Source organism: Exiguobacterium sp. BRG2 (assembly GCF_031844245.1).
Classification (GTDB): Bacteria; Bacillota; Bacilli; order Exiguobacteriales; family Exiguobacteriaceae; genus Exiguobacterium_A.
In genome coordinates, this window is the sequence record NZ_JAUZUW010000014.1 from 1 (window position 1) to 57,671 (window position 57,671).

Below are 57,671 nucleotides of genomic sequence, written 5' to 3' on the forward strand. Positions count from 1 at the left end.
TTCCCGCCTCGGCTCTATCTGTTTATTTAGAAATCAACCCTTCTTTAATCAAGAAATCGCGCGCGACTTTTTCAGGACGTTGTTTCTCAACATCTGCTTTGTAGTTCAGTTCTTGCATTTTTTCATCCGTGATTTTATCCTTCAATGTGTTGAGGACTTTTTTCAGCTCTGGATGTTCTTTAATGGTTTCTTGACGAACAAGTGGTACCGCATAGTATGGTGGGAAGAACTCTTTATCATCTTTGAGTACAGTCAAATCAAACTTCTTCAAAAGACCGTCTGTTGAAAAACTATCGATGACATTCGTTCGACCGTTCGTCAATGCTGTATAGCGAAGTCCTCCATCAACTGGTTGTACATCTTTGAACTTCATATCCGGATACTTCTTCTTTAGACCAAGATAACCATCTTCACGGTTCGCGAATTCAATCGTTGAACCGAGAATCAAGCGATCACTGACTTTTGACATGTCCGACACTGTCTTCAAGTCGTACTTCTTAATGTCTTCTTTTGTCATGGCAAGAGCATACGTATTGTTGAAGCCGATCGGATCTAGGACATCGACCTGACTTTTTTCGGGAATCATCTTCCCGACTTTTGCATAGACCGTTTTCGGATCCGTCTCGACCTCTTGCTTGAGCACGTCGATCAACAATGTCCCTGTGTATTCGACATATGCGTCAATTTCCCCTTTTTCAAGCGCCCCGTAAGCGACCTTCGTCCCTCCGAGATTTAATTGACGTTCGACTTGTAGATCCGTTTTATCTTCGATTAAATCCGCTAACATATTTCCAAGAATCAACTGTTCCGTAAAGTTCTTCGATCCGATGACGATCTTATCTTCCTTGAGGAAAGAATAAGCGACTGTACCACCAACCAATAGGAAGACGATGCTTGCGATCGCGATCTTGCGTCCCGCTGACATCGCTTTACGGCGTTTCCGTGCCTTGTTTTTAATTCGACCATCCGCGAGCGGAATACCGTTCGGTGCCACCGAATATTCAATCCGGCTGACGACAAAGTCGATGACAAGGGCTAAAATACCAGCTGGAATCGCTCCGGCGAGAATCTGGTTATTATCAACCGTTTGAATACCTGAAAAGACGAGGTAACCAAGACCACCGGCACCGATGAATGCTGAAATCGTCATTAAACCGACCGCTGTGACGGCTGAAATCCGAATCCCTGCCATCATGATCGGTAAGGCAAGCGGAATCTGGACCTTACTGAGGATTTGACGATCCGTCAAACCAATTCCTTTTGCTGCTTCAAGCGTATCTCCCGGAATACTCGATAGACCTGTGTACGTATTTTTGACGATCGGCAAGAGTGAATAGAGCACGACCATGATGATCGCTGGTGTCGATCCGATACCGATGAACGGAATTAAGAAACCGAGTAAGGCAAGACTCGGGACGGCTTGCACGACGCTCGTCAGCGCGAGGACCGGTTTTGCGAACTTTTGATAGCGCGTGATTAAAATCCCGATCGGAATCCCAAGGACGACGGCGATGACGACGGCAAAGACCGTCAGCTGTAAGTGCTCCAGTAATAAGTCACCGATTTGATCGGTATTATTTTTTACATAATCAAAGAAACCGTTCATTGAACTTCCTCCTCATGAATGAATTGCTCACTCAAGACGGAAAGTAAGCTACTACGTGTGATTAATCCTCTTAGTTTTCCTGTTGCATCTGTTACCGGCAGATAACCTGTCTCTTCCTGATTCATGACTTCAAGGACATCAAGTAACGAATCGTGTTCATTGACGCCAACGATCTCGCCCTCCATTACTTCTTCAATCCGTTGGCTCTTATCCGGGATCGTCTGGATGTTCTTTAACTTAATCAGCCCTTGTAAAACGCGGTCACGATCAGTGATCAATAGACTGTCGACTTTTCGCCCACGCATGATTTCAATTCCCTGTAGCAATGTACGTTTGCCACTGATTGAAACTGGATCCTCAATCATGATATCTTCTGCCTTAATGAATTCTGGACTACTCCAAATTTTATTTTTTCCGATGAACGATTCGACATATTCATCTTTTGGATGACGCAGGATTTCTTCTGGAGTATCAAACTGAACGATCTCCCCATCACGCATGATACATATCCGATCCGCTAACTTGATCGCTTCATCCATATCATGAGTGACGAAAACAATCGTCTTTTTCACTTCCTCTTGTAAGTTGAAAAGCTCTTCCTGCAAATCATTACGAGTAACGGGATCGAGAGCACTGAACGGCTCATCCATCAGGATGACATCAGGATCATTCATCAGAGCACGCGCGAAACCTACACGTTGCTGCTGTCCGCCACTGAGTTCACTCGGATAACGATCAATAAATTGTCTCGGATCAAGCCCGACCATCGTTAATAGTTGTTCTGTCCGCTGATCCATCTCATCGTGATCTTTCCCCTCAAGTCCAGCAATCAATTGAATGTTTTCCCGGACCGTCATATGAGGGAACAGACCAGTTTGCTGAATAACATATCCCATATGGCGTCTTAATTCAATCGTATCCGTCTTCATGATATCCTTCCCATTGACCAAAATCGTACCTGAAGAAGGTTCGATCAATCGATTGATCATTTTAAGTGATGTCGTTTTCCCACAACCACTTGGTCCGATGAAAACAACGAGTTCACCCTTTTGAATCTCGAGCGATAAGCCTTTTAAGACGACATTTTCCTTAAACTGCTTGCCGACGTTTTTGAATTCGATCATTCCTTCTCACTCCTTTTTACTATTTCCATATATTATAGTTTCCCAAAAAGGTTACGGTTTAAACAAATTTCCATTAGATCAGTTTTATTTCTTTGAAAAAGGGGAAATTCTTAGTTCTTTTTTTAAAAATAAAGGGAATACCTAAATAAAGAGTACTGATAAAGCATGTTTTGATGAAGGAGGCCCTTAACGATGAACATCAAGAAACCCACCATCATGATGATCGGATTGCTTCTCCTAACCCCACTTTCAATTCCCTCACAGGTCGATGCAGCGAGTTCTACGTTTGTCACAAAAGGAACGACGACCAAAAAAGTCGTCGCATTGACATTTGATGACGGTTCAGATGGAACGAACATTGCCAAAATATTAAGTGTCTTAAAAAGTAATCAAGTGAAAGCTACTTTCTTTTTAACAGGCAGTGGTGCAAACAACCATCCTCAATCGATTAAAAACATCACAACCGCCTCTCCAACACATCAAATCGGCAATCACTCGTATTCACATCCGGATTTCACGACTTTATCAGCAAGCCAAATGACAAGTGAATTATCCCGGACGGAGTCGCTCATCCGATCCTTGACCGGAAAAACGACGAAACCGATTTTTCGGGCGCCGTTCGGTGCGAGTAACAGTAAGGTATTGAGTGTCGTCGGAGCGGCTGGTTATACGAAAACGATTCAATGGAATATCGATTCGACGGATTGGAAAGGAATCTCTTCAACAGCCATCTTGGATCGTGTGTTACCAAAAGTCGTTCCTGGATCAATCATCCTCATGCATACTGGGGCTGGTGCGAAAGGAACACCAACCGCCCTGCCGACGATGATTTCGAAATTAAAAGCAAAAGGCTATTCGTTCGTCACGATTTCAGAACTGTTGCGTTCTACGGTCCCAACCGGTACGACGTATACTGTCAAAGCGGGCGATACACTCTATTCGATTGCCCGTAAATACAATGTCTCGGTCTCTGCCCTCGCGAGTGCGAACAACATCACGAATTGGAGTCTACTCAATGTCGGTCAAGTCTTAAAAATCCCGACAACGACGTATACGGTTAAAGCGGGTGATACACTTTACTCGATTGCGACACGTTACGGCGTCACCGTCACAGCATTAATGCAGGCGAACGGCATCACAAATCCGAATCTCTTACTCGTTGGACAAGTCTTGAAAATCCCAAAATAAATAGACTGATCACAGCAAAAAAAACGATTCCTCTCTAGTCGCGAGAAGAATCGTCACATGTATGAAAAACCGGCGAAACGCCGGTTTTTTTGTCGTCAATCGCTTGACCCGTCACCTCTTATGACTCCGAACGGACCCCACTGATTCCAAGATCACACTGAACTAAGTCCGCATATGTTTGTCGACGGACGACTTCGCGGGATTCCCCGTCCTGAACGAAGACGAGTGCCGGACGTAAGAATTGATTGTAGTTGCTTGCCATCGAGAAGTTATACGCTCCCGTTCCAAATACAGCGAGGGTATCGCCACTCTTTGGCGTAACTAACTGCGCTTTTTCAGCGACGAGATCACCTGATTCACAAGCTGCTCCAACGACGGTCACTTCGGTCGTTTCGCCACTCATCCGGTTAGCGATGACGGTTTCATAAACCGCTCCGTAAAGTGCGGGACGAATGTTATCCGTCATTCCACCGTCCACCGAAAGATATGTCCGGACGCCTTCGATCTCTTTTATTGCTCCAACTGTATAAAGTGTCGTCCCTGCATTCGCAACGACCCAGCGTCCTGGTTCGATACCGATTCGCGGACGTTCGATGCCAAGTCGTGCCGTTTCCGTCTCAATGACATCCATGACGCGTGCGATCGTCGCTTCAAAATCAAGTGGCTGGTCGTCCTGCGTATAGGCAATTCCGAACCCACCTCCAACGTTGACTTCGCTGACTGTGAAATCATGTTGTACACGAATTGTTTCGACGAAGCCCATCATCGTCCGAGCCGTCTGTTCGAACAGCGACGGATCTTGGATTTGCGAACCGACATGACAATGGATGCCAAGTAACGATAGATGTTCTGATGCTAAAATTGCTTCGATTGCGTCCAAGTAATCTGACGCATGTGTCGAGAAACCGAATTTCGTATCGACACCACCTGTCTGAATTTTCGCATGCGCTCCACCGATGACTTGTGGCACGATCCGAATCAAGACATGAACCGTTCGACCAGCTTGTGCCGCAATCGCTTCCAGTTGTGCAATCTCTGCAAAGTGATCGATGACGATTCGTCCGACACCTTCTTCGACAGCATACTGAAGATCAGCCGTTGATTTATTCGAACCATGGAAATAAATTCGCTCTGCTGGAACGCCCGATTGACGGGCGATGAAGAGTTCCCCGCCCGTGACGACGTCAATTCCAAGACCATGACGCACGACTTGTTCATACACCGCACTGACAGTCAATGCTTTAGAAGCGAAGGAAGCATACGTATTCGGATACTTATCAAGGAAGTGTTCCCGGACGGTCGCCAGTCGATCCGTCAGCTCCCGTTCTGCCATCACGTACAACGGTGTTCCGTACTGTGCTGCAAGATCGGTCGCTGCGACACCATCGATGTGCAACGTGTTGTTTTCTTCTGTCAGGTATTGACTTCCATACATAATAAGTTCCTCCTTATAGATACTGATGCGTCAAACGCCAAGACCGGGCACACATCTGCTCTGAATTGTTCGCTGCTCCTGTCCGGGTGATATCGTCAATTTCAACGCCATCTCCATATAGCACAACTTCGTCTCCGGCTTCCACCGTTCCATCGACAGCGACGAACGTATGGCTCATGAATAGTTTATTGATAACTGGATAAGGCTTCCCTTTAATATGAACGGGTAGAACGGCCCGTCCACGGACAACACCGTCCCCATAGCCGACGGGCAAAATAGCGATCCGCATCGGTTCTGTACTCGTAAAATTCGTGCCATATCCCACGTGCTCACCTGGTCCGATTTCGCGAATTTCAACGACCTCCGTCGTCATCCGGAGCGATGGCACGAGCCAGTCCATCTTTTCGATCGGCGAATAGCCGAATAAGAAGATCCCGGGACGGACATAGTTACAAAACGCGAGACGCGGATCGTGTTTGACGATCGTTGCACTGTTTTCAGAGTGCATATACGTAAACGTATGGCGCTTTCGTAGTACATCGGCAATGGCGACGAAACGTTCGACTTGTCCATCGTGATCCGCATCCGGTTCATCGGCAAGTGGAAAGTGTGTATATAAACCCGTTAAAGCGAGCGAATCTGCTTGCGCAAGCGTAAGGACAGCTTCCGCTTCCTGAAGCGAACTGACACCAAAACGGTTCATCCCGACGTTGATCTTCAAATGTAACTCGACTCCCTGCAGCTGTTCATTGTGGAGAGCGAGCCATTCTAGCGATGAGACACCGAGTGCAATTCCGAAACGTCGTGCTGTTTCAAAATCCTCCGTCGGATTCATCACCAGTACATAACTGTCTGGAAAATTCGTTTTAATTTCAATGGCTTCATACAACTCTGCGACAGCAAAATGATGAACATCAGACGCCATCAGCGTCTCGACCATCTCGAGCATCCCTAAGTTGTATGCATTGTTCTTGACCACGGCAAAAATATGTTTACGTGACCGAGCGAAGACCGATGCGACGTTCTGTCGCACCGCCTTCCGATCGATCGTAACGAGTGTACGCGTCGTCATTCCGCAACAGCTGGAGTCACATACGTCAACCAATCCGCGTATTGCGGCAATTGACCTGTGACGGCTTGACGGTAAAGATCGAGCAATTCATCTGCGACGTTCCGTGTTCCGCCGTTGATGGAGATATGATCGATTTCGCCGACACTCGTGATTTCAGCAGCTGTTCCTGTTAAGAAGATCTCATCTGCGACATATAATTCATCGCGTCCGATGTGACGTTCGACGACAGGATAGCCTTGATCTTGTGCCAAACGGATAATGACTTGGCGTGTGATACCATCGAGTACTGAACAATCAAGTGATGGTGTATGAATCGTTCCGTTTTTAAGAAGGAAGAGGTTCGCGACACTCGCTTCACTGACATTTCCGTTCATGTCGAGTGCGATCGCTTCATCAAATCCATCACGGATCGCTTCACCTTTTAAGAGTTGTGAGTTCATATAGTTGGCAGCCGCTTTCGCTTGCATTGGCATCATCGTTGATGAGACGCGGCGATATGACGCGACTTTAGCACGGATGCCAGCGCCTTTATCGAAGTATTCCCCAAGCTCCCAGCAAGAGATGCCGACATGAACTGTCGTATCTTTCGCCATCAAGGCTTGCCATGGCGTACCGAGGAACACGAATGGACGGATATAACAAGATTCGAATCCGTTTTTCGCAACGAGATCAATCGTCGCCTGGACGAGTTCATCAACCGTATACGGAATCGTGACGTGGTAATAGGCGCAACTACGGAAAAGACGTTCGATATGTTCCTTCAATTGGAAAATCGCCGGTCCGTCCGGTGTCGCGTAGGCACGAATTCCTTCAAAGAATCCACTACCATAGTGAATCGCATGTGACATGACGCTCGTGTTCGCATCTTTCGGATCATGAAAGACTCCATCTAACCAAATTGCTTCTCCATACTGTGTATCCACTGCCATGTGTTTTCCTCCTCTTCGACGTCAATCAGAGTGAACGTAAATCATCCACCAATTGCGTCTTCTCTTCTGTTTTCGCATCTTTCTGTTTGATGACACGTGCAGGTGTTCCGGCAACGACGCTTCCAGCAGGTACGTCTTCTGTGACGACACTACCGGCAGCGACGACGGCATCTTTACCAACTTTGACGCCTTCAAGGATGACTGCATTCGCACCGATCAAGACACCGTCTTCAATGATGACAGGTGTTTTTGAAGGTGGTTCGAGGACACCCGCGACCACGGCACCTGCGCCGACATGAACGTTTTTCCCGATCGTCCCACGTGCACCGACGACAGCGTTCATATCAATCATTGTACCATCTCCGATCGATGCACCGATATTGATGATCGCACCCATCATGACGACCGCGTTATCACCGATGACGACATGATCACGAATCCATGAACCTGGTTCGATGCGCGCATTCAAGTGACGTGTATCAAGCATTGGTACCGCACTGTTGCGACGGTCATACTCCACGTGAACATCCGTGATGCGATCTGAATACTTTTCTAAGAAAGTAGCCGCAAGTCCTGCATCCGCGAAGAAAATCTTTGATTCATCTGATCCGAACGCTGTTGCACCTTCGATCGTCAAGCCCGCCAAATCGCCGTTGACGTAAAGTTTTACCGGTGTTTGTTTTTTAGCATCTTTAATGAATTTAGCAATTTCGTAAGCATCAGTGAGTAACATGTGAATCCTCCTGTGTGTAGAGCGTCTCTAATGTATAGAGTCCCGCTGTTTTTTGAATGAGTGCCTCAGCTGCTTTGATCGCACCAGAAGCAAATACTTTTTTCGATAATGCCGTATGTTTGATTTCAATCAATTCGTCGACACCTGCGAATAAGACTTCGTGTTCTCCGAAGATCGTACCGCCGCGCATCGCGTGCATCCCGATCTCGTTCGTCTCCCGCTTTTGCCGCGTTTGTGACCGGTCATATACCGGTGTGACGTCACGTGCCGTCTGAATCGTTTGCAATAACAACTCCGCCGTTCCGCTCGGGGCATCGACTTTTTGGTTGTGATGTTTCTCGAGCAATTCGATGTCATACGCTCCTGCTAGTGGCACAAGTGTCTTCAGCAGTTGCTGCACCATCGCAATACCATACGACATGTTATACGACTGGAAGATCGGAATTTCTTTTGCAGCGTCCTTGATCGATGCCAGTTCCGCCTCCGAAAAACCAGTCGTCGCGATGACGAGTGGTGTTTTTGTCGCCAACCCATATGCGAGCAGATCCGGTAGCAAACTCGGATGCGAGAAGTCGATGATCGCATCGACCGTTTCTGCCATCTCTGTTAGCTCGGCATATGAAGCGATCGTATCGGATGACTTCGTCCGGTCAACGATCGCTACGACACTTTGTGGTGCGAGTTCGACGACGTATTGTCCTGTCGCCCCATAACCGTGTAACGCGAATTTCATCGAACCACTCCTTTGTAAGCCCGCATCGTTTCGAGTAAGTGGACGTGTCCCGCTTCCGATTGACGCACGAGCGGCAAGCGCGGCGCACCGACAGCAAAACCGAGTTCTTCAAGCGATGCTTTGACTGGAATCGGATTGACATCACTGAACAAAGCACCGATGACCGGTAACAAGTCTGCCTGAATCCGGCGTGCCGTGACGAGATCTTGCGCGAGTAACGCCTCAGCAAGTGCTTGTGTCTCTGCTGGGTACGGGTTAGAGAGAACTGAAATAACACCCTGTGCCCCCCATGCCATATACGGCAGGATTTGATCATCATTTCCACAGAAGACCGCGAAGTCTTCCGGAATTGCCGCCATCAGTTCACCCATGAAGCTGACGTCTCCACTCGCTTCCTTAAACGCTTGGATGCGTGGATGACGTGCTAACGTCACTGCGGTTTCGACTGCGATCGCAACACCAGTCCGCGACGGAACGTTGTACAGCATGATTGGTAACTCGGTTGCATCAGCGACCGCCGTGAAGTGCGCGACGAGACCGGCTTGTGATGTTTTATTGTAGTACGGTGTGACGAGCATCGCTGCATCCGCACCGAGGCGTTCTGCGAGTAATGTCTTCTCGATTGTTACTGCCGTGTTGTTCGAACCCGTTCCGGCAATGACGGGTACTCGTCCTGCCGTGACTTGAACGGCAGTCGTCAATAGCTGTTCGAATTCCGTGTTTGTCAGTGTCGAACCTTCTCCTGTCGTTCCTCCGACGACAAGTGCCTGAATCCCCGCTGCGAGTTGTTGCTCGATCAAGCGTTCGAATACGTGTAAATCCAACTCGCCTGCTTCATTAAATGGTGTGACGAGCGCTGTACCTGCTCCTTTGAACATGAAGAACTCCTCCTTTTTTATGAATGAATCGACTGTTCGATTGCTTGGCGTGCGACTTGTACGGCGTTCGACGCGGCACCTTTTCGAATGTTGTCGGCTACACACCAGAGATGGAACGTGTTCGCGAGACTATCATCTTGTCGAATCCGACCGACGTAGACGTCGTCCGTCCCGCTTGCGTCAAGTGGCATCGGATAACGCGTATTCGCGACATCATCGATGAGGACGACGCCCGGTGCGCCTTCCAGTGCTTCACGGATCGCTGCAACCGTCGTCGGTTGTGTAAACGTGACGTTGATTGCAACCGAGTGAGAGTTCGTGACTGGAACCCGGACACATGTCGCACTGACAGGCAATGTTGGAAGATTGAAGATTTTCCGTGTTTCATCAATCATCTTCTGCTCTTCTTTCGTATAACCGTTCTCAAGGAACACATCGATATGCGGCAAGATGTTATCGTGAATCGGATGCGGATAATTGACGGGCTCTTCTCCGCGTGCCCCGCGTGCCAGATCCTCGATTCCTTTTTGACCGGAACCGGATACGGCCTGATACGTCGTATAGTTGATCCGTTCGAATCCCAGTGACTGGAGCGGTGCTAAAGCGACGACGGATTGAATCGTCGAACAGTTCGGATTCGCAATTAAGCGGTCTGTCGCTTGAATCGCTTGCGGATTGACTTCTGGCACGACGAGTGGAATCGTCTCCTGCATCCGGAAGGCACTTGAATTATCAACGACGAGTGTTCCGTTTTCAGCTAGTAATGGGGCATATTGCTCACTGATCGTTCCGCCTGCTGCGAACAACGCGACATCGATCCCGTCTTCCGTGATGTTTGGCGTCAGCGCTTGAATCGTAATATCTTCTCCCTTGAACTGCACCGTGTTCCCTGCTGAACGAGCAGAAGCGTAAGCGGACAGGCGGCTGACCGGGAAGTCCAGTTCTGCGAGTACTTGTAACATTTTTTGACCGACGGCGCCGGTTGCTCCGATGACGGCTACATGATACATGCTGTTTTCCTCCTTATAACTCGAACGCGTTTGCAATCGCTGCAACCGTCCGTTCAATGTCTGCTTGTGCAATCGTGTACGAGATGCTGATTTCTGATGTCGTGACTTGATAGAACGGGATATTCTCCGCTCGGAAGATCGCGAACAACTTTGAGGCAACACCTGTTGCATCCCGCATCCCGATTCCGACGACAGATAACTTCGCGTGCTGATCGTGGCGGTCGACCTTGACTGTCGTGAAGCGATCCATGATGTCTTTCAATGCTTCATCGAGGAACTCTTCCTCGTCGAGTGGACAGGAGAACGATAGGAAGATGTCACTGTCAAACGTCGTTTGACTGATCATGTCGATGTTGACGTGGCGGTTCGATAAGAGTTCGAAGATATCGGCTACTGCTGCGTTCGTTTGCGGTACGTGTTTGATTGATACCGTCAAGACGTTCTTCGTCACACTGACACTCGTGACCGCTTTTTGTTCCATTGTTTCCGTCGCTTCCATGATCCATGTTCCCCTTTTCGATTCAAGTGTTTTCCCGACGAAGATGTGTACGCCGTATTTTTTTCCTAGTTCGACACTCCGCATTTCCATGACCTTCGACCCGAGGGCGCTCATCTCCATCATCTCATCATATGAGATGTGCGGAATCGGTTGAGCAGTGGCATGGATTCGTGGATCAGCCGTATAGACACCGTCGACATCCGTGTAGATTTCACACCGTTTATCAAGGACTGCCGCAAGGGCAACAGCCGTTGTATCCGATCCACCCCGTCCGAGCGTCGTCACATCACCGAGTTCGTTGACACCTTGGAATCCGGCGACGATGACAACATCGTACGTTTCGAGTTTTTGTCGTAATAGATCTCCATCAATCTGTTTGATCTTACTTTTCGTATGCAATCCCATCGTGCTGATTCCCGCTTGTGCGCCTGTTTGCGATAACGCTTTGACGCCGAGTGAGTTGAGGGCGATGCTGAGTAATGAAATCGTCTGTTCTTCTCCGATGGCAAGCAGACGATCGAGTTCTCGCCGCTCAGGGCGATCCGTGATGGCTTGCGCCTGAGCGATCAAAGAATCTGTCATCTTGCCCATCGCCGAAACGACAACGACGAGTTTTTCACCTTCGGCTGCGCGACTCTTCAAATAATTCGCAATAGACTGAATCTGTTCGACAGTCGCAACCGAGCTTCCACCAAATTTAAGTACAGTTGTCACAATCCTATCTCCTTTGTCCCGATACAGAAAAAAACGACGGGCCGGTAGGAGCGTTCCTACGGCCCGTCGTTATCACGATCGGACAAACGAAGACAAAGTCATTCGTTCTTTTACGTAAGATAGCGCTCCGAAACATCGGTTTCGGCAGTACAACGGATCTTAACCGTTGTACCAGCAAATGAGAAGAAGCATCTTCTCGTTCACTTCGGCGGACTTCCCCTTTCACATCATTCAGCATGCTTGCCTTCAAGAATGATGCTACTCATGTCATCCGCGCCTCTATCTGTCGGTTGTTAGTTACAGTTATAGCAGACATCTTTTGTTAAATCCAGTTATTTGACTAATTTTTTTCAAAATCCGTCAAGTCGCAAGATGCTGCTTCGCGAGTTCGAGTTGCTTCGACACGGCAGCAAACCCTGTACCGCCGTAGCTTGTCCGGCGTGCCACTGCTTGAACCGGATCGAGGAGCGGATAAACGTCTTCTGTGATGTCTGGATGGAACCTTTGATACGTTTCGAGACTCAAGTCCTTCAGGAAACAACCGTTTTGCACACAGTAGAGGACGGCTTTCCCGACGATTTCGTGTGCTTCGCGGAATGGTATGCCTTTCGTCACAAGGTAGTCGGCGAGTTCCGTTGCATTCGAGAAGTCTTGCATTGTCGCCTTCTTGAGCGCTTCGGTCTTAAACGTCGCGGATTCAATCATTCCGGTGAAGATTTGAACGGACTTGAGAACGGTATCTGCTGTATCGAAGACTCCTTCCTTATCCTCTTGCATGTCTTTATTGTAAGCGAGTGGTAATGCCTTCATCGTCGTCAAGAAGCCCATCAGGTTGCCGTAGACGCGCCCCGTTTTTCCACGAATCAACTCAGCGAAATCAGGATTTTTCTTTTGTGGCATCATGCTCGAGCCTGTCGAGAAGGCATCGGATAACTCGATGAAGCTGAATTCTTGCGACGCCCAGATGATGATTTCCTCACAAAAACGCGAGAGATGCATCATGACGGTCGAGGCGATCCCGAGGTATTCGATGACGAAGTCGCGATCGGAGACAGCATCGAGACTGTTCGGATAAACCGACTCAAAACCGAGCAACTCGGCAGAACGGAAACGGTCGATCGGGAACGTGGTCCCCGCGAGCGCCCCCGCTCCGAGTGGTGATTTTCGGATCCGTTTTTGATTATCCGTCAATCGTTCGACATCGCGTTCGAACATCCAGAAATAAGCGAGCAAGTGATGCGCAAGCGAGATTGGTTGTGCCCGTTGCAAATGCGTATACCCCGGCATAACCGTCTCGATATGTTGCTCAGCTTGTTCCGTGATGACCGATTGGAGCTCGCGCAATGCCGTCGTCAACGCTTCGACATGCTGCTCCAGCCATAGATGTAAATCGGTTGCGACTTGATCGTTTCGGCTCCGTGCCGTATGCAGTTTCCCTGCAACTGGACCGATCTGTTCCGTCAACAAACGCTCAAGATTCATATGAATGTCTTCGTCCGCTAATGTGTAGGAATGGTCCTTTAACGTCGCTTCGAGTTGCTTTAATCCTTGCTGGATTTGTGTCCACTCATCTTGAGCGAGAATCCCTTGTTCAAATAACATCTGTGCATGTGCGAGACTGCCTTTCAAATCAACGCTTGCTAATTTTTGATCGAACGTGATTGATGCTCCGAAGGCTTCCGCTTGAGCGGAAGCACTTTCCGTAAAACGTCCACCCCAGAGTTTGGTCATTTCGTTACACCCGCCTGACGATGTACACTCGCATGCGTTGAAACGGCAAGACCGTGTAATTTGATAAAACCTTTTGCTGCTTCATGATCGAATGCATCTTCTTTCGTGTACGTCGCAAGTTTCTCATCATAAAGCGAGACAGCCGACTGACGACCTGTGACAGTTGCATTTCCTTTGAACAGTTTAACGCGAACTTCTCCTGTGACGTCCTGTTGTGTCGCCGTCAAGAAAGCTTTCAAGCCTTTTGTCAATGGCGCATGGAAGAGACCGTTGTAGATCGTTTCTGCATATTGTTTGCTGAGTAATGGTTTGAAATGCGCGACGTCCTTCGTCAATGTAATCGTCTCGAGTGCAGCGTGAGCTTTGAGTAAAACAGTTGCGCCTGGGCACTCATAGACTTCCCGCGATTTGATACCGACGAGACGGTTCTCGACGTGGTCGATCCGTCCGACCCCATGTGCTCCAGCGATGATATTCAGTTCCGTAATCAGTTTCGCTAATGGATACGTCGTCCCATTAATGGAAACTGGAACACCTGCTTCAAAGCCGATAATGACTTCTTCTGCCTGATCCGGAGCGTCTTCTGGTGCTACCGTCAACGCGTATGCGTCTTGTGGTGGTTCTGTCCATGGATTTTCTAGGACGCCACATTCATTACTCCGTCCCCAAAGGTTCATGTCGATCGAGTATGGGCTATCGAGGTTGATCGGGATCGGCACATTGTTTTCTTTCGCGTAGGCAATTTCTTCTTCCCGTGACCATTTCCATTCCCGAACCGGTGCGATGACTTCGAGTGACGGATCAAGTGCCGCGACCGAAACTTCGAACCGGACCTGGTCATTCCCTTTTCCGGTACATCCATGTGCGACCGCCGTTGCACCATATTCATGCGCGACTTCGACGAGTTTTTCTGCAATCAACGGACGCGAAAGCGCTGAGATCAACGGATAGGCATTTTCGTAATGAGCGCCATATTGAAGGGCTGGCAAGACAAAGTCTTGTGCGAATTCTTCTTTGACATCGAGAACGATTGATTCGATCGCACCGACGAGGAGTGCTTTTTCCTTGATGACGGATAAATCTTTTCCTTCTCCGACATCCATGCATAAGGCAATGACATCATAGTCCTTGCTCAACCATTTGATGGCCACCGATGTATCGAGTCCCCCAGAGTACGCTAAGATTAATTTTTGCTTTGACATGTATAATTCCCTCCTGGTTTTTAATTCATCTGTCTGTATAAAAATTCACTATGAATTATATATATACATAGAAAACAAAAAAAAGAAACCCTTTTTGCAGGATTTCTTTCAAAATAACTTACATTTTCTTCTCCATCGTCCGGTGTGGAATGCCCGCATCGTCGAATTCATCGGAGACGATCGTATACCCGAGTCCTTGATAGAACGGGATCGCCTGGACTTGTGCACCGAGTGTCAGCAGTTGTTTTCCTTCACGTCGCGCAATACGTTCCATCGCCTGCATCAACTCACCACCGTATCCTTTTCCTCGGGCTGTCGACAGCGTCGCCACACGTTCCACCTTCATCCGTTGGTCGTCATATGGACGTGTGCGACCCGTCGCAACCGGTCGACTCTGTTCATCGAGGACAAGCAGATGAATCGCTGTTTCATCATGTGTATCGTATTCAAGATGACGTGGTACGCCTTGTTCCTCGACAAAGACACGCTCCCGGATCATCCGAACGGCTTGTTGTTGTTCTGCTGTACGTACTTGAATGACTGTCATAACTGATATTCCTCCCGTAGTCGATCGACATATGCCATCGCATCATCCCGATTCGTAAATTGTGCTTGTGCCTGAACTGCACTTCCTCCACCTCGTCCATTGAATGCTTGGACATGCGCTTTAGCGAACTTCCCAAGATGGGGTTCCCCTGGACTACTCATCAGTAGTTTGTTTGTCGTCGCATTCCAGACGACGCCGACGCGTCCCGCTTCTTGGATCGCTTTAGCGAGTTGCTCGGACGTTTTGATTTCTTCATTCAGATGTTCAAATACCAGAATGTCTTCTTGTTGTTCTAAAGCTTGAGCGAGCGTGAATGTTGCAAGTTGTTCCTGGGCGTGTTCGACCTGTTTCGTTAAGCGTTTCTGTTCTTTTTGTACCGCTTGAATTGCTTCTGGAATTTGAACTGGTTTAACTGATAAAGCTTGTGCTGCTTCCCGCAAGGCATGACGTTCTGCCTGTAGAAGTTGATGTGCCCGTTCTTTTGCGACATAAGAAAGACGAATGTTCCCACGAATTCGCTCGACTCCAGTAAAAAGAATTAACTCGAGCTGTGCCGTCGAATCGAGATGCGTTCCACCACAAGCACTGTAGTCGAGTGTGCCGATTTGAACGACACGAATCCGTCCTTCGACTTGCGGTGTTTTTCGTAATGGTAAGCGTAGCGTTTCCGCCTCGTCATATTCAGTCGCCGTGATCGGCAATCCTTGTTCAATCACCTGTCGTAATCGTCGATCCAACTGCTCTTGTTGAACAGCTGTCCATTCAGGTGTCTCGATATCAAGCGTCGAGACCTCACTCCCTGTCCGAAAACTGAGTGTCTTGATATTTGATTCATCTTGTAGGATCGCAGAGATGACGTGTTGTGCCGTATGCTGCGCCGCATGATCGATTCGGACTGCGTCATCCACGATCCCGGTGACGTCACCTGTGAGCGGCGTCGCCAGTTGGTGCCAGACAATACCATCTTCGATTTGAACGTCAAGGACCGGTTGGTCGTTCAATGTTCCACAATCCGCTGGCTGTCCACCGCTCTCTGGATAGAAGTAGCTTTTCTCTAAAGCGACCCAATAACCATCTACTTGTTTTGTTGCGCGAATGGATGTCTGAAAGGTTCGGACATCGGATTCTATTTGTTCGGGGCGCATGCCTCGACCACCTTTCTCTGTCAGTTTCACTCTGTATTATGCCATATTTCATCCAGAACCGTTTGTCGGCTTGCCTTTTTCCTAGTACACTAGACGAAAGACTACCGATCGCGAAGGGACGAAATGCCGTGATTCAGCATATCAATAAAAATTCACCACTCCCCATCTACTATCAAATCGAAGCTGCCTTAAAACAACAAATCGAAAGCGGTGTTCTTCAACCTGGCGATCTGATTCCGTCCGAGCGCGAATTTGCGGAAGCGCATCAAATCAGCCGAATGACGGTCCGCCAAGCCATTTCAAACTTGGTCAACGCCGGTTACTTGATTCGTCAAAAAGGACGTGGAACATTCGTCGCGAACAAAAAAATCGTCATGCAACTTTCTGGATTGACGAGTTTCTCGGAAGAGATGGAGCACTTAGGCTTAGAACCGACGAGTGCGCTACTTTCCTATCAAATCATCGACGCCTCGATGACGATCGCGAATAAGCTCCGGATTCGCGAAGGGGCATCGGTATATGAACTGAAACGCTTACGTATTGCTGATGAGCAAGCGCTTGCTCTTGAGACCGTCTACATCCCAGAGCAACTCTTGCCTGGACTCGATCAAGACGTCGCGACCGCATCACTCTATGCATTTGCTGAAGCGAGTGGATTAAACCTCGGACGTGCGAGTCAAACGTTTGAATCACGTCTTGCGACGAAGGAAGAAGCGAGTCACCTTGGCTTGTCGACCGCTTCGCCTGTCTTATCCGTCGAGCAACTGACGTATCTCGCGACGGAACAACCGTTTGAATACGTCATCTCTGCTTACCGAGGAGACCGATATACCTTCACTGTCGAAATGGAGCGCCAACGCTGAAAAAACCCTCGAACCGCCGTGCTGTACGGTGGTTCGAGGGTTTTTCGTATATAGATTACTGCGCAGGGATCGTTTCTGTCTCTGGTGCTTGTTCTGTCGTATCTTGTGCAGCGTCCGTTTCATCTGCGATCGGCTTGACTTCTTGACCTTGCATCGCTTTCGCTAAGTTGCTCTTCACTTGCTCCAGTTGATTCGGATCGAGGTGGTATTCCCATTTCCCGCTGATGCCGATATAACCTTCTCCAGCGAGCTGATACTCCGTTGTGTCACGGAGTGCTGCAGTGAAATCTGCTAAGCGTGTGTAATCATTCGGTCCTAAGTTCGTTTCAACGTTATCACCAACGGCATCCAAAATATCACGGTATGCACTGAGCGAACGGAAACTTGCCGCTTCTTTTGCGACCGCTTGAATGACTTGCATCTGTTTTTGTCCGCGACCGATATCACCGAGCGGATCATCATGACGGTTCCGGACATAGGCGAGTGCCTGTTCCCCCGTCAAATGTTGCTTTCCTTTATCAACGGTGATGGTACCTGCTTTACGTTTTGAATCTTGTTCTTTAAACGCATACCGTACATCGATATCTACACCATCTAATGCATCAATCAATTGAACGAATCCTTGGAAATTAACTTTGATGACGTGATCGATTTGAATGCCGAGTAGGTTTTCTGTCGTTTCACGTGCTAATTTAATGCCGTTGTAGGAATTCGATTTATCCATCGAACCGAAGTAAAGGGCATGCGTGATCTTATCTTGCTCAACACCTGTCTTGCCGTAAGGGATATCATACTTCGAATAATCGATGTTCACGAGTGAATCACGTGGGATACTCGTCAACACTAATTGCTCCGTCTTTTTGTTCAAGATTCCGACGATCATGACGTCTGAACGAGCTGGTTCATGACGTTCCTTGCTTTTTTTCGTTTCATCCGTTCCGAGAATCAAGAATGATTCAGACGGAACATCATCATATTTAGAGCTCACCTTTGAGCCGGGAATCTTAATCTGCGTCTTTGCCAATGTTTCTTGCGTTTTGATAAAAACAGCTCCAGCATAACCAGAACCGATGATTGTGACGAGCAGGACGAGTGCAGCGACGACTTTCATGAACATCTTGCCAGCACTTGGCTGTCTCTTTCGTGCGGATCGCGTTTCCATCATGTAAACCCTCATTTTCATGTAAATTTTCCGTAAAGTTCGCTAATCTCCATTATCCGGACATTTAATGAAATGTCAATTTACGTTTCGATTAAAGAAACGGCACAGAATAGCTGTATCCAAAATAATGTAAGCTTCATAACTCGTCGCCTGATCCATATGAATGCTCCGGCATGTCCTTTTTCGTTATTTTCTCACCTGTCTGTCCTCAAAATATAAAATCGCATGATACCGGGCTTCGTTCACTGCTTTTAGGAATAACAAAAAAGATGCAGAGCCAATCCATCGATTGTTTCTGCACCTTGTGATTCATTCGTGTTTCTCCGTCATACTTTCATGAAATTCAAATATGCTGTCCGCCCTGTACGTTTAGCGTCATCTGACAATAAAGAGGCAGCCTCTTCGTCCAAGATCACCATAACATCGGCATGACGTTTGAGTACGGTCGCCGGACAATCCGTCGTCGCGATGCCTTCCATCATATCGCGAACGGCTTCTGCCTTTCGTTCGCTTGAAGCGACAAGAAGGATTTTTTTTGCTTCCATGATCGTACCGATTCCCATTGTGATCGCTTTCGTCGGTACTTCCTCCAATCGATCAAAGAAACGTTGATTTGCTTCTCGTGTCGATTCCGTCAATTCCGTCACGTGTGTCTTGGCATCGAACGGTGTACCTGGCTCATTGAAAGCGATATGTCCATTGGCTCCGATTCCGAGCAATTGGATATCGATCCCCCGCTCCCGGACGAGCGCTTCATATCGTTCACTTTCTTTAACCGGATCTTCCGTATTCCCGATTGGTACGAAAGATTCCTTGAAGCGTACGTCATTAAACAAGTGTTCTTGCATGAACGTATGATAACTTTGTGGATGCGCCGGGCTGAGACCGACATATTCGTCCAGATTGACCGTCGTCACATGTCGGCAGTCGAGCGAGTCCTTCCGCCATTCTTCATAAACGCCGACCGGTGAACTGCCTGTCGCAAGTCCTACTGTCAACCCTTCCGGATGACGCTCAATTTCCTGTTTCAGAAATTGATAGGCCACCTGTGCTAATTCTTCTCCTTTTTCTACGATCATCCATTTCATGAGGTAGACTCCTTTCCGTTCGTGATCCGGTATCGCGTACCACGATGAATCGCTTCTTGAATACGTAATCCCTCGTCGAGCAACACGATATCCGCATCCTTACCGACCGAGAGACTTCCCTTTTGTGTCAATTGAAGCTCTCTTGCCGCATTGACCGATGTCATGCGGACGGCTTCTTCGAGTGTACACCCTGTAAAGGCGATGATGTTTCGTAAAGCAGCGTCCATCGTCAGGACACTTCCGGCTAAACTGCCGTTCTCAAGGCGTGCCGCACCGTCTCGAACGAATACAGCCTGCCCCCCTAACTCATATTCACCCTCTGCTAACCCTTTCGCGCGCATCGCATCCGTGATGACGATCAATCGATCAGCGCCCTTCATCCGGTAGGCGAAGTCGACCATTTCCGGTGCACTATGAATCCCGTCCGGAATGATTTCGGCATAGACTTCCGGCGTCAGGAGACAGTACCCGACCGTTCCCGGCTCCCGGTGATGCAGTGCGCGCATTTGATTGTAAAGATGGGTACCATGCGTGACATGACCCGCTTGGTTTTGGGCATACGTCGCGTCCGTATGTCCGGCAGACGGAATTGCACCCGTCAAGCGCACTGCCTCTTCGAACGCACGCGCTCCCGGGCGTTCTGGGGCATAGGTCACGAGTTTGATCGTATTGCCAGCTGCTTCTTGCCATTTCAGGAACTGTTCGACATCCGGTTCAACGATATGTTCGTGCGGTTGCGCACCCGCATAATCCGGGTTGATGAACGGCCCTTCGAGATGAACACCGACAATCGTCGTGTCCTCTTCCTCAACGACTGTTCGCACCGTCTCGAGCGCTCGTGTGATGTTTGCCCAATCTTGGGTGATCGTCGTCGCTAAGAAGGATGTCACGCCTTCTTGTAACATCTGACGACTAAAGTCACGAAGACTATTCGCATCCCCATCCATGACATCGACATCATATCCTCCATGAATGTGTACATCGATCATTCCAGGGATGAGCGATTGATGATGCGCATCGATCGTCTCTTCTCCTGCGATCTTTTTAAATTCCGACATCAAACCAATCGCCTCGATCGTTCGACCGTAACGAATGAACCCATCCTCGATCGTCTGTTCTCCCGTATAAATCCGGGCATTGATGATTACTGTCATCTGCCGTCATCCTTTCTCTGTCCGTTCCATGACTTGCTTCCGTATTTAGTATAACGCTATTAATTCTAGTTGTATAGACCTTTGTACATTTCGATAAATTTTAAAAAGGACGATCCCGTTTGTCCACAGACAAAGGGTCGCCCTTTTTATACCCGTCGACTGTCGTCTTCATGCGTCAGTCGATCATGGTAATAAAATCCGGTCTTTTTTTCGAGAGATCAGACGCGTCGCTTTTAGGATCGCCATCGGTAACGATTGCCGCTTCCGGTAAGCCAGGTAACGTCCTTCCCACTTTGGATCGTACTTTTCTTTGTATCGTCGTAGACCCGTGAAACTATACATGTAGCGAATATTATTGAAGACATCCGCTGCCACACGTTCTTGCCAGAAGGACGTCTCGTCCTCACCGACGGACGAGAGCGGCGCCATTCCCATGTTGAATGTCCGGTATCCTTCATCTTTCGCATACTCGAACAGTCGGATGAACATCGCATCCATGATCCCGTTCGGTCCATCTGGTCGAAAACGCATCAAGTCAATCGACAAAACCCCATCTTGGTAAGCAGGCATGAATGTCATGAATCCGATCAAACGCCCTTCCGCTTCACGCATAATTCCGATTGGTGCCCGGTTTAAGTAGGGCTTGTGGAAGTAACCGAGTGAGAATCCTTTTTCAGACTTACCACCTAACCATTCATCCGAGACCTCTTGCAGTTCTGCTAATAATGCATCCGAAAAAGGTGGCTCGACCACTTCAAACGTCATTCCTTCTCGTTCAAAGCGATTTTTAATCGAGCGAAGTCCAGCCCGTTTTTTTCCTGATACGGTGAAAGACGGAATATCGACGATCGCCTCTTCACCCAGCTTAAAGAAGTTGAAGCCGAAATCATGATACAACGACATGTTTTGCGCTTGAATCTGATAGATGTTCGGAATGTATCCGAGATCTTCGACGCGGCGCAGAAACGAGGCAATGACTTGTGAATGCTCCTTTGGATCTCCACTTGGATCACCGAGCATCATGATCCGATTACCGGTCTGACTGAACTGGATGAACGAACGACCTGTTTCGGAAAAGAAGAAACGTTTATCGCCGAGAAACGCCAAATGGCTCAAATAATTCCCACCCTGCTCACGCAATACCGACTCGATCTTTTCAGCATCGAATCGCTCACCGAGCACCGGTTGATTAAAGGTGTTGAACAAGCGTATGAAAACTAATCCATACACGAGCGCAAAGATGGATGAACTCGCGGCAAACATGAAAATCTCATGCGACGGATACACTTCTGTTCCATCTGCCGACCCGAGTGCATAAAAAGCGTATCCGAAAAAGACGAACCCGCCAATGTACAACAGACCAACGAACGCGACCCGGATGAAACGCGACGTCGTAATCAATGTCCGCTCCCGGTGAAACGCGTTACGAGACATCAATAACAACGCAAGGACGACCACGACGGCAAGGAACGAAATCAGGTTAAATCCACGAAGTGCCATCCCGACCAAGGCGAAGAACGATGCGCCGTACATCATATATAAAGAACGCTTCGTTCGACGATAGAGCGCCGTTGATAAGAGGACGAATAATAGTCCGCCCATCAAGAAGAAGCTGTTCGCGAGCAACAACGCTTCGTGGGGCAATTTCGATTCCAGATACTCATACTGCGTGGAGACGGGCGGTAAAATCGCCAGTCCCCAAATCGTGATACCCGCGACAAGCGTGATCAACGCTAAAGTGAAGTGACGAATTTTACTGAGGAATCGCAATTGCAGACGCCAAATGACACCCCCGACCTCCACCGACGGACCAACGATTGGTTTATCTTCAATCATCTTGACGACTGGACCGCTGAACTCTCGAGCCGAGAAGACGACACCGATCAAGAATGGAATCAAGTAGTAGACGAGACGGTAAATCAATAATCCCGTCAAGACGATACCTTCTTCAACTCCGGCACGTTGCATACCGATCAAAAAGACTAAGTCGAACGAACCGAATCCGCCGGGTACCATCGAAATCAATCCGGCTGTCGCAGCGATGATGAAGACCCCGATGACTTTCGCAAAACTGACATCCGTTCCGAGTGCCGCCAAAATGAGATAAACGACGACACCGGCACTGAACCACTCCGCCAACGATACGACAGAGTATAGGGCAATCGATTTCGGATGAATGCTGCTGTTCCCACGTCGAAACGAGAACAATAGATAGAGCGGGAAGAATAAGGCAACACCGATGATGACAGGCCATAACCATTTCTTCATTTCAAGCACTTCAAACGCTGGGAAGATGTGCAAGAGGGATAATGTCGATAAGATTGACAAACCGCTAATCAATGTCGGCGCCATCCAACCGATCGCTTTCAACAGGCGTCCGCCTTCAACGAATGGTCGATACAGGGCGGACCGGATGGCCATCCCTGCGAGACCTCCGAAACCGATGATGCCATTAAAGGAGTTCGCAATCCAGGACGCTCGGAAAATTAGTCCGACTGGTGCTTTTGCTTCTAGCGAGCGCAACAAAAAGAAGTCATAAAAGAACATCGTCGAGACTGCCATGAGACCTGCGAGAATCAACAGGATGAACTGCCAAGATGGTACTTGGCGGATCGCTTGAATCGATTCCTTTAAAGACAAACTGCGTAATTCATTTTGTCCTTGATAAAAAATGAATCCGATCAAGACGATCGGCAAGATGATCTTCGCAATCGTCATGAGCCGTTGTTTTGAGAATTTCAAGATGCCAGCCTCCTTGATTTACGGATTAAGTACATAAGACGAACAAGCAATAGTGTCGCTCCGACCGCAAGACCGATGATCAACCCCCACCAGTATCCATCTGGTCCAAGTGCTGTGTAGCGTTCAAGATAAAAACCTAATGGTAGTCCAATGACCCAGTAGGCTACGATCGTCAATAAGAAGGTGACGTTGACGTCCTTGAACCCACGTAGTGCACCTTGCGTTGGTGCAGCGACGGCATCTGACAATTGGAAGAAAATCGCGAGAATCATAAAGTGTGCAGCTGCTTCGATGACTTTTGGGTCTCGACTATATAACGCTGCAAGTTCTTCATTCTTTAAGTACAACAGGATACCGGAAAACACGGAAACCGCAACACACATCGTCAATCCGATGCCAACATACTGAACCGCATCCTTGATCCGTTTAGCACCGACCTCGAAACCGACTGTGATTGTCAATGCGGACGCAGCGGACAACGGAATCATATAGACGAACGAGGCGAAGTTGATGGCAGCCTGATAGGCACCGATGATGACGTCGCCATACGCTCCAAGCAACAAGGTGACGGCTGAAAAAATACTGACTTCTGAAAAAATCGCGAGACCGATCGGAGCACCGAGTAGAATCAATTCCTTGATCCGCTTCATGTCCGGACGGTAAAAACGTCGGAGAACACCAAGACGCTGGAACAGCTCTCCTTTCATGACGACAGCGATGATTGCTAGACAAAGAATCCAGTACGTGATGGCAGTCGCAACTCCCGCACCGACACCACCGAGTTCCGGAAAACCGAAGTTTCCGAAAATGAATAGATAATTGAAAAGGACGTTAATGGGTAAAGAGATTAGTAGTAAGACCATCGTAATGTTCGATTTTCCTAATGAATCGATGAGTGTTCGTAAGACGAAGAAAACGAACATCGGCACGATGCCGAGCGCTAGCATCAAGAGATAGTTCCGTGCGACTTCGCGCGCTTCTACCGATAACTCCATCCGCTCGAGAATCGGATTGACAGCGAGAAGTCCGATGACGACTGTCAAACCGATGATTGCGACAGCGACGTACAACGCCTGCATGACGATCCGTTTGACTTCCCGCTCGCGTTTCGCTCCCATCGCTTGGGAAACGAGCGGCGCGACGGCAAGTAGAATACCAGTCAACCCTGTGTAAATAGGTGCCCATAGACTTGCTCCGACACCGACTCCAGCTAAATCAGCAGAGCCATATCGACCGGCCATGACCGTATCAAAAAAACTGATTAAATAAAACGCGACTTGCGTTACGAGAATTGGAAAGAAGATTTTCATGAATTGCTTCATCTTTCCTGAGAACGTAACTGTTTCTAACATGTTTCCACCACATTTCAGGAGGAGTCCTCCTTAATTTTAAAACGCATCATTCTTGAACTCTTACGAAATCAATCCAAGGAGGGATTCATCTCATGAACCATCGTGATACTGAAAAGCTGACTTTTGAACTACTCGAGACCTGGTCTACCTTCAATCATTATGCCAAAGAATCACAAACGTTTGAAAATCCGGAAGATATCCATCAAGCCCGAATTCGCTTGCGGAAACTGATCACGTTCGCTCGATTGGTCGAGTTGACGGAAGAACCCGTCTATTTGATTTGGAAGCGTCTGATGCACGCCTTCGGTGAAGTGCGCGATCTCGACGTACAGCTCGAAGCGACTTCAAAAAAAACAGAAATCGACCAATTGTTCGCAAACCATGTGGCTTTACAACTCCAAGGAAAACGTTCGACCTTGATTGAGACGATGCATCTCTTGATCTCAAATGAACTGGATCGATCCGTCCGTCGATTTTTAGCGAGTCCGATGACAAAACGCCTCAAGCGGATGTCAGAAAAAGAACTGATTCATGCCGCGGAGAAACGCTATGAGAAAAAACGTGAACAATTTGAAAAAGTACAACGAAAGGATAGTCCAAAACGTATCGAACGGATGCATGAGTTGCGTCTTGCGACGAAAGCGTACCGCTATACGGTCGAGTACTTGCGTCCCTATACGAATCAACCGAAGTCCGCTGTCGATCGTCTAAAAACAACCCAGACGCAACTCGGACATATCAATGACACGTATCAGCGACTGGAAAGATGGCGGTCATTCGAGGTTCCTACTGCTTATCAAGCAGAGCGCTTGCATCAGATCAAACGTTTAGAGGATGAACTGCGTAACGCACTCGATCAAGTCGAGATCGCTCACGGGTGACGTTGAACAAGTAGTTCAAGCATCTTTGTTCCTGCAATCGAATTGCCTTTCGCGTCAAGGGAAGGACCAAACACACCGATTCCGAGATCGGCCATATCGAAATCACTTCTACCACAGGCAACGATCGCACCGGAGACACCACTTTTTCCGGGAAGTCCGACTTGGACAGAAAATTCCCCAGATGCATCATACATGCCACATGTCGTCATGATGGCCCGGATGATTCGTGCGTTACGACGCGAGATGACTTGACGTCCGGATGGCGTTTTTCCAGATGTACTTAAAATTTTCCCCATCATGGCAAGTCCTTTACAGTTCGTCAAAATCGCACATTGTTTCGTGTAGACGTCGATGATCTCTTCAACGTTGCCTTCGATGACGCCGTGATAGCGCATGAAGTAGAGCAACGCTCGGTTCAAATCTGTCGTTTCGAATTCTGATTCAGCGACATCTGCGTCATATTTTACCATTTCTACTTTAATATCCAATAGTTTTGCGATGAATTGACGCAATTGCAGTAATTTATCCGCAGCATCCGTTCCCGGCAACATGCTAGTCACTGCTAGTGCTCCTGCATTGATCATTGGATTGAGCGGTTTTGACGGAATCGTCTCTTCAAGTTTCGCAATCGAATTGAACGCATCACCCGTCGGTTCCATCCCAACTTTCGAAAAGACATAATCTTCTCCGAATGTCTCGAGGACGAATGCCAGTGTAATGATCTTCGACACACTCTGTAATGTAAACATCGTGTCCGCATCACCTGCCGAAACGAACGTCCCGTCGGCATTACAGACAGCGATACCAAGTTGGGTCGGATCAACTTTCGCAAGCTCTGGGATGTAACTTGCGACTTGTCCAAGCACCGTATACGGACGACACTCCTCAATCAACTCCTCAAGTTGGGCTTGTGTAACATTCATGGCGTTCCCTCTTTCTCTTTTTTTCTAGCTTATCACGCATCTGGTGGATGCGGATATGGTTCTTCCGTAAACGCTAAAAGGAGTCGACTCGTTTCAGCCGAGTCGACTCCTTTTTCTAGCATCTGCTTTATCCGTTTACGACTAGTTCACCGTCTTCTACATCGATCGCAATCTGGGAACCATCTTGAATCGCCCCACTGATCAAAGCTCGGGCAAGCTTCGTCTCAATCGTCCGTTGCATATAACGGTTGATTGGACGCGCACCGTATTGCGGTTCGAATGCTTCTTCAAAGATCAGCGTCTTCGCAGCATCCGTGACATTAATCGTAATGCCGCGTCCAGACAAGCGAGAAGTCATCTTCTCGACCGCTTTGTCGATGATTCGTTCGATCTCTGTCCGGTGGAGTGGATGGAACAAAATCGTATCATCAATCCGGTTTAAAAATTCCGGTCGGAAGTGACGCTTCAGTTCTTGGCGAACGGCTTCTTCTTCCGCCGCATCGATGACACCATCTTTTGCTGCTTCAAGCAAGATGGGCGCACCGATGTTTGATGTCATGATGACGATCGTGTTCTTGAAGTCGACGACACGTCCTTGCGCATCTGTTAACCGACCATCGTCGAGCAACTGAAGCAAGATATTGAAGACATCCCCGTGCGCTTTTTCGATCTCATCGAATAGAAGAACCGAATACGGGCTCCGTCGGACGGCTTCCGTCAATTGACCGCCTTCTTCATAACCAACGTATCCTGGAGGCGCACCGACGAGACGGGAGACATTGTGTTTTTCCATATACTCCGACATATCGATGCGGACGATATGATCTTCACTATCAAACATCGCTGCCGCCAAGGCTTTTGCAAGTTCTGTCTTCCCGACTCCTGTCGGACCGAGGAACAAGAACGAGCCGATCGGACGATTCGGATCCTTGATACCTGCTCGCGCTCGAATGACAGCATCCGCGACGAGACGAACCGCTTCGTCTTGACCGAAGACACGCTCATGAAGCGTATCCTCGAGATAGAGTAGCTTTTCCCGTTCGCCCTGCGCAAGCCGCGTCACTGGAATGCCGGTCCATTTCGAGACGATGTCGGAGATTTCTTCTTCCGTCACCGCTTCCCGAACCAGTTCGTGGGAGACGTGTTCAGATGATTCTTCCGCGACTTTCAGACGCGCTTCAAGGTCTGGAATTTGACCGTACTTGATTTCTGATGCCCGGTTTAAGTCATAGCGCCCCTCGGCTTCTTGTAACGCCAGTTTCGCTTTCTCAAGATCCGCGCGTAACTGTTGGACACTTTGCGAACTCTCTTTTTCCCGTTCCCATCTTGTCCGAAGCGCACTCTCATCTTCTCGGGCAGAACTGAGTTCTTGCTGTAAGACGGCAAGTCGTTTCCGGGATGCTTCATCCGTCTCTTTCTTTAATGCTGCTTCCTCGATCTCGAGCTGCATGACCCGGCGGACGAGGGAATCGAGTTCAGCCGGCATCGACTCCATATCCGTCCGAATCATCGCACATGCTTCATCGACGAGATCAATCGCTTTATCTGGCATGAACCGATCCGTAATATACCGATCGGATAACATCGCCGCCGCGACGAGTGCATTGTCATGAATCCGCACACCGTGGTGAATCTCGAACCGTTCCTTTAATCCACGCAGAATGGAGATCGTATCCTCGACATCCGGTTCCGCGACGAGGACTTGTTGGAAGCGACGTTCGAGCGCTGGGTCCTTTTCGATATACTTCCGGTACTCGTCAAGCGTCGTCGCACCGATACAGTGCAATTCTCCTCGCGCAAGCATCGGCTTGAGCATGTTTCCGGCATCCATTGCGCCGTCCGTCTTTCCGGCACCAACGATCGTATGCAGCTCATCGATGAATAAGAGAATCTGTCCTTCGGCTTCCTTGACTTCATTCAAGACCGCCTGCAGGCGCTCTTCGAACTCACCACGGTATTTTGCACCAGCGACGAGCGCACTCATGTCTAAACTGAACAACTGCTTGTTTTTGAGACTCTCGGGTACATCTCCTCGGACGATCCGTTGCGCGAGTCCTTCAACGATTGCCGTTTTCCCGACACCAGGTTCTCCGATTAAGACGGGATTATTTTTAGTCTTCCGACTTAAAATCCGGATGACACGTCGAATTTCATCGTCACGACCGATGACTGGATCCGTTTTCCCGGACCGGAAGTCCGCTACGAGATCGCGTCCATATTTTTTCAGCACATCAAACGTCTCTTCGGGATTTTTCGTCGTGACCTTGCGATTGCCTCGCATACTGACGATCGCTTCCCGAAGTGTCTCTTCCGTAATGCCTTGACGACGTAAATATTGAGCTGCTGGACTTGATTGTTTGATCAGGGCTAATAATAAGTGCTCAACGGAGACGTAGTCATCCTGCATGAGTCGCGCTTCCGTTTCTGCTTCCGTCAACACGTTCAGCAACGAGCCCCCGATCCGTGGCGTCGTCGCCTGGGACAGAGCCGGAAGCTTACCAATCGCTTCGTCAATCGCTGCATTCAATGTCTCAATCCGTTGATTCAACTTTTCAAAAATGACCCGTGCAATTCCCTCTTCTTGAGCAAGTAAGGCAAGTAACAAATGCCACTCTGTGATTTCACTATGACGACGTTGTTTCGCAATCGCTTGGGCAGAGACGATTCCCTCATGTGCCCGATCCGTTAAACGTTCAAAATCCATCCTTGATCACTCCTTCACTGCAAGTTGACGTTCCCACTCTTCATAAAAGGCGCGGTCCATCTCAGGTAACTTGACTTCGAGTTGGACGAGTAATGCCCCACGATGACCATTCGCTTGACTCAGACCACGATTTGGAATCCGAAGTCGTGCTCCTGGTTTTGTGCCCGGTTTGACTTTCAGTTTAATTCGTTTTCCTTCAAGTGTATCTGCGACGACTTCTCCTCCAAGTACAAGTGTCGTCGGATGAACGCGGACGGTCGAGATGACGTCTTGGTCGACCCGTCGGAACTGATCGTCATCCTTCAGGTGAATCGTCACGTAAACATCTCCCGCGACACCTTGTCGGTTACGCATCGAACTTTTTCCACGTAAGCGGACTTTTTTGCCGTCATAGACATCTTTCGGTAGCGTCAACTGAATCGAACCGGTCGCAAGACGCACCGTGACTTTTTCATTCGTACTGAGATGACTGAGTGGAACCGTCAATTCAAGCTCTTCATCGGTCGACACTTCTTCCTGACTAAAGAACGAACCGAACATGTCCTCAAATCCGAACGATTGTCCAGGTCGTGTCCGTCCACCACCTCCGAACTGTCGGAACAGATCTTCATAATCTCCAGCGCCCCCAGCTCCAGCACCTGCCATCCGGTCGAAGTTACTGCCGTATCGATCGTACTGTGCTCGTTTCTCCTCATCCCCAAGCACATCGAAGGCTTCTTGGATATCCTTGAAGCGCTGGTCTGCACTCGCCTCCTTGTTGACGTCTGGGTGATATTGCTTCGCCAGTTTGCGGTACGCGCGCTTGATATCTTGATTCGATGCATCCTTTGCGACACCGAGTGTTTGATAATAGTCTTTTGCCATTCGAGTTCACTTCCTTTTCCTATACTTCATTACCTTAATTATAAAAGTCACATCTTAATTGGTCAAATATAGTCAAACTTTTTTTCTGACATTCTGTTCTCTTTTCACTTTACGTCCTTGCGACAAACAAGTTTCACCGGCTGAACCATGTTATACTGATAGCCAAACAGGAAATGAACGATGGGAGGATCTACAGATGGATGGTAAAACACGTAAAAATATCACACCTGGTCTTAAAGTCAGCATCGTGTTGAAACAAGATCAACGAACAGGTAAACGAACAGAAGGAATCGTTAAAGACCTTCTCACGAAATCACCGCAGCATCCGCACGGGATCAAAGTGCGCTTAGAAGACGGACAAGTTGGTCGTGTTCAAGAAATTTTAAGTTAAAAAGACAATAATCGCTCGCCCTGATTCCTTTTCGGAGTCAAGACGAGCGATTTTTTCATACTTCAGCAGTTTGTTCTAAATACCGCCACGTTGCTTCGACCAGAATACGCGCTGCGTCAAGCATCGCTGGCTCCTTAAAATCAAACTGGGGATGATGATGCGGTGGATACGAAGCGTCCCCGGCTCCTGTAAAGAAGAACGCACCGGGTACGTGTTGCAGATAATACGCGAAGTCCTCCCCGCCCATCGTCGGTTCAATTTCAAATACATGCTTGTCTCCTAAGATTTCTCGTGCGACGGATTCGATCAATACGGTGGGTACCGTATGGTTGACGACAGCTGGATACCCTTTTTCGTATGTAAATTGATACGTCGCTCCGACCGCCTGACAGATTCCTTTGATCGTCTGCTCCATCCGCTCAATGATTTCGTCCGCTGTCGCTTCATTAAACGTTCGGACCGTTCCTGTTAATGTCGCTTGATCTGCGATGACATTAAACGTATTCCCCGCATGCAACGTTCCGATGGTCACGACTGCCGGCTCTAGCGGATTAAGTTGACGACTGACGATCGATTGTAATTCCTTGACGATCGTTGCCCCGAGTAAGACAGCATCAATCGTCTCGTGTGGCTTCGCACCGTGTCCGCCTTTTCCATATAAGATCAGCTCGAACTTATCAGCCGCCGCCATGATCGGACCAGTCCGAACACCGACGTGTCCTAAATCGATCGTTGACCAAAGATGCGTTCCGAAGATGACATCGACTCCTTCGAGACAACCGTCCGCAATCATATCGCGTGCACCGCCCGGAACGACTTCCTCCGCATGTTGATGAATCAAGACGACGTTCCCCGGTAATGATTCCCGCTGTTGCATGAGCGTCTTTGCGACGGCAAGCAACGTCGCCGTATGACCGTCATGACCGCACGCATGCATCACGCCCGGAACTGTCGATCGATACGCGACCTCTTTTCCGTCAGCAATCGGCAAAGCATCGAAGTCGGCACGTAACGCGACGGTCTTCCCCGGTTTTCCTCCACGAATGTACCCGACGACACCACGTCCACCCACTCCTGTCTTGACTTCGATTCCGAGCGTTTTTAAATGTTGCGCGATATAACGCGGGGTCTCGACTTCGTGAAACGACAACTCTGGGTGCTGATGTAAATAGCGACGGCGCTCGACCATTTCTGGATACAACGCGTCTAGTCCGGCAGTTCGTTCTGACATATATGTATCCCCCTTATTTCTTTTGATGTAGTGTCTTAACGCTCTCCCGCGTGTATTGGAGACGTTCGAGTGTATCTTCATAGTGTCCCGCAGCATACGATAAGAACAAGACATCGATCGCAAATAGTTGGGCGAGACGCGAACTGAGCGCCGCACTACGAAGCGGTGCTTCCGGAGCGCGTGATGTCCAAAGCGCGATATCCGCTAGTTGGCTGATCCGGTTGTCCCCGAAACGTGTCAGACTGATGACCTTCAGCCCTTGGATTTTCGCCAAACGGATCAATTCGACGACCTCTTCTGTTTCTCCGCTGTAAGAAATCGCAAAGAAGACATCTTCTTTACGTGCATTCGCTAAGATCGTCGCAAGTAGATGCTGGTCCGTTTCTTGAATCGCTAGTTTCCCGACACGCGTCCATTTTTGAGCAGCGTCTTCGGCTACGACATGGGATGCCCCAATCCCATAAAAATAAATCGCACGCGCCTGATCAATCACATCAATCGCATCCGCAATCCGTTCATCATTCAACTGCTTCGCAGTATCCTGTAACGCTTGAATACTGTTACTAAGCGTTTTTTCAATCAAGTCGACGGGACGTTCATCCTTTTCGATATCGTGATACCCTTTTAAATCCGTCCGTGCTGTATCGGCAGAAATGCGCATCCGCAACTCCGGGTATCCTTTTAATCCAAGCGCGCGACAGAAGCGGACGACTGCAGCGGCACTTGTATCTGATTCTTCTGCAAGTTGGTGGATCGTCATGCGCGCAATTTGGTTCATATGCGTCAAGACATAGTCTGCGACTTTTCGTGAGGACGATGGTAGTTCCTCTCGAACTGCACCGATTTGTGAATAGATACCGCCTTTCATCTACATCTCTCCTTTATCCTCTTCTTAAAAGAACTGACGTTTCATCACTTACCTCGTCGTTCCTGTGTGTAGAACTGTTCTTCTTTCATTATGCTCTCTTCTACTGGCTTTCGTAAATCTAAAAAATGGGAAAGTGAAACAAAATACCATTCTTCTTCCATACCCTTCCTTTCTGATTCATATGCTTCTCTCTTCCAGCACCCGTCGTACAAAAAAGCGACATTCCGCCCATTGGAGGAATGTCGCTACATAAAGTGAATGGAGAAATCAACGAATCTTGACGATCGGTTTCTTTGTATCCGGATCGAGGAATAGCATCGCTTCCGTATCCCCGTTCAAGTTCGTCACAGTAATCGTCGTCGGAATGTTTCGATTATACTCCCAACGATTCTCAAGCAGGTACGTCACGTACTGAACGAATGCGACGAGTTCTGCTTTTCCGTAAAATTGAACGGGAATCTTCATCTCAAGCTTTTTCAGTTCATCTTCTTGATAGAAGCCTTCCCCCATCATACCGGTGTAGTTCGGGAAGTAGTCTTCTAGGCGGTCTTTGAATAAATCGAACTTCGCTGCATCATCTCGCACGTCATTCGTTGCGCGTGCTGACGGGTAGTAGTAATAGCGTTCATTGTAGTTTTTCCAGTCGTTCGCACTGATTTGATTCCCGCGACCGATGAATGCAGACGAGAGATAGTGACCGGAAACCGGTGACCCTTCTTTTTCCTGGAGGTAGAGGGCGACGTGAATCGGTGTCGTCTTCATCCCTTGTGTCTTACGCATCTTCTTGACTAAATCGTTTGCCATCCGCTTCCCTTCAGCAACGACTTTCTTTTCATCAAGTTTAACGGTATAGGTCGGTCCATAGTTTTCATCTTGGAAAACATACTCACTATTTAAGACGAGAGCGATTGATGTACCACCGAGTTCAAGCTTCTTATCTTCTTCAAGCATGTAGTCTTGCTCTAAGATATGCGATAGAATCATAGGTGACTTTTGATTTTTTTCTTTATATGACTTACCTGACGTGTAGGCTGGGTTTAAACCTTCAGGATCGCTGACGCCATCGCCTGCTTTCCCTTTTCGTAACAACCATTTTGCGATTTGGTCGGCTTCGAGTAACTGACCTTCTTGGTAATAGTATTTTTCCGGATCAAAAAATTGTGTCGAATGACGCATCAATCCTGTTTCGATTTCATCGAGTTCAAGACGCGAACTGACACGCTTTTGTGTCATTCCACGTGCAACGCTTGGACGAAACGGTAAGACCGTCCGGTAATACGAATCCGTCGTATCAATGGCTGGACTGACGACGGCTTGGACTTCCTTACCTTGTTCACTTTCAGTAATGACTTCTTTTGTATCGCTACTTGGCGAAAGGTCGAACGAACAAGCACCTAAAAATAACGTGCTCGATAACGTCAACACTACTGCTTTTTTATAGTTCATCTCTATTTGCACCCCATGTTTTCAAATCGTTCTCTTTATCATAACAGAATCGTTTTCCATCGGGGAAGGGCAAGTTTTCCCCTGTTTTTCAAAAAAGATGATGCGCCCTCACGCATCCGAAAGGACTTTTTATCATGACACGCCGTAAATTCATCGGTCTGCTTTTTTTACTGGCAGGCATCGCACTCATCGCTTGGCCCTTCGTCAGTGATTATCAGCGCGAACAAGAAGCTGAACATTTAAAGAAACAATGGACCAACAGTCTAAAAATCGTCGATGCAAAAGAAACCAAACAACCACTTGCAAAATCAGGTGTCGGATTACTCTCGATACCAAGCATTGATTTTGAACAAGTCATCTTAGAGGGGTCGACGACAGCGGTGTTGGACCGTAGTATCGGTCATATTCCGAAAACCGGATCGCCTGGAAAAGGCAATTATGCGCTCGCCGGACACCGAAGCTTCACGGAAGGTCTTCACTTCAATCGTCTGCCTGACGTCAAGAAAGGCGATACCGTTATCGTCACGACGAAAACACATCGGTATACGTACCGGATCACGTCAAGTCGTCTCGTCACACCGACGACGTTGTCCGTCCTCGATCAATCCGTCGTCTCCCCGACGATTACGTTGATTACTTGCGATCCACCGGAAACGGCAACGAATCGTCTCATCAAACAAGGTACCTTAATTCGAAGCGAGACGATTGCTTCGTGACAATTGGATCAATACGAATAAAGTAAGGCGGAATCCCGCCTTCCTTTGAAACTGAAGATAGTGTGCAATTTTTCTCTAACGAGAAGGATTGCGCTTTTTTGTTCGTCTCGAATCGTTTTCCTGGGACAAGCATCGCGCCGCTTCGCTTCGCTGCAGGGTCGCTCTTGCTTGTTTTTCCCTAGGAAGCGATGTCGAGGGAACAAAACGCTTCTCTGATACTTCTTCCCGATATAAAAAGAATGAAGCATTACACGCCACTCCTACAGGAAAAAGCGCAATTTTGCGCTGTCAGAGACAAACAAGACCCGTTTTCCTGCTCGAATGAAGCAGGAAAACGGGCTTGTGTCTCGCCTGAGGAAAGGGCGTGAAAAGACGCGTCATTTTTTGGAGTCAGCCTTTTTGTCTATAGTCTGAAAGGAAGACGGAATTTCGCCTTCCTTTTATTTGATCGTTCTCATTCATTCTGCTCACGCTTCGTGTTTAGCTAGTTCTTCTAACAGACGCGCTTCATCCCAAATTTCGATACCAAGCGATTCTGCTTTCGTCAGCTTAGAACCTGCCTTTTCTCCTGCGACGAGCACGTCTGTCTTTTTACTGACGCTTCCCGTCACATCGGCACCAAGTGCTTCAAGACGCTTCCCTGCCTCTGACCGTTTTAGGCTTTCAAGTGTTCCCGTCAAGACGATCGTTTTTCCACCGAGCGGTGCATTCGTCTGATCAACTCGTTCACCAAGGAACTGTTGATTAACACCGAGTTGTTCCAAATCACGAATCAATGCTTGTGCTTCTGGGTGCTCGAAGTACTTTACGATGGAGTCCGCAATTTTCCCACCGATACCATCGATCGCGACGATCTCCTCGTAGCTAGCTGCCGCAATCCCTGCTAACGAATCAAAACGTTCCGCTAAGAGATACGCCGCTTTTTGACCAACGAGTCGAATTCCGAGACCAAATAAGAGACGTTCGACTGAGTTCTGCTTCGAGGCTTCGATCGCCGCAAGTAATTTATCGACGGACGTCTCACCCATTCGGTCGAACGTCAACAACTCGTCGCGATCGAGTCGATATAAATCGGCAATCGTCCGGATTGCTTCATGGTCATACAATTGACGGACGACTTTTTCACCGAGACCATCGATGTTCATTGCTTGACGCGAAACGAAGTGAATAATACCTTCCATCAATTGCGCTGGACATTCCGGACTGACACAGCGGATGTCGACTTCGCCTTCGAGACGGACGAGTTCCGATTGACAGGCCGGACAATGGGTCGGGAAGACGATTGGTGTCTCTTCTCCCGTTCGCTCTGCCGTGACGACTTGTACGACTGCCGGGATGACATCTCCCGCTTTTTTGATGATGACCGAATCCTGAAGGCGGATATCTTTTTCAGCGATGAAATCAGCGTTATGCAGTGTTGCATACGTCACCGTCGATCCTGCAACGACGACCGGTGCAAAACGGGCACGCGGCGTCACTTTCCCGGTCCGACCGACACTGAAATCAACGTCTTCGACTGTCGTCATGACTTCTTCCGCCGCAAACTTATAGGCTGTCGCGAAGCGGGGACTTTTTGCTGTGAAGCCGAGCTCTTCCTGATCATCGTATCGATCGACTTTCAAGACGATTCCGTCGATCTCATATGGCAGGCTCGCGCGTGCTTCCGTCCAATGTGCGATGTAGGCAAGAATCTCTTCCACCGTCTCACACGTCTGCATATGTTGATTGGTCGGTAACCCAAGTGAGGCGAGTTGTGCCATCGCTTCGCTATGTGAACGGGCCGTCAACGTATTGACACCGACGCCATACACGAATAACGACAGATTACGCGACGCTGTGATCGACGAATCCAGCTGACGCAGACTACCTGCTGCCGCGTTACGCGGATTCGCGAACAATGTCTCTTCTCGGCTAGCCCGGTCTTCATTCAAGCGTTCGAACGATTGTTTCGGCATGTAAGCCTCACCGCGGACTTCGACCGTCTCTTCTGCCTGCAGACGAAGCGGTAACGCTTTGATCGTCCGTAGATTCTGCGTGATGTTTTCGCCGACTGTTCCATCGCCACGCGTCGCCCCACGGACGAATCGCCCGTCTTCGTATTTCAGCGAGATGGCAAGTCCATCGAATTTCAGTTCGGCGACATACGTCGTCGAACGTCCGAGCGACCGCTCAATCCGAGCGACCCATTCGCGAATTTCTGTCTCATCAAAGACGTTTCCGAGCGACAGCATCGGTAAGTCATGCGTCACCTTCTCGAACGCTTCAAGCGGTGCTGCGCCGACGCGCTGCGTTGGCGAGTCTGGCGTGATTAGTTCCGGATGTGCTGTTTCTAGCTCCGTCAGTTCACGGAGCAATTGATCGTACGTCGCATCTGGTACCGTTGGTTGATCCAGTACGTAATATTCGTAGCTGTAGCGATTCAATGTTTGACGAATCTCATCTATACGTTGGCTTGCGTCCATCTGTGGACCTCCCGTCATACCTTTTTAATCGGTGCGAATTTTGCGAGCAATCGTTTAATTCCGACTGCTGGGAATGCGATATCGATTTCAAGATTATCTCCTTCACCCCGAGTCTGGACGACTGTACCGAGTCCCCATTTCCCATGTTCTGCCTTATCTCCGACCGACCAACCGAGCGTTTCCGCACCTGACGTCTTCATCGCTGTCGGTTTACTGATTGAACGACCGATGACCGCTTTGCCTTGTGGGACAGGGCGATCTTCCCATGGGAGTGGCTTCGCTTTTTTACCGGTCCGCTCGATGACGACTTCCGGCAGCTCCGCTAGGAACCTTGATTCTTGGTTTGCGTTCGTTCGTCCGTACAGGGAGCGCATCCGCGCATGTGACAAGTAAAGGCGTTTCTCAGCACGTGTGATCCCGACATACGCGAGGCGACGTTCTTCTTCCATCTCGTCTTCATCTTGAAGCGAACGGCTATGCGGGAACAAACCTTCCTCCATCCCAATCAAGAAGACGACAGGGAACTCGAGTCCTTTTGCCGAGTGGAGTGTCATCAACGTGACTTGTTCTTCCGGATCCGTCTCGTCGAGTGAATCGACATCGGCGACGAGTGTCAAGTCAGTCAAGAAGGCGATGATCGTCCGGTCTTCCGGATCGGCTTTTGCCGTCTCCTTCTCAAAGTTCTGTGCAACGGTGATAAACTCGTTGATGTTCTCAAGACGACTCTGTGCTTCAAGCGTCTTATCTTCCTTCAGCACTTGACGATAACCCGATTTCTCAAGCACTTCTTCGACCAGTTCCGAAATACTGATGAATTCTTGCATTTGACTGAGTCCGAGAATCATCGTCCGGAAATCCGTCAATTTCGCTGCCGTTTTTGGTGCGATACTCGACAATTCGATATCGCGAATCGCTTCCATCAGTGACACGCCTTGTAAATCGGCGAAATCACGCAGCTTATCAATTGTCGTTGCGCCGATACCGCGTTTTGGTTCATTGACGATTCGCGCAAAGGACAGGTCTTCGTCCGGATTCGAAATTAAACGGAGATAAGCGAGCACGTCTTTGATCTCTTTACGATCGTAGAACTTCGTGCCGCCAATCATTTTGTACGGGACGTTCGATTTGAGAAGTGTTTCCTCGATCGCACGCGATTGTGCGTTCGTCCGGTATAAAATCGCGATATCACTCAGTTTCATCCCGTAGCGAAGTGAATTCCGAATTTCCTGGACGATATAAAATGCTTCTTCCCGCTCGTTCTCTGCCGTATGAACGATCAGCTTCTCGCCTTCGTCGTTATCCGTCCAAAGTTTCTTATCTTTACGTGTTGAGTTGTTTTGGATGACATGGTTGGCCGCTTCCAAAATTCGTTTCGAGGAACGGTAGTTTTGCTCGAGTAAGATGACGGCTGCATTCGGATAATCCTCTTCGAACGAGAGGATGTTCGCAATGTCAGCACCACGCCAACGGTAAATCGACTGATCCGAGTCCCCAACGACACAGAGATTCTGATGTCCCGAAGCTAACAGATTGACGAGATCATACTGGGCTTTGTTCGTATCTTGATACTCATCAACATGGATGTAGCGGAACTTCTTCTGATAGTACGCAAGGACATCCGGACTCTTCTTGAATAACTCTGTCGTTTTTCCGATTAGATCATCAAAGTCGAGCGCGTTGTTCCGGCGTAGGACAGCTTCGTATCCTTTATAGATTTCAGCAACGGTCTTCTCATACGGACTCGTCACGATCGAGGCGTAGAATTCAGCACTGCGTAATTCATTTTTCTGTGACGAGATGATCGTCAGCATCGATCGCGGATCCCATTTTTTCGGGTCCAAGTTTTGTTCCTTTAAGACGAGCTTGATCGCCGATTGCTGATCACTTGAATCAAGGATCGTGAAGTTACGATCGTATCCAAGCTGATCGATGTCGCGACGTAACATCCGGACACACATCGAATGGAAGGTCGAGACCCAAATATCGTTTGCGACACCACCAACCAAACGACCAATCCGGTCTCGCATTTCCCGCGCTGCCTTGTTCGTGAACGTAATCGCAAGGATGTTCCACGGCGCGACTTGTTTAGCCGCCATCAAATATGCGACCCGGTGTGTCAGGACGCGTGTCTTCCCGGAACCGGCTCCTGCCATGATCAGCAGTGGACCTTCCGTATGCTTGACTGCTCTTGCTTGCTCAGGGTTTAGTCCACTGACGAGCTGTTCACTCAAATTAAACATATCAATAGCCTCATTTCTTATATTCCGAACTTTTGTTCCTATATTTTATCGTGTCGCTGCGACGGTCGCAAGCGCTGCTTTTAAATCCTCATAAATGACGTTTCCAACGACGATCGTATCCGCATACTGCAACATCTCACGCGCCCGCTCCTCGGAGTCGATGCCGCCGCCGTAAAACAGGCGTGCCTGCTTCAACACATCGCGAACGGCTGCTACTCGTTCCGGTTCCCCGTAAACGCCACTGTATTCGAGATAGACGACCGGTAAGCGGAAGACGCTATCCGCAAGTTGTGCGTAAGCGACGGTTTCATCCAACGTTAACGGCTTTGCTTGTGTCACACGCGCGACCTTCGCATCAGGATTCAGGACGATATACCCTTCCCCAACAAGATCAGCGTGCGCCAGCATATGACCGACTTGTTCTAATGCCTCGACCTGTTTTTCGACGACATACTCTAATGTTCCCGCATTCAGGACCGTCGGTGTCAAATACGTATCGAATCCCATCGTCGCGGCTTCGAGTTCTGAAATCTCAAGTGCCACTGCGACTGGATATCGTCGCAAACGCATTAAGAGATCAAGCGTTGCATCGAGTGTGATGTCATCTGTTCCACCGACAAGAATCGCATCCGTTCCAGACGTCGCAATCGCCTGTAGGCTAGCATCATCAATTGGTTTTGCTGGATCTAGTTTAAAGACATGTCGCCATTCATTAAAAGGTAATAACACGGTTCGTCCCATCCTCTCTTTCTCATTCCACATTCAGTATAAAACAAAAAACCATCTCGCGCAGAGCGAGATGGTCAGACGTGTGTCCGTCGTTTCGTCAACAGTGACGCCAGTAACAACGCAAAGACCGCATATACCGGCACGAACGCCCACGGTTCTGCCAAAAAGAAGCCGAGTACCGGAACGTCCAGTAACGGTGAATCTGGCGAACAGAGCGCTCGCCCATTGACGAGCGCCAAAAACGGTAAGACAGGAACAGCAAAGATATACGCGAAGTTGATCCAAAAGGCACGTTTCATACAAGAGCCTCCTTATCCGATAATGACGGATTCCTTCGGATAGTTGTAGTTACGTTTCGGTTGGTTCGCTTTCAACAGAAGAACGAACGAGATGACACCGATTCGACCAATGAACATCAGCACAGACAACGTCCATTTTCCGATATCCGATAATTGATCCGTGATGCCGAGCGATAGACCGGTCGTACCGAACGCTGAACACGCTTCAAAGAACAGTACCAGGAACGGCGCGTCCTCAACGATCAACAAGACGATCAATCCAACCATCGTCACGCCAGTCGAGACGACGATGACGACAAAGGCCTTCCAAATATCCGATTGACCAATCTCACGACCGAAGATTTTAATCCCATACTCCCCTCGTATGAAGGCGATGACACTCAAGACAGCGACGGCGAACGTCGTCGTTCGAATCCCCCCACCAACGGAAGACGGTGACGCTCCGATGAACATTAAGAGCGACAAGACGAAAATCGAGGCTTGTGAGAAAGACGTGATATCGATCGTCGTCAATCCCCCGTTACGAGTCGTAACGGATTGGAACAAGGCGTCGACGAGCTTCTCATCGATTGGTAAGCCTTTAAAGGATTGGTTCCATTCGAATAGTAGTAGTGCTACCATTCCAAAGAGAACGAGAATGAAGAACGTCGACGCCGTCAATTTCGTGAACAGTGAAAAATGATACGGTTGACGTGTCGCTTGACGTGTCGCTCGGTAGGAAATATAACGTCTGACTTCGACGAGTACCGGAAAACCAATTGCTCCGAGCGTCAACAGTAAGATTTGCATGAAGACGACGAACAAATCCCCGCGAAACGGTAGTAACGATTCTCCCGTGATATCAAAACCGGCGTTCGTCGTCGCACTGACTGACCCGAACAACCCTTGAAGCATCGCTTCTCCGAACGTCGGAAAATACTTTGTGTAATACAGCCCGAGAATCAAAGCACCAATCAATTCAATCGAGACGATGATCAAGATGACTTCCCGAATATATTTGACGACACCTTGCATCGTCGTCTGGTTCTGATCTCGGACGACCAGTTGACGCTCCCGAAAACCGATTCGTTTTCCGAGAATGACCCACATCGCGATATGAAGTGACATCAAGCCGATCCCGCTGACTTGTACTAAAATCATGATCATGAAGTACCCGAACGTCGTAAAGGTATCCGAAACCGAGACCGTCGTCAGACCGGTGACACTAACACAACTGACCGCCATGAAGACCAGGTCCGTGAAGTTCCAATCGTAATTTCCTTTCGTCGACCACGGTAAGCCGAGCAGAATGATCCCGATGATGACCGCAACGAAGTAGATGATGACGAGCGACTGGATAGGCGTCAGCTTTCGAATGAAATGTTGAATTCTTTGTTGTAACGCAAAATCCATATCGGTGCGCCCCCCTTCATAGAAGTAGCGGATAACATTAGTTATCCGCTACTTCTTGCTCGATAAGACCTAGGCGGGCAAGCGCCAGATCATAACCGCCCGAACCGTAGTTCAAGCAACGTTTGACACGCGAGATCGTTGCTGTCGAAGCACCGGTCGCCTTTTCGATTTTGTGATACGTGTTGCCTTCACGTAATTGACGTGCGACTTCCAGACGTTGGGCGAGCGCCTGGATTTCGTTGACGGTCGCTAAGTCTTCGAACAACGTATAACAATCTTCTAATGAATCCATCTTCATGATGGCTGTAAATAACTGATCTAATTCTTTTCCACGCAATTTATCGAGTTGCATCTTGTGACTCCCTTTCCCATTCAATTGCTCTTTAATAGTTTAAAGCGCGACGATTTAAAATTCAAGCGTCATCGCAAAATCGCCGGGAAAAGGACTTTTTTCCGAAGGACTTCGTAAATACCTTGTGGTGTGATCCGCACATATGGTAGATGTGTAGACGCTAGGAATAGCAACGTATAGACCGGATCTTCAAAGGCATATCCACGGGCAAATAATGCCTCCCGTAAAGCGGTTTCTTGAACGATCAAATCCTCGAGTGGTAAGTCAGACGTCTGCCCCATTAAGGTCAATGGAACTTCAGCGATGACTTCTCCGTCTTCGACGAGAACGATTCCACCGCCAAATGTCTTCATCCGCTCAAACGCGACTTGAATATCTCGTTTTGATTTACCGATCATCAAAATATCACCACTAATCGAGTACGAACTGACGAGACCTCCGACTTGTGTCGCAAAGTTCTTCAAGACGGTATTCAAACGCCACTTCCCATCGCGGTCCAGTAGCATCAGGAAGGATTCATCGCAACCTGCTGGTAGCATAGGTACACTCGTGTCATGCTCGACTTGATAGAGCTTCATGATGACGGAATTGACCATTTCAAGACCAACCGGCATGCTGAATGAAAAATCCTGCTCCGTTAAGGAAATCCGGACTTCTGATCGTGGCATAAGGGCATAAGCAGCATCAAGCGCTTCGGCTGGGTAACATGGAATGTCGGCTTGACGGACCCATATGCCGCGTGCAAGTACAGCGACAGGTGTCGGAGCATCTTTTGCCTCAAGGAAATTGAGATGAGCAATCCGTCCTGGCGCGATACTTCCGAGTAGATGATCGAGATTAAAATGACGTGCTGCATTGTATGACGCAATCCGGTAGGCTTCTTCGACCGGAATGCCTGCCTCGAGCATCAGTCGGATTGTCTCATCCATCATACCCGCTTTATAGAAGTAGGGTGTCGAACCATCTGTTGTCACTAGTACCTTATCGAACTGCGTCAATCCAGCTTCGACAAGCCCCTTAAAGATATCCGGTAGATCCGGACGAATCGATGAATAACGAATCGTCGTCGTATAACCAAGTTCAAGACGTGTCATCGCTTCTTCGACCGTCATTGCCTCGTGATCACTCGTCACACCATACAGCGCCATCTTTGTCAGCGTCTTCGCTGAAGCACCAGGGAAATGACCTTCGATTGGTTTTCCAAGTTTGATCGCATCCTGCATCCAGTGGAGCAGTTCATCGTCCCCTTGCGAGAGACGTGGCCATCCCGTCAACTCACCCGCTTGGATGACTTGTGGATGTTTAAGCCATGCTTGAATCCGGCGATTATCGATCGAGATACTATCGGCATCAAGCTCGGTCTGCGCGTCGAGTCGTGCCCACCAGTACATCGAGGTCGGTAGGTCCGCCAGTGCCTCGACTTGAGCAAACGCTTGCTCCGTCGGCTCTAATAATAACAACATGTTGTCGTTGACGAGGGTCGATGTTCCTCGCTCTGCTGCGAATTTTGCAAGACTCGCTGGATTATAAAGTTGAAACGGATGGGCATGAGGTTCAATGTAACCGGGTACGATATATTGACCTGTCGCATCATGGTAGGCATCGGCTTGTTCCGGCATCTCTGGACCGACATAGACGATCCGGTCGCCACTGATCCAGATGTTCGCCGTCCGCCATGTTTTGACGCCATGATTTAGGTAAGTGGCATTCTGTATGACAAGTGTCGGTGCAAGCTTTCCGCTGATGACCGCTTGGTGTGTTCGTACTTCAGATTTCGTCCAAGGGGATCTTCCACAATTTTTTTTCACGAAAGCTCGACCTCCTTTATTTTATTGAAAACGCTTTCTTATAGTTCTTATACTAAAATGTTGCTAAGTAAGTTTCAAGAAGTTTTGCCCCGTTCCGGATTCATTTGGTCAAAATAACACAAATTCGCCATGGAAGACAAATCTTTTCGTGCACTTCGCCAAGAAATAAAAAAACCAGACGAGACTCTGTTGAGTGCGTCTGGTTCAACTATCATGATTCATGTGAGGCACGAAAGGCTTTTTGAGCGATATCAGTTCGGTAAAAGAATGGCTGATGCGTTACGTCTGGTAAGTTCGCATAGACCTGTTCGACAGCTTGCTCGATCGTCTCTGCACGACTGACACAGACGAGGACACGTCCACCGGCTGAGACAAGTTGACCGGATTGTTCTGCCGTTCCGGCATGAAAAACGAGAAGGTCATCCCCGATCTGATCGAGTGGAATCATTTGTCCCGTTTTTGGCGCTTCTGGATATCCTTCTGCAGCGACGACGACACCGACAGCTGCTTGGTCCGTCCAAACGACTTCTGGTGTCTGTCCGTCCATCAGTGGTTTGATGACATCAAGTAACGGTGTCTCTAAGCGTGGGAGAATGACTTCCGTCTCCGGATCACCGAACCGAGCATTGAACTCGATGACGAACGGTCCTTGTTTCGTCAACATCAGACCGGCATAGAGGAAGCCAGTGAACGGTATTCCTTCGCTTGCCATCTGATCAACGAGCGGCTGTATGATGCGATCAACAGCTTCTGTCGTCAACGCTGCTTCGTCCCACTGAGGTAACGGTGAATACGCGCCCATTCCTCCTGTGTTCGGACCTAAGTCACCGTCAAATGCCCGTTTATGATCTTGCGACAATACCATCGGAATGACCGTCTCTTCGTGGACGAACGCCATCAACGAACACTCTTCCCCGACCAAACACTCTTCGATGACGACACGGCTTTGCTGCCCGTATTCCCCGGCAAACGTATCGTGGATCGCTGCAAGTGCCTGGTCCACAGTTTCTGCGACCGTGACCCCTTTTCCGGCAGCGAGACCGTCGGCTTTAATGACAATCGGTGCACCCGCTTTGCGAACATACGCTTCTGCCTCTGCTGCTGAAGTAAAGACGGCGTGAGCAGCGGTCGGAATACCGGCACGCGCCATCAATTCCTTCGCGAACTGCTTACTTCCCTCGATTGCCGCAGCTTCCCGTGTCGGTCCGAAAACCTGCAGTCCCGCTGCCTGAAAGGCGTTAACGACCCCGAGAACGAGTGGTCCTTCTGGTCCGACGATCGTCCAATCAATCTGTTCGTCTTGTGCGAACGCCACGAGTTCATCGATGGCATTTTCGGCGATCGGAACACATGTAGCTTGTGTCATCCCGGCATTCCCAGGCGCAGCATACACTGTCTCGATCCGTTCATCCTGTGCCAGCTTCCAGACGAGCGCGTGTTCACGCCCTCCTTTACCAATCACCAATACCTTCATTCAAATCGCCTCCGCTTAGTGTTTGAAATGTCGAACGTTCGTAAAGACCATCGTGATGCCGTGTTGGTTACACGCATCAATCGACTCTTGATCGCGAATCGAGCCGCCTGGTTGAATGATTGCTGTAATGCCAGCTGCTGCAGCCGCTTCGACCGTATCGCCCATTGGGAAGAAGGCATCGGAAGCAAGGGACGCGCCGATCGCTTTTTCTCCAGCTTGCGTGATTGCAATGTTCGCTGAACCAACACGGTTCATCTGTCCTGCACCGACACCGACGGTTACTTCGTCTTTTGCAAGAACGATCGCATTCGACTTGACGTGTTTGACAGCGCGCCATGCGAGTTTCAAGTCTTCCCATTCCGCTGCTGTCGGTTTGCGGTCTGTCACGACACGTGCTGCTGCATCATCTAATGTCTCATCGTCACTGTCTTGGACGAGCATACCGCCGGCAACTGCTGTATAGCGGATCGCTTGGACACGTTTGACGTCGAGTTCAAGCAGACGGATGTTCTTTTTCGCTGACAATAAGGCGAAGGCTTCTTCCGTGAAGGACGGGGCAATGATGATCTCAAGGAAGATACCGCTTAGTTGTTCTGCTGTCTCTAGGTCGACTTCACGGTTCAAGGCGACGATGCCTCCGAAAATTGAAACCGGATCGGCTGCATGAGCGCGGCGGAATGCCTCTCCGATCGTTGGACCGACGGCAACACCACATGGGTTCATGTGTTTGACGACGACGGCTGCTGCTTCACGGAACTCGTCGAGAATTTCGAGTGCGGCGTTCGCATCTTGAATGTTGTTATACGACAACTCTTTACCGTGTAACTGTTTCGCTGAAGCGAGGGAAGCCCCACGGTAAATCGGTGTTTTATAAAAGGCTGCTTCTTGGTGTGGATTTTCTCCGTAACGGAGATCCTGGACTTTCTCAAGCGTGATCGTCAACTGGTCCGGGAACTTCTCGCCTGTTTGTGTCAAGAAATAATCCGCGATCAACGCATCGTACGCCGCTGTATGACGGAAAGCTTTCGCTGCAAGACGTTGGCGTGTCTCAAACGTTGTTCCACCTTCACGAACCTCAGCAACGACTGTTTCGTAATCAGCTGGATCGACGACGACCGTCACAGCCGCGTGGTTCTTCGCTGCAGATCGCAACATGCTTGGACCACCGATATCGATGTTCTCAATCGCATCCGCATACGCAACGTCTTCTTGTAAAACTGTCTGCTTGAACGGATACAAGTTGACGACGACGAAATCAATCGGTTGAATCTGTTGCGCAGCCATCTGTTCGCGATGGGATTCAAGATCACGACGACCAAGTAGTCCACCGTGGACCATCGGATGAAGTGTCTTGACACGTCCATCGAGCATCTCTGGGAATTGTGTGACTTCACTGATACCAATGACCGGAAGCCCAGCTTCCTCTAATGCTTGATGTGTTCCGCCTGTCGAGACAAGCTCGATACCTGCTTCATGAAACGCTCGTCCTAATTCGACGATCCCTGTTTTATCCGACACACTAATTAACGCTCTCATACGTTTGCCTCCTCTTTCATCCACTCTTCGATGACTTGCGGATACAGTCTATGTTCGACACGCTGAATCGCTTGTTGCAACGTTTCACGCGTCATCTCTTCTGTAATCCGGACGGCTTCTTGAGCCATGATCGGTCCTGTGTCCATGCCTTCATCGACTATATGAATTGTAACACCTGTGATTTTAACTCCGCCACGAAATGCTTGTCCGATCGCATCTTTTCCCGGGAAGGCCGGAAGTAGCGACGGGTGGATGTTGACGATCCGACCTGCGTATCGTCCGAGCAACTCTTCCCCGATCAATCGCATGTAGCCGGCGAGAATGATCCGTTCGACGCCTTTCGCTTCAAGACGGGCAATGATCTCCCGCTCAAAACTCGGTTTATCCGGATAGTCCTTCGCCCGAAAGACGAAGACGTCACATCCGCGTCGTTTTGCCCGCTCGATGACTGCTGCGTCCGGTTGATCGCAGACGATCAGTTCGATCGAGGCATGTAATGTTCCTGCCTCGATTGCTTCAAAAAGTGCTTCGACATTACTACCGCTTCCTGATGCAAAACAGGCGATCTTCATGCGTCGACTCCTTGAATCCGGACACCTTCTTGATCGGTCACCTGACCAATCACGTACGCCGTCTCATTTTCACGAGCGAGGCGTGCTGTCACTTCCGCGACATCTTCCGGTTTGACGATCAACATGAAACCGATCCCCATATTGAAGACATTATACATATCATGTCGTGGCAAATCACCCGCTTGCTCGAGCCAGTCGAAGACTGGTAACGTCGGCCACTTTTTCGGGTCGAACGATGCGCCAAGACCTTCTGGTAAGACGCGTGGTACGTTCTCGTAGAAACCACCACCCGTAATATGGACCATCGCTTGAATCTTTTCCGTCTCAAGGGCTGCTTTGACCGCTTCGACGTAGATACGTGTTGGCATGAGGAGCGCATTTCCGAGCGTATGACCGAGCATCATGACTTCATCTTCGTAGCGGAGACCGCTGTCAGCGACGATTTTACGGACGAGTGAGAACCCGTTCGAATGGACGCCGGACGAAGCGAGACCGAGAATGACATCTCCAGCTGCGACGTTATCACCTGTGATCAATTTTTGTTTCTCGACGGCACCTACAGCGAACCCGGCGATATCATATTCGCCGTCCGCATACATCCCTGGCATTTCCGCTGTTTCGCCGCCGATTAACGTACAGCCCGCTTGGACACATCCTTCAGCAACACCGGCGACGATCCGTTCGATCTTCGCCGGAATCGCCTGACCGAGCGCGATATAATCAAGGAAATAAAGTGGTTCCGCGCCTTGGACGATGATATCGTTCACACACATCGCGACACAGTCGATTCCGATCGTATCGTGTTGTTCCAGTGCGAAAGCGAGCTTGAGTTTCGTACCGACACCATCTGTCCCACTGACAAGAACCGGTTCTTTCAACTGCAATTGGCTGAGGTCGAACATCGCACCAAAGCTACCGAGTCCCGTCAATACTTCTTTGCGCATCGAACGGGCGACGTGTTTTTTCATTCGGGTGACTGACTCATATCCTGCTGTCAGACTCACACCTGCTGCTTCGTAATGTTTGCTCATGTTCTTCCCCCATCTATCAAAGTTTAGCTTCTAACTCGAGCGAACCGAGCGGTGTCGGATACTCTCCTGTGAAGCAAGCGGTACATTGTCCTTTTAACGGTCCATCGAACGGGCGATCGATGGCATCGACCATGCCCGGTACAGTCAAGAATTCAAGTGAATCCGCACCGATTTCCTGACGGATTTCTTCCGGCATCAACCGGGCAGAGATCAGTTCTTCCTTCGATGAAGTATCAATCCCGTAATAACATGGATTCGTAATCGGTGGTGCCGTGATGCGGACGTGGACTTCCGTCGCACCCGCTTCCCGTAACAAACCGACGATACGACGACTCGTCGTTCCCCGGACGATTGAATCATCGACCATGATGACACGCTTTCCTTGTACGACACCGCGTAGCGCGGACAACTTCATTTTGACCCCACGTTCCCGTAACTCTTGTGACGGCTGGATGAACGTCCGTCCGACATACCGATTCTTGATCAATCCCATCTCATACGGAATACCGCTCGCTTCCGCGTAACCGATCGCTGCCGAGATACTTGAATCCGGCACTCCGGTAACGACGTCTGCTTCGACCGGTGCTTCTTCATACATCTTTTTCCCAAGTGCTTTGCGTGCTGTATGGACGTTGACGCCATCAATGATTGAATCCGGACGTGAGAAGTAGATGTATTCCATCGAACACATCGCCCGTTCACGTGGTTCCATGTATTGACGAGACGACATGCCGTGTTCTGTGATCGTTACGAGCTCCCCTGGCTCGATATCACGAATGAACTCCGCGCCGACGATATCAAAGGCACATGTCTCTGACGCGAATACGATGCCGCCGTCCGGTGTCTTCCCGAGTGACAGTGGACGCAGTCCGTGTGGATCAACCGCCACGAATAACGTATCTTCCGTTAAGAAAAGAAAAGCGAATGCCCCGATGAGACGCGCGAGACTGTCAGCAATCCGGTCTTCGAGTGTGTCGAGCTTACTGCGTTTGACGAGATGGGCGACGACTTCCGTATCACTCGTCGTCTGAAAGATGGCACCTTCTGCTTCTAACAGGTGCTTCAGTGAATCGGCGTTGACGAGGTTTCCGTTATGTGCGAGGGCGAGATCTCCCATCCGCGATTTGAAATGCAGCGGTTGAGTGTTCTCAAGCGTGTTTCCTCCTGCTGTCGAATACCGGACATGTCCGATTGCATGATGTCCTTTCAGATTCGTCAGTGTCTCTTCCGAAAAGACTTCCGTTACGAGTCCTTGCCCGCGGTGCGGGAAGAGGCCGTCACCGTCACTCGTGACGATGCCTGCCCCTTCCTGTCCCCGGTGTTGCAAGCTATGCAAGCCGTAATAGGCGAGTTGCGCTGCATTCGGTTGTCCGAATATCCCGAAGACGCCACACTCCTCATTTAGTCCTTTGATGTCATATAACACGCGATTGCTCCTTCCCAGTCTCCCTGTAAGGTCGAACGGTCTGCTTCGATCCGTGTCTCTGCCGTTTCGATGACAAGAAGCTCATCGTTCGTGACGACACCGATCGATTGAGCACCGGTCCGTTGTTCGAATGCTGCAACGTGCGTTTGTGGCACAGTGACGACGAAACGTGATTGCGATTCACTGAACAGATGTAACGTTGGTCCATCAAACTGAACCGTCAACCCAAAGTTCGTTCCAAACGTCATCTCAGCGAGGGCGATTGCGAGACCACCTTCTGATACATCATGCATCGCATTGACTTCACCTGCTTGTACTGCTTGTTGTAACACTTGTAAGCGTGCATGTTCGACTGCTAAATCGATTTGTGGTGCGCGACCGAATGATTTACCGAATTGCATATATTGAAGCTCACTACCACCAAACTCGGCTGTTGTTTCACCTAACAGATAAATCTGGTCACCTGCTTGTTTGACGTGTTGCGTTGTGATCCATTCGGTCTGCTCGTGTAATCCGACCATGCCGACGACCGGTGTCGGGTGAACCGCTTGACCAGCTGACTCGTTGTAGAGTGATACGTTTCCACCGATGACAGGTGTCTCAAGGACACGACATGCTTCTGCCATACCGGCTGTTGCTTGCTGCAACTGCCAGAAGCCTTCTGGTTTATCCGGATTTCCGAAGTTCAGGCAATCCGTGATGGCAAGTGGTGTCGCCCCACTCGCAACGATATTACGAGCTGCTTCCGCAACGGCGATCTGTCCACCGACGTATGGATCCAAGTAGACGAAGCGACTGTTGCAGTCGGTCGTCATGGCGAGTGCCTTGTTCGTACCGCGGACACGGATGACGGCTGCATCTGATCCCGGTGCGACGACCGTCGATGTTTGGACCATATGATCGTACTGATCGTAGACCCAGCGTTTTGAAGCGATTGTCGGCTGACGGAGTAGTGCTCGCCATGTCTCAACAACGTCCTCGACGACTGGAAGTGTCTCTTCCATCGCTTGAAATTCTTCATAATACGCAGGAACGCGAGATGGTTTTTCATAGACTGGTGCTTCTTCCGCTAACGCGTCAACCGGAACTTCCGCCACGATATCCCCATGATGGATCAACCGTAAGACTTTCTCTTCAATGACTTCTCCGACGTGAACGGCATGGAGCCCCCATTTGCTGACGATTGCTTCAATCTCTGCTTCGCGCCCCCGTTTGACGACGAGTAACATTCGCTCTTGTGATTCTGAGAGCATCATTTCGTATGCTGTCATCCCTGTCTCCCGTTGCGGGACGTCATCGAGGTGCATCTCGATGCCCATGCCTGCTTTTGAAGCCATCTCTGCTGAAGAAGATGTTAGTCCAGCAGCGCCCATATCCTGCATCCCGACCAATGCTGGATGACCAACGATCTCAAGACAAGCTTCAATCAATAGCTTCTCCATGAATGGATCACCGACTTGAACAGCTGGACGTTTTGCTTCCGTATCTTCTCCGAGATCTTCCGAGGCGAACGTCGCACCATGAATACCATCGCGCCCAGTAGCTGCACCGACGTACATGACTGAGTTCCCGACACCTTTTGCCTGACCTTTTTGAATATCGGCATGGTTGATCAAACCGATACACATCGCATTGACGAGTGGATTTCCTTCATACGAACGATCAAATCCGATTTCGCCACCGATCGTTGGAATACCGACACAGTTGCCATACCCCGCGATCCCTGCAACGACTTGTTCAAACAGTTGATTGACACGTGGTGTACCGAGATGACCGAAACGGAGCGAGTTCATGAGCGCAACTGGGCGTGCGCCCATCGAGAAGATGTCACGAATGATTCCGCCGACGCCTGTCGCAGCCCCTTGATACGGTTCAACAGCGGATGGATGGTTGTGGCTTTCAATCTTAAAGACGACTGCCTGCTCATCGCCGATATCAACGACACCTGCTCCTTCACCCGGTCCCTGTAAGACACGTGGTCCAGTCGTCGGGAATTGACGGAGGACGGGTTTAGATGTTTTGTATGAACAATGCTCAGACCACATGACCGAAAACAATCCTGTTTCCGTATAGTTCGGTTGGCGTCCGAGTAAATCGACGACCATCTGGTATTCCGTATCACTCAAGCCCATCGTGGCATAGACGCGTTGCTCTTGAATCAATTCTGGTGTTGGTTCAGACTGTTGTTTTAGCATGGTGTGCCCCCTGTTTGACGAGTGAAGTAAAGAGTTTTAGTCCATCTGTTCCGCCGGTCAAGAGTTCGACCGCTCGTTCCGGGTGTGGCATCATCCCGAGAACGTTGCCGGCTTTGTTCGTGATCCCGGCGATATCACCGCGTGAGCCGTTCGGATTATCGACATACGTGAAGGCGATTTGTCCGTTCGTTTGCAGCATCGCGTAAGTCGCATCATCGCAGTAGTAATTTCCTTCGCCGTGCGCGATCGGAATCGAGATCGTCTCGCCTGGCAGATAATCCGATGTAAATCGTGTCTTCGTATTTTCAACCTTCAGTTCAACCGTCCGGCACATGAACTTCAAGCCGTTGTTGCGGTGCAAGACACCTGGCAAGAGTCCCGCTTCGACAAGGATCTGAAATCCGTTACATACCCCGAAGACCGTTTTCCCTTCTGCCGCAAAACGTTTGACCTCTTCCATAATCGGTGAGAAGCGTGCGATTGCCCCGCAACGAAGGTAATCTCCATAGGAAAATCCACCTGGTAACAGGACGCCGTCATAACCCTCAAGTGAGGTTTCGGTATGGAAGACGTATTCGGCTTCTTCTCCGAGCGCATCCTTAACCGCATGGTACATATCTAAATCACAGTTCGATCCCGGAAAGACGATGACCGCGAACTTCATGCTGGCGTCACCTCTTCGATCGTAATCTGATAATCTTCCATCACCGTGTTGACGAGTAGTTTTTGACACATCTCATGAATCATCGCTTCTGTCGTTTCCGTTTCAACGAGCAGTTCAATCTGTTTTCCGATTCGAACACTCTCGACACCCGTAAAACCAAGCTGTTGCAATCCGCCTTTTACAGCAACTCCTTGTGGATCTAAAATGCTTTCCCGTAATGCGATCGATACGATGACTTTTTTCATTGTGTGTTTCCCCCTAGGCGATTGAATAGTGTTTGGTATGTCTCTGTCAGTGAACCAATGTTGCGTCGAAAAACATCTTTATCGAGATGTTCTCCAGTTTCCTGATCCCACAGGCGGCATGTATCAGGTGAAATCTCATCAGCTAGTAGAATCGTTCCATCTGCCGTCTTGCCGTATTCCAATTTAAAATCAATCAACGTGATTCCGTTTTGACGGAAGTAAGGTTGCAAGACTTCATTCACGCGAAGTGCTTTGTCCGACAGCTCTTCTAGCTCCTCAGAAGTCGCAATCTTCAGTAAATTGATGTGTGATGAGGTGACAAGTGGATCGCCTAACGTATCATCTTTATAGTAGAACTCAACGATTGGTGTTTCGAGCACCGTACCTTCTTCGATACCGAGCCGTTTACTCAAGCTTCCTGCGACGACGTTCCGGACGACGACTTCGAGTGGAATGATAGTGACACGACGTACGAGCTGTTCGCGCTCCGAGACACGCTCAATGAAATGTGTCGGAATGCCCGCTTGTTCGAGGATTTCAAAGAAATGACTCGTCAACCGGTTGTTCAATTCGCCTTTTCCAGCAAAGACTTCTTTTTTCTCGCCGTTGAATGCCGTGGCTTCGTCTTTATAGACGATCCGGAGCACATCCTGCTCCTGCGTCGTGTACAATCGTTTGGCTTTTCCTTCATAAAGTGGTTGCATCGCTTTCGTCCCCCATGATCCTAAGATGTAGACGGGGCAAGTGCCCCGTCTCAGGTTGATTAGTTCAAGCCACACCGTTCAAAAATTTCATCGACGCGACTCGTATGGTACGTCGGATCGAAACACGCATCAAGCTCTTCTTCTGTGAAAAGCTGTTGAATGTCCTGTTCTTGCCACAATAAGTCACGGAACATGATTTGCTCTTCCCACGCCTGCATCGCACGCGGTTGAACGAAATCATACGCTGCTTCACGCGACCAGCCTTTTTCGATTAAAGCGAGTAAGACATGTCCAGAGAAGATGACCCCAAACGTCCGGTCCATGTTCCGCTTCATGTTGTCCGGGAAGACCGTCAAGTTCTTCACGATGTTTCCGAAACGGTTCAACATGTAGTTGAGCAGTCCTGTTGCGTCCGGAAGAATGATGCGTTCTGCCGAAGAGTGCGAGATATCCCGTTCGTGCCAGAGTGAGACGTTCTCGTACGCCGTCACCATGTGTCCACGGATGACTCGGGCAAGACCTGTCATGTTCTCTGAACCGATCGGATTTCGCTTATGCGGCATCGCCGATGATCCTTTTTGACCTTTAGCGAAGAATTCTTCGACTTCACGTGTTTCCGTCTTTTGTAGACCCCGGATCTCCGTTGCCATCTTTTCAATCGATGTCGCAATCAGAGCAAGTGTCGACATATAGTGTGCATGGCGATCACGTTGTAACGTCTGTGTGGAAACGGGTGCTGGTTTCGTTCCTAACTTTTCGCAGACGTATTTTTCAATGAACGGATCGATATTCGCGAATGTTCCGACGGCTCCTGACATCTTGCCGTATTCGACCGTCTCACGTGCTGCTTCGAAACGGACTTTGTTTCGTTTCATCTCTTCGTACCAAAGCGCTAGTTTCAGACCGAACGTCGTCGGTTCTGCATGTACGCCATGCGTTCGTCCCATCATGACCGTATATTTATGTTCGTTCGCTTTGACTTTTAAGATATCGATGAATCGATCGAGATCCGCAGCAAGAATGTCATTTGCTTGCTTCAATAGATACGAGAGTGCTGTATCGACGACGTCCGTTGACGTTAGTCCGTAATGAACCCATTTACGTTCTTCTCCGAGTGTCTCAGAGACAGCACGTGTGAAGGCGATGACATCATGACGTGTCTCTTGTTCGATTTCAAGGATCCGGTTGACATCAAAAGAGGCATTGTCCCAAAGTAATTGAACGTCCTCTTTCGGGATGACTCCTAGTTCACTCCATGCTTCACACGCAAGAATCTCGACTTTTAACCAAGCCTCGAATTTGTTTTGTTCGGTCCAGATCGCTTTCATCTCAGGACGTGTATACCGTTCGATCATTGAACTGTCTCCTTCCATATCGACAGGCGTTCGACTTCTGCCAAAGCATCGTCGACCGTGTCCGCAAGGATGTTTAAATGTCCCATCTTGCGACCTGTCTTGGCTTCTGCTTTTCCATATAAGTGAACTTTCGTCCGAGCGTTCAGTCTCGGCAGTTGCTCGTATAATGCTGTGACATGCTGACCCAGGATGTTCGCCATGACGACCGGTGTCGTCAGACGGGTATCACCGAGTGGGAGACCACTGATGGCACGGATATGTTGCTCGAATTGGGATGTTTCGCAAGCATCAATCGAATAGTGACCCGAATTATGTGGTCGGGGTGCTAGTTCATTGACGATCAGTCTAGAACCTACGACGAACAACTCGATGGCGAGTGTACCGATCAACCCGACAGCATCCGCGATCGATTCAGCGAGCGCAATTGCTTCTTGTTCGAGTGATTCGGAAATGCGTGCCGGTACGATCGATAGATGCAAAATGTTCTCTTGATGAATATTCTCACTGACTGGGAAAACACGAGTCTCTGTTGCGCTTCGAGTGACGATGACGGAAATTTCCTGATCAAACGGTAACCATTGTTCTGCGACATACTCAGTCGGTTCGAATTGTTTGATTGCCGCTTGGAACTGTTCTTCCGTCCGGATGACGGTCTGTCCTTTTCCGTCGTATCCGAATCGTGCTGTCTTCAAGACGAACGGTAATCCGAGTCGCTGTTTTGCTTCCTCTAAGTCAGCAGGATCTGTCACCGGATAGTATGGAGCGACGGAATGTCCGATGCGTTCAATCATCTCTTTTTCTCGAACTCGATGTTGCGTTTGAAAGAGGAGATCCGTTCCGTGAATCAGTTTCGTCCCGATCGCTTCAGCGACTTCTGTTGAGATATTCTCGAATTCGTAGGTGACGACATCTGATTCAGCTGCGAGCTGTTTCGCTGCCTCGACATCCGTAAAGGGAGCTTTAATATGTTGATCCGCCACTTGCGCACATGGTGCGTTGTCCGTTGGATCGAGTGTCAGAATCTCAAAGCCCATCTCACGGGCGGACAGTGCCATCATTCGACCAAGTTGACCGCCACCTAGTATCCCGATTCGTTTCATAACAGGTTTCCTCCAGATGCAATGACGTCTCCTTCGAGTTCGACTCGCATATGATCGAGCTTGCGGGCAAGTCGTTCATCTTGAATCGAAAGAATTTGAGCAGCTAGCAATCCGGCGTTTTTTGCGCCTGCTTCTCCGATGGCAACCGTTGCGACCGGTACACCACCTGGCATTTGAACAATCGAGAGCAAGGAATCAATTCCTTGGAGCGCTCTACTTTTCACAGGAACACCGACGACGGGTAATGTCGTTTTAGCGGCTACCATGCCCGGTAGATGAGCAGCACCGCCTGCACCGGCAATGATGACCTTCAGTCCTCGTTCACGTGCTGATTCAGCATAACGAAACATTAGATCCGGTGTCCGGTGTGCGGAAACGACTTTCTTTTCATACGGAATCTCAAGTTGCTCCAACACATCACATGTATGTTTCATCGTTTCCCAATCCGATTGACTTCCCATGATGACGCCGACTTCTGCATTTCCCATCGCTGTTTCCTCCTTTGTGCATAAAAAAAGCCCAAACCACGGCTAAAAGGGTGGCTTAGGGTATAAAAAGGTACGCCAAAGAAATATCGACGAACATCCATATACCCCATAGTCCAACGATTTAGGGTCGTTGGGTAGAAACTTGCAAGCCATATCCCTGCTATTATACGAGGTGTTTATATTCAATCATCCTGTCACGACTTCATCTTAACAAGTCCATCCCAAGGCGTCAACCAAAGGCGAACAATTTAATTGTCTGAAAATTTATCGTTCGGTTTTAAAAGCGGTTTTTCTGATTTCATCGATTGTCCTTTCGGAGTTTATTTTCTTGAAAGGCATCACATGGAATCAAGAACGAAAAGAGCACCCTCCACATGAATCGGAGGATGCTCTAGGCAGTTACTCATTCTCTTTCACTTTACAATCGAAGACGATTTGTTGACGAATTGGATACGGTTCGCCATTAGCGTCTAATCCAAAGATCGGTTCTTCTCGTCGGACCGTCGGGCGGTATCCCATGGCATCGATACGATCCAAACAAGCACCAATCGTCTCGTTCTCTTCGACGGCTACACGTAGTTTCGTTTTTTTCGCCATATCCCTGTTCAGTCCCTTCATTAAAATGGATACGTGTCTTTCTACAAAAAGACACAAAAAAGCGGCGGCCC

General features: G+C 49.1%; 50 protein-coding genes and 2 riboswitches. Of the genes, 5 read left to right on the forward strand and 45 right to left on the reverse strand.

The annotated features are described in order from the left end of the window. Positions 1-22: 22 nt before the first annotated feature. Complete coding sequence (locus Q9R23_RS14525; RefSeq protein WP_214856396.1) at positions 23-1,606, reverse strand: ABC transporter permease/substrate-binding protein; 1,584 nt, start codon at positions 1,604-1,606, stop codon at positions 23-25. After that, positions 1,603-2,730 (reverse strand): ABC transporter ATP-binding protein, encoded by a 1,128-nt coding sequence (locus Q9R23_RS14530; protein ID WP_290758302.1) that lies wholly within the window; start codon positions 2,728-2,730, stop codon positions 1,603-1,605. Before Q9R23_RS14530 ends, Q9R23_RS14525 begins: the two co-directional genes overlap by 4 nt. A 192-nt stretch (positions 2,731-2,922) precedes the next feature. On the opposite strand from Q9R23_RS14530, the gene Q9R23_RS14535 reads away from it, so the two are divergent. After that, the gene (locus tag Q9R23_RS14535; protein ID WP_056063464.1) at positions 2,923-3,918 is read left to right on the forward strand and encodes a LysM peptidoglycan-binding domain-containing protein; all 996 of its coding nucleotides are present in this window, start codon (positions 2,923-2,925) and stop codon (positions 3,916-3,918) included. 118 nt (positions 3,919-4,036) lie between these two features. Here Q9R23_RS14535 and lysA read toward each other — a convergent pair whose 3' ends face one another. From lysA to Q9R23_RS14595, 12 genes are all read right to left on the reverse strand, one after another. Beyond that, complete coding sequence (gene lysA / locus Q9R23_RS14540) at positions 4,037-5,353, reverse strand: diaminopimelate decarboxylase (protein WP_290758293.1); 1,317 nt, start codon at positions 5,351-5,353, stop codon at positions 4,037-4,039. 13 nt (positions 5,354-5,366) lie between these two features. Continuing rightward, on the reverse strand, positions 5,367-6,425 hold the full coding sequence (alr, locus tag Q9R23_RS14545; protein WP_290758290.1) for an alanine racemase: 1,059 nt from the start codon (positions 6,423-6,425) through the stop codon (positions 5,367-5,369). Further along, complete coding sequence (locus Q9R23_RS14550; RefSeq protein WP_023467124.1) at positions 6,422-7,354, reverse strand: branched-chain amino acid transaminase; 933 nt, start codon at positions 7,352-7,354, stop codon at positions 6,422-6,424. The genes alr and Q9R23_RS14550 overlap by 4 nt, the downstream gene beginning before the upstream one ends. A 25-nt stretch (positions 7,355-7,379) precedes the next feature. Then, positions 7,380-8,087, reverse strand: coding sequence for a 2,3,4,5-tetrahydropyridine-2,6-dicarboxylate N-acetyltransferase (gene dapD / locus Q9R23_RS14555; protein ID WP_029340774.1), 708 nt, complete (start codon positions 8,085-8,087; stop codon positions 7,380-7,382). Beyond that, positions 8,074-8,820 (reverse strand): 4-hydroxy-tetrahydrodipicolinate reductase, encoded by a 747-nt coding sequence (dapB, locus tag Q9R23_RS14560; protein WP_290758287.1) that lies wholly within the window; start codon positions 8,818-8,820, stop codon positions 8,074-8,076. The genes dapD and dapB overlap by 14 nt, the downstream gene beginning before the upstream one ends. Next, positions 8,817-9,698: a 4-hydroxy-tetrahydrodipicolinate synthase gene (gene dapA, locus Q9R23_RS14565; RefSeq protein ID WP_087682094.1), complete on the reverse strand. Its 882-nt coding sequence runs from the start codon at positions 9,696-9,698 to the stop codon at positions 8,817-8,819. Before dapA ends, dapB begins: the two co-directional genes overlap by 4 nt. A 17-nt stretch (positions 9,699-9,715) precedes the next feature. Further along, a complete protein-coding gene (locus tag Q9R23_RS14570) occupies positions 9,716-10,708 on the reverse strand; it encodes an aspartate-semialdehyde dehydrogenase (RefSeq protein ID WP_311247361.1) in 993 nt (330 codons plus the stop codon). A gap of 13 nt (positions 10,709-10,721) precedes the next feature. Then, entirely contained in the window at positions 10,722-11,921 is a 1,200-nt protein-coding gene (locus Q9R23_RS14575) for an aspartate kinase (protein WP_290784115.1), read from the reverse strand. A gap of 112 nt (positions 11,922-12,033) precedes the next feature. Beyond that, positions 12,034-12,211, reverse strand: a riboswitch (Lysine riboswitch). A 70-nt stretch (positions 12,212-12,281) separates the two neighbouring features. Continuing rightward, the gene (argH, locus tag Q9R23_RS14580) at positions 12,282-13,652 is read right to left on the reverse strand and encodes an argininosuccinate lyase (protein WP_290758276.1); all 1,371 of its coding nucleotides are present in this window, start codon (positions 13,650-13,652) and stop codon (positions 12,282-12,284) included. Beyond that, positions 13,649-14,854: an argininosuccinate synthase gene (locus Q9R23_RS14585; protein ID WP_035412353.1), complete on the reverse strand. Its 1,206-nt coding sequence runs from the start codon at positions 14,852-14,854 to the stop codon at positions 13,649-13,651. Before Q9R23_RS14585 ends, argH begins: the two co-directional genes overlap by 4 nt. 118 nt (positions 14,855-14,972) lie before the next feature. Further along, positions 14,973-15,401: a GNAT family N-acetyltransferase gene (locus Q9R23_RS14590; protein ID WP_056063443.1), complete on the reverse strand. Its 429-nt coding sequence runs from the start codon at positions 15,399-15,401 to the stop codon at positions 14,973-14,975. Further along, positions 15,398-16,546: an alanyl-tRNA editing protein gene (locus Q9R23_RS14595; protein WP_311247362.1), complete on the reverse strand. Its 1,149-nt coding sequence runs from the start codon at positions 16,544-16,546 to the stop codon at positions 15,398-15,400. The genes Q9R23_RS14590 and Q9R23_RS14595 overlap by 4 nt, the downstream gene beginning before the upstream one ends. A 128-nt stretch (positions 16,547-16,674) precedes the next feature. On the opposite strand from Q9R23_RS14595, the gene phnF reads away from it, so the two are divergent. Further along, positions 16,675-17,409, forward strand: a complete 735-nt coding sequence (phnF, locus tag Q9R23_RS14600; protein WP_081780439.1) for a phosphonate metabolism transcriptional regulator PhnF — start codon at positions 16,675-16,677, stop codon at positions 17,407-17,409. A 55-nt stretch (positions 17,410-17,464) separates the two neighbouring features. Here the strand turns inward: phnF and Q9R23_RS14605 are convergent, their stop codons facing one another. From Q9R23_RS14605 to Q9R23_RS14625, 5 genes are all read right to left on the reverse strand, one after another. Continuing rightward, the gene (locus Q9R23_RS14605) at positions 17,465-18,574 is read right to left on the reverse strand and encodes an LCP family protein (RefSeq protein WP_311247363.1); all 1,110 of its coding nucleotides are present in this window, start codon (positions 18,572-18,574) and stop codon (positions 17,465-17,467) included. Positions 18,575-18,897: 323 nt separating this feature from the next. Next, complete coding sequence (nagB, locus tag Q9R23_RS14610) at positions 18,898-19,659, reverse strand: glucosamine-6-phosphate deaminase (protein WP_290784110.1); 762 nt, start codon at positions 19,657-19,659, stop codon at positions 18,898-18,900. After that, positions 19,656-20,813 carry an N-acetylglucosamine-6-phosphate deacetylase gene (gene nagA / locus Q9R23_RS14615; protein WP_290784108.1) on the reverse strand — a complete coding sequence of 386 codons (1,158 nt, stop codon included), beginning with the start codon at positions 20,811-20,813 and terminating at the stop codon, positions 19,656-19,658. Before nagA ends, nagB begins: the two co-directional genes overlap by 4 nt. Before the next feature lie 183 nt (positions 20,814-20,996). After that, positions 20,997-23,555 carry a bifunctional lysylphosphatidylglycerol flippase/synthetase MprF gene (gene mprF, locus Q9R23_RS14620; protein ID WP_290784106.1) on the reverse strand — a complete coding sequence of 853 codons (2,559 nt, stop codon included), beginning with the start codon at positions 23,553-23,555 and terminating at the stop codon, positions 20,997-20,999. After that, on the reverse strand, positions 23,552-24,907 hold the full coding sequence (locus Q9R23_RS14625) for an MATE family efflux transporter (RefSeq protein WP_290784104.1): 1,356 nt from the start codon (positions 24,905-24,907) through the stop codon (positions 23,552-23,554). Before Q9R23_RS14625 ends, mprF begins: the two co-directional genes overlap by 4 nt. A 92-nt stretch (positions 24,908-24,999) precedes the next feature. Between Q9R23_RS14625 and Q9R23_RS14630 the strand changes: the two genes are divergently transcribed. Continuing rightward, on the forward strand, positions 25,000-25,788 hold the full coding sequence (locus tag Q9R23_RS14630) for a CHAD domain-containing protein (RefSeq protein WP_214856372.1): 789 nt from the start codon (positions 25,000-25,002) through the stop codon (positions 25,786-25,788). Here the strand turns inward: Q9R23_RS14630 and glsA are convergent. The 3 genes from glsA to Q9R23_RS14645 form a co-directional block, all read right to left on the reverse strand. After that, on the reverse strand, positions 25,779-26,711 hold the full coding sequence (gene glsA / locus Q9R23_RS14635; RefSeq protein WP_311247364.1) for a glutaminase A: 933 nt from the start codon (positions 26,709-26,711) through the stop codon (positions 25,779-25,781). The two genes, Q9R23_RS14630 and glsA, sit on opposite strands and share 10 nt — an antisense overlap. A 127-nt stretch (positions 26,712-26,838) precedes the next feature. Then, positions 26,839-29,415, reverse strand: coding sequence for an ATP-dependent chaperone ClpB (gene clpB, locus Q9R23_RS14640; RefSeq protein ID WP_290784100.1), 2,577 nt, complete (start codon positions 29,413-29,415; stop codon positions 26,839-26,841). Between the two features lie 6 nt (positions 29,416-29,421). Beyond that, positions 29,422-30,279, reverse strand: a complete 858-nt coding sequence (locus Q9R23_RS14645) for a DnaJ C-terminal domain-containing protein (RefSeq protein ID WP_035412324.1) — start codon at positions 30,277-30,279, stop codon at positions 29,422-29,424. Positions 30,280-30,475: 196 nt separating this feature from the next. Here Q9R23_RS14645 and Q9R23_RS14650 point away from each other — a divergent pair, with 196 nt between their 5' ends. Continuing rightward, positions 30,476-30,670 (forward strand): YwbE family protein, encoded by a 195-nt coding sequence (locus Q9R23_RS14650; RefSeq protein WP_290754208.1) that lies wholly within the window; start codon positions 30,476-30,478, stop codon positions 30,668-30,670. Between the two features lie 55 nt (positions 30,671-30,725). On the opposite strand, the gene Q9R23_RS14655 is transcribed toward Q9R23_RS14650, so the two are convergent. The 3 genes from Q9R23_RS14655 to Q9R23_RS14665 form a co-directional block, all read right to left on the reverse strand. Then, complete coding sequence (locus Q9R23_RS14655; protein ID WP_311247365.1) at positions 30,726-31,901, reverse strand: M20 metallopeptidase family protein; 1,176 nt, start codon at positions 31,899-31,901, stop codon at positions 30,726-30,728. A 13-nt stretch (positions 31,902-31,914) separates the two neighbouring features. After that, positions 31,915-32,769, reverse strand: a complete 855-nt coding sequence (locus Q9R23_RS14660) for a MurR/RpiR family transcriptional regulator (protein WP_050678993.1) — start codon at positions 32,767-32,769, stop codon at positions 31,915-31,917. 267 nt (positions 32,770-33,036) lie between these two features. Continuing rightward, positions 33,037-34,215, reverse strand: a complete 1,179-nt coding sequence (locus Q9R23_RS14665) for a CamS family sex pheromone protein (protein WP_214856367.1) — start codon at positions 34,213-34,215, stop codon at positions 33,037-33,039. Between the two features lie 134 nt (positions 34,216-34,349). Here Q9R23_RS14665 and Q9R23_RS14670 point away from each other — a divergent pair, with 134 nt between their 5' ends. Next, positions 34,350-34,931: a class D sortase gene (locus tag Q9R23_RS14670; RefSeq protein ID WP_214856366.1), complete on the forward strand. Its 582-nt coding sequence runs from the start codon at positions 34,350-34,352 to the stop codon at positions 34,929-34,931. A 467-nt stretch (positions 34,932-35,398) separates the two neighbouring features. Here Q9R23_RS14670 and ligA read toward each other — a convergent pair whose 3' ends face one another. The 20 genes from ligA to Q9R23_RS14770 all read right to left on the reverse strand — a co-directional run bounded on the left by ligA (position 35,399) and on the right by Q9R23_RS14770 (position 57,600). Next, complete coding sequence (ligA, locus tag Q9R23_RS14675; RefSeq protein ID WP_035412310.1) at positions 35,399-37,393, reverse strand: NAD-dependent DNA ligase LigA; 1,995 nt, start codon at positions 37,391-37,393, stop codon at positions 35,399-35,401. A gap of 14 nt (positions 37,394-37,407) precedes the next feature. Further along, positions 37,408-39,633 (reverse strand): DNA helicase PcrA, encoded by a 2,226-nt coding sequence (gene pcrA / locus Q9R23_RS14680; RefSeq protein ID WP_214856365.1) that lies wholly within the window; start codon positions 39,631-39,633, stop codon positions 37,408-37,410. A gap of 45 nt (positions 39,634-39,678) precedes the next feature. Beyond that, positions 39,679-40,374, reverse strand: a complete 696-nt coding sequence (gene pcrB / locus Q9R23_RS14685; protein WP_023467081.1) for a heptaprenylglyceryl phosphate synthase — start codon at positions 40,372-40,374, stop codon at positions 39,679-39,681. 62 nt (positions 40,375-40,436) lie between these two features. Then, positions 40,437-40,661, reverse strand: coding sequence for a hypothetical protein (locus Q9R23_RS14690; protein ID WP_035398958.1), 225 nt, complete (start codon positions 40,659-40,661; stop codon positions 40,437-40,439). A 12-nt stretch (positions 40,662-40,673) separates the two neighbouring features. Continuing rightward, the gene (locus Q9R23_RS14695; protein WP_311247366.1) at positions 40,674-42,053 is read right to left on the reverse strand and encodes a TrkH family potassium uptake protein; all 1,380 of its coding nucleotides are present in this window, start codon (positions 42,051-42,053) and stop codon (positions 40,674-40,676) included. Positions 42,054-42,090: 37 nt separating this feature from the next. Beyond that, entirely contained in the window at positions 42,091-42,405 is a 315-nt protein-coding gene (locus tag Q9R23_RS14700) for a YerC/YecD family TrpR-related protein (protein ID WP_023467078.1), read from the reverse strand. 68 nt (positions 42,406-42,473) lie between these two features. Next, positions 42,474-44,213, reverse strand: a complete 1,740-nt coding sequence (locus Q9R23_RS14705) for an adenine deaminase C-terminal domain-containing protein (RefSeq protein ID WP_311247367.1) — start codon at positions 44,211-44,213, stop codon at positions 42,474-42,476. Between the two features lie 211 nt (positions 44,214-44,424). After that, complete coding sequence (gene purD, locus Q9R23_RS14710) at positions 44,425-45,687, reverse strand: phosphoribosylamine--glycine ligase (protein ID WP_311247368.1); 1,263 nt, start codon at positions 45,685-45,687, stop codon at positions 44,425-44,427. 15 nt (positions 45,688-45,702) lie between these two features. Further along, positions 45,703-47,223, reverse strand: a complete 1,521-nt coding sequence (gene purH, locus Q9R23_RS14715) for a bifunctional phosphoribosylaminoimidazolecarboxamide formyltransferase/IMP cyclohydrolase (RefSeq protein WP_035412295.1) — start codon at positions 47,221-47,223, stop codon at positions 45,703-45,705. Beyond that, complete coding sequence (gene purN / locus Q9R23_RS14720) at positions 47,220-47,795, reverse strand: phosphoribosylglycinamide formyltransferase (protein WP_023467073.1); 576 nt, start codon at positions 47,793-47,795, stop codon at positions 47,220-47,222. The genes purH and purN overlap by 4 nt, the downstream gene beginning before the upstream one ends. Then, a complete protein-coding gene (gene purM / locus Q9R23_RS14725) occupies positions 47,792-48,826 on the reverse strand; it encodes a phosphoribosylformylglycinamidine cyclo-ligase (protein ID WP_029340745.1) in 1,035 nt (344 codons plus the stop codon). The genes purN and purM overlap by 4 nt, the downstream gene beginning before the upstream one ends. 16 nt (positions 48,827-48,842) lie before the next feature. After that, positions 48,843-50,252, reverse strand: a complete 1,410-nt coding sequence (gene purF / locus Q9R23_RS14730; protein WP_214856359.1) for an amidophosphoribosyltransferase — start codon at positions 50,250-50,252, stop codon at positions 48,843-48,845. Continuing rightward, positions 50,228-52,447: a phosphoribosylformylglycinamidine synthase subunit PurL gene (purL, locus tag Q9R23_RS14735; RefSeq protein WP_311247369.1), complete on the reverse strand. Its 2,220-nt coding sequence runs from the start codon at positions 52,445-52,447 to the stop codon at positions 50,228-50,230. The genes purF and purL overlap by 25 nt, the downstream gene beginning before the upstream one ends. Continuing rightward, a complete protein-coding gene (purQ, locus tag Q9R23_RS14740) occupies positions 52,428-53,111 on the reverse strand; it encodes a phosphoribosylformylglycinamidine synthase subunit PurQ (protein ID WP_311247370.1) in 684 nt (227 codons plus the stop codon). Before purQ ends, purL begins: the two co-directional genes overlap by 20 nt. Next, on the reverse strand, positions 53,108-53,356 hold the full coding sequence (gene purS / locus Q9R23_RS14745; protein ID WP_023467069.1) for a phosphoribosylformylglycinamidine synthase subunit PurS: 249 nt from the start codon (positions 53,354-53,356) through the stop codon (positions 53,108-53,110). Before purS ends, purQ begins: the two co-directional genes overlap by 4 nt. Then, a complete protein-coding gene (gene purC / locus Q9R23_RS14750; protein WP_290754225.1) occupies positions 53,353-54,060 on the reverse strand; it encodes a phosphoribosylaminoimidazolesuccinocarboxamide synthase in 708 nt (235 codons plus the stop codon). Before purC ends, purS begins: the two co-directional genes overlap by 4 nt. Positions 54,061-54,119: 59 nt before the next feature. Continuing rightward, positions 54,120-55,415, reverse strand: coding sequence for an adenylosuccinate lyase (gene purB / locus Q9R23_RS14755; protein WP_035398969.1), 1,296 nt, complete (start codon positions 55,413-55,415; stop codon positions 54,120-54,122). Then, the gene (gene purK / locus Q9R23_RS14760) at positions 55,412-56,515 is read right to left on the reverse strand and encodes a 5-(carboxyamino)imidazole ribonucleotide synthase (protein WP_311247371.1); all 1,104 of its coding nucleotides are present in this window, start codon (positions 56,513-56,515) and stop codon (positions 55,412-55,414) included. Before purK ends, purB begins: the two co-directional genes overlap by 4 nt. After that, on the reverse strand, positions 56,512-57,003 hold the full coding sequence (gene purE, locus Q9R23_RS14765; RefSeq protein ID WP_050678980.1) for a 5-(carboxyamino)imidazole ribonucleotide mutase: 492 nt from the start codon (positions 57,001-57,003) through the stop codon (positions 56,512-56,514). Before purE ends, purK begins: the two co-directional genes overlap by 4 nt. A gap of 89 nt (positions 57,004-57,092) precedes the next feature. Then, positions 57,093-57,194, reverse strand: a riboswitch (purine riboswitch). A gap of 208 nt (positions 57,195-57,402) precedes the next feature. Next, positions 57,403-57,600: an NETI motif-containing protein gene (locus Q9R23_RS14770; RefSeq protein ID WP_023467064.1), complete on the reverse strand. Its 198-nt coding sequence runs from the start codon at positions 57,598-57,600 to the stop codon at positions 57,403-57,405. Between the last annotated feature and the right edge of the window lie 71 nt (positions 57,601-57,671).

What these genes read in the sequence shown, in the direction of transcription:
- Q9R23_RS14585 (WP_035412353.1), bottom strand. Translation starts at nt 14,854, where the DNA reads ATGTCAAAGCAAAAATTAATCTTAGCGTACTCTGGGGGACTCGATACA.
- nagA (WP_290784108.1), bottom strand. Translation starts at nt 20,813, where the DNA reads ATGACAGTAATCATCAATGCCCGGATTTATACGGGAGAACAGACGATC.
- Q9R23_RS14645 (WP_035412324.1), bottom strand. Translation starts at nt 30,279, where the DNA reads ATGGCAAAAGACTATTATCAAACACTCGGTGTCGCAAAGGATGCATCG.
- lysA (WP_290758293.1), bottom strand. Translation starts at nt 5,353, where the DNA reads ATGTATGGAAGTCAATACCTGACAGAAGAAAACAACACGTTGCACATC.
- purK (WP_311247371.1), bottom strand. Translation starts at nt 56,515, where the DNA reads ATGAAACGAATCGGGATACTAGGTGGCGGTCAACTTGGTCGAATGATG.
- ligA (WP_035412310.1), bottom strand. Translation starts at nt 37,393, where the DNA reads ATGGACGCAAGCCAACGTATAGATGAGATTCGTCAAACATTGAATCGC.
- dapD (WP_029340774.1), bottom strand. Translation starts at nt 8,087, where the DNA reads ATGTTACTCACTGATGCTTACGAAATTGCTAAATTCATTAAAGATGCT.
- Q9R23_RS14595 (WP_311247362.1), bottom strand. Translation starts at nt 16,546, where the DNA reads ATGCGCCCCGAACAAATAGAATCCGATGTCCGAACCTTTCAGACATCC.
- Q9R23_RS14655 (WP_311247365.1), bottom strand. Translation starts at nt 31,901, where the DNA reads ATGTCAGAACGAACTGCCGGACTAGACGCGTTGTATCCAGAAATGGTC.
- purH (WP_035412295.1), bottom strand. Translation starts at nt 47,223, where the DNA reads ATGAGAGCGTTAATTAGTGTGTCGGATAAAACAGGGATCGTCGAATTA.
- Q9R23_RS14660 (WP_050678993.1), bottom strand. Translation starts at nt 32,769, where the DNA reads ATGAAAGGCGGTATCTATTCACAAATCGGTGCAGTTCGAGAGGAACTA.
- Q9R23_RS14695 (WP_311247366.1), bottom strand. Translation starts at nt 42,053, where the DNA reads ATGGATTTTGCGTTACAACAAAGAATTCAACATTTCATTCGAAAGCTG.
- Q9R23_RS14625 (WP_290784104.1), bottom strand. Translation starts at nt 24,907, where the DNA reads ATGTTAGAAACAGTTACGTTCTCAGGAAAGATGAAGCAATTCATGAAA.
- glsA (WP_311247364.1), bottom strand. Translation starts at nt 26,711, where the DNA reads ATGAATGTTACACAAGCCCAACTTGAGGAGTTGATTGAGGAGTGTCGT.
- purL (WP_311247369.1), bottom strand. Translation starts at nt 52,447, where the DNA reads ATGCTAAAACAACAGTCTGAACCAACACCAGAATTGATTCAAGAGCAA.
- purM (WP_029340745.1), bottom strand. Translation starts at nt 48,826, where the DNA reads ATGAGCAAACATTACGAAGCAGCAGGTGTGAGTCTGACAGCAGGATAT.
- dapA (WP_087682094.1), bottom strand. Translation starts at nt 9,698, where the DNA reads ATGTTCAAAGGAGCAGGTACAGCGCTCGTCACACCATTTAATGAAGCA.
- purQ (WP_311247370.1), bottom strand. Translation starts at nt 53,111, where the DNA reads ATGAAGTTCGCGGTCATCGTCTTTCCGGGATCGAACTGTGATTTAGAT.
- alr (WP_290758290.1), bottom strand. Translation starts at nt 6,425, where the DNA reads ATGACGACGCGTACACTCGTTACGATCGATCGGAAGGCGGTGCGACAG.
- purN (WP_023467073.1), bottom strand. Translation starts at nt 47,795, where the DNA reads ATGAAGATCGCCTGTTTTGCATCAGGAAGCGGTAGTAATGTCGAAGCA.
- Q9R23_RS14690 (WP_035398958.1), bottom strand. Translation starts at nt 40,661, where the DNA reads ATGAAACGTGCCTTTTGGATCAACTTCGCGTATATCTTTGCTGTTCCT.
- argH (WP_290758276.1), bottom strand. Translation starts at nt 13,652, where the DNA reads ATGACCAAACTCTGGGGTGGACGTTTTACGGAAAGTGCTTCCGCTCAA.
- purD (WP_311247368.1), bottom strand. Translation starts at nt 45,687, where the DNA reads ATGAAGGTATTGGTGATTGGTAAAGGAGGGCGTGAACACGCGCTCGTC.
- Q9R23_RS14525 (WP_214856396.1), bottom strand. Translation starts at nt 1,606, where the DNA reads ATGAACGGTTTCTTTGATTATGTAAAAAATAATACCGATCAAATCGGT.
- clpB (WP_290784100.1), bottom strand. Translation starts at nt 29,415, where the DNA reads ATGGATTTTGAACGTTTAACGGATCGGGCACATGAGGGAATCGTCTCT.
- purC (WP_290754225.1), bottom strand. Translation starts at nt 54,060, where the DNA reads ATGCAACCACTTTATGAAGGAAAAGCCAAACGATTGTACACGACGCAG.
- Q9R23_RS14670 (WP_214856366.1), top strand. Translation starts at nt 34,350, where the DNA reads ATGACACGCCGTAAATTCATCGGTCTGCTTTTTTTACTGGCAGGCATC.
- purE (WP_050678980.1), bottom strand. Translation starts at nt 57,003, where the DNA reads ATGGGAAATGCAGAAGTCGGCGTCATCATGGGAAGTCAATCGGATTGG.
- pcrA (WP_214856365.1), bottom strand. Translation starts at nt 39,633, where the DNA reads ATGTTTAATTTGAGTGAACAGCTCGTCAGTGGACTAAACCCTGAGCAA.
- Q9R23_RS14550 (WP_023467124.1), bottom strand. Translation starts at nt 7,354, where the DNA reads ATGGCAGTGGATACACAGTATGGAGAAGCAATTTGGTTAGATGGAGTC.
- nagB (WP_290784110.1), bottom strand. Translation starts at nt 19,659, where the DNA reads ATGAAATGGATGATCGTAGAAAAAGGAGAAGAATTAGCACAGGTGGCC.
- Q9R23_RS14590 (WP_056063443.1), bottom strand. Translation starts at nt 15,401, where the DNA reads ATGACAGTCATTCAAGTACGTACAGCAGAACAACAACAAGCCGTTCGG.
- Q9R23_RS14650 (WP_290754208.1), top strand. Translation starts at nt 30,476, where the DNA reads ATGGATGGTAAAACACGTAAAAATATCACACCTGGTCTTAAAGTCAGC.
- Q9R23_RS14630 (WP_214856372.1), top strand. Translation starts at nt 25,000, where the DNA reads ATGAACCATCGTGATACTGAAAAGCTGACTTTTGAACTACTCGAGACC.
- purS (WP_023467069.1), bottom strand. Translation starts at nt 53,356, where the DNA reads ATGAAAAAAGTCATCGTATCGATCGCATTACGGGAAAGCATTTTAGAT.
- Q9R23_RS14530 (WP_290758302.1), bottom strand. Translation starts at nt 2,730, where the DNA reads ATGATCGAATTCAAAAACGTCGGCAAGCAGTTTAAGGAAAATGTCGTC.
- pcrB (WP_023467081.1), bottom strand. Translation starts at nt 40,374, where the DNA reads ATGGGACGAACCGTGTTATTACCTTTTAATGAATGGCGACATGTCTTT.
- Q9R23_RS14770 (WP_023467064.1), bottom strand. Translation starts at nt 57,600, where the DNA reads ATGGCGAAAAAAACGAAACTACGTGTAGCCGTCGAAGAGAACGAGACG.
- Q9R23_RS14605 (WP_311247363.1), bottom strand. Translation starts at nt 18,574, where the DNA reads ATGATGGAAACGCGATCCGCACGAAAGAGACAGCCAAGTGCTGGCAAG.
- Q9R23_RS14700 (WP_023467078.1), bottom strand. Translation starts at nt 42,405, where the DNA reads ATGCAACTCGATAAATTGCGTGGAAAAGAATTAGATCAGTTATTTACA.
- Q9R23_RS14665 (WP_214856367.1), bottom strand. Translation starts at nt 34,215, where the DNA reads ATGAACTATAAAAAAGCAGTAGTGTTGACGTTATCGAGCACGTTATTT.
- dapB (WP_290758287.1), bottom strand. Translation starts at nt 8,820, where the DNA reads ATGAAATTCGCGTTACACGGTTATGGGGCGACAGGACAATACGTCGTC.
- purB (WP_035398969.1), bottom strand. Translation starts at nt 55,415, where the DNA reads ATGATCGAACGGTATACACGTCCTGAGATGAAAGCGATCTGGACCGAA.
- Q9R23_RS14570 (WP_311247361.1), bottom strand. Translation starts at nt 10,708, where the DNA reads ATGTATCATGTAGCCGTCATCGGAGCAACCGGCGCCGTCGGTCAAAAA.
- Q9R23_RS14535 (WP_056063464.1), top strand. Translation starts at nt 2,923, where the DNA reads ATGAACATCAAGAAACCCACCATCATGATGATCGGATTGCTTCTCCTA.